The organism is uncultured Caulobacter sp. (assembly GCF_937900395.1).
GTDB lineage: Bacteria > Pseudomonadota > Alphaproteobacteria > Caulobacterales > Caulobacteraceae > Caulobacter.
Window position 1 is genome coordinate 1 of the sequence record NZ_CALCDX010000161.1, and the last position, 52,342, is coordinate 52,342.

The window sequence follows — 52,342 nt, forward strand, 5'->3', positions numbered from 1 at the left end:
AGATCGCCTTCCAGACCAACCTGCTCGCGCTGAACGCGGGCGTGGAGGCCGCGCGCGCGGGCGAAGCGGGCCGCGGCTTCGCGGTCGTGGCTCAGGAAGTCCGGGCCCTGGCCCAGCGCTCGGCCGACGCCGCTCGAGAGATCAAGGAGCTGATCAACGTCTCGGGCGACCAGGTCAGCGCTGGCGTCGAGCGCGTGGGCCGCACGCGCGAGGCGCTGCAACGGATCATCGCCCGCGTCGCCGAGATCAACACCCAGGTCAACGCCATCGCCGCCTCGGCCCGCGATCAAGCGCAGGGCCTCGGCGAGGTCAATGCCACCATGGGCGAGATGGACCGCGTGGTGCAGCAGAACGCCGCCATGGTGGAAGAGACCACCGCCGCCGCCCACGCTCTGCGCAACGAGGCGCAGGAGCTGGCGCAGCGGGTCGACATGTTCGAGATCGGCCGCGAAAAGACCGCTTCGAAAGAGCAGCGCGCGGCCTAAACCGCGCGCTCTTAGACTTTAGTCCATAGCGCCGATGTACGGCAGGCCGCGGCTCTTGCCTTCATCGTCGAGGCCGTAGCCCACCAGATAGCGAGCCGGCGCTTCCCAGGCCACGAAGTCGGGATCCATGCCGCGCGAGGTCGGCCAGGGCTTGCGGGCGAACACGGCGGTGAGCACCTCGCTGGCGCCGGCGTCCTTCACCAGGCGCGCGGCCTCCGACAACGACAGGCCGGTGTCGAAGACGTCGTCGACGACCAGGGCCCGACGGCCGACCAGCGGACGCTGCAGGTCCGCGCGGACTTCGCAGCGGCCCGAGCTCTTGCGCTCGTCGTGGTACGACGCCAGCCACAGCGCGTCGAAACGCACGTCGCGGCCAGCCTTGTAGAGCGCGCGGGTCAGGTCGGCGGCGAACCAGAGGCCGCCGGTCAGGAGGCAGACGACCACGGTGTCGTCGTCGATGCGCGGCGCGATCTGTTCGGCCAGCGCCTTCACCCGTTCGGCGATCTCGGCTTCCGAGATCAGGACTTCGGGCTTCTTGATGTCATTCATGATGAGCGGGTTCGTGAGAGTCTGTAGGGACGGTTTTGTCCCCGCTCTCATGTCCCGGGGGGGCATGTCCAGCCGCTTCTGACGTCGCGGACGCATCCTGCGCCCCACGCAGGGCGACATCGGGCTTCTCGCCATGGCCCTCGGCGGCCTTCTCGTGGCCGGCCTCGGGGTGGATCGAGGCCTTCACGCCGCCCTCTTCATTGGCGAAGCCAATCTGCAGGTCCTTGGCCGTACGAGGCGGGTCCATGAAGGTGATCGAGAAGTGCCGCACCTCGCCCGGCGGGATCTTGGCGTCGTGCGCGGCGGCCAGTTGGCCTGACACGCGCTTGCCCTCGCCATTGAGCAGCTCGACGCGCAGCGCCGGAGCGACCACCGCGTGCTCCGTGATGTTGCGGATCGCGCCCGTCACCGTGACCGCCGCGTGGCCGTCCTTCATCAGAGGCTGGGCCTTGATGCTGCCTCGGTCGATGACCAGGCCCACCGTGTTCACCGGCAGCCCTACCGCAGCGTAGGCGCCCGCCGTGCCGGGCATGATGCGGACAATGTCGATCCGGAAGATCAGGGCGCCGATCACCAGGGCGGCCATCACCGCCGCCATGCCCGCCCAGACGATCCCGGTGACGGTGGCTTCGCGCAGCCGTCGCTCGGCGTCGGCGCGGGCGCGGAAGACCTTGGGAAGCTCTTCTCCGGGCAGAGCGCTGACGGGCGGCTCTTCCTCCGGTTCGTTGGCGGGCTGGTCTCCAGCCGCCGAGGCCGCGACGGCTTCAGAGTCGCCCCGGCTGGCGAGGCTAGGGTTTTCGGGGTCCTCGAAAAGATCGGCCGCCGCCTCTTCGTTGCGCGCCGTCCAGCGGTGACCACAGGCCGCGCAACGCACGACCCGGCCTTCCGGACCGACCTTGGAGTCGTCCACGAAATAGCGGCTGGCGCACTCCGGACAGGTCAGTATCATGGCCGCGAATCGAACGATCCCCACACACAGCTTACGGGGTCGCCGATTTTAACCCTGATGTCCAGAAAGCCCAGTGACGCGCCTTGCGGATCGACACAGAACAGGGCGATGACGCCCTACCGGTGGTCCGCTTCGAAGGCGTCTCCATGCGCTACGGCCGGGCGCCGGAAACCCTCAAGGATATCAGCTTCTCCCTCCGTCAGGGCTCGTTCCATTTCCTGACCGGAGCCTCCGGCGCGGGCAAGAGCTCGCTGCTGAAATTGATCTATCTGGCCCACCGTGCGTCACGAGGACGCGTGGAGCTGTTCGGCCGCGACATCAGCCTGCTGCACGCCCACGATCTGCCGTTCGTGCGCCGCCGGATCGGCGTCGTGTTCCAGGAATTCCGGCTGCTGGAGCACCTGTCGGTGTTCGACAACGCCGCCCTGCCGCTGCGCATTCTCAAGCGCAAGCCCGCCACCTATCGCGAGGACGTCGCCGAGCTGTTGAACTGGGTTGGCCTGGGCGAACGCATGCACGCCCTGCCCGCGACCCTTTCCGGCGGCGAGAAGCAGCGGCTGGCCATCGCTCGAGCGGTCGTCGATCGCCCCGACATCCTGCTGGCCGACGAGCCGACCGGCAACGTCGACCCGGCCATGTCGCTGCGCCTGCTGCGCCTGTTCGTCGAGCTGAACCGCCTGGGCACCACGGTGCTGATCGCCACCCACGACGAAGACATGGTCGCCCGCGCCGGGAGGCCCGCCCTGCGGCTGCACGACGGTCGCCTTTTGGGCGCCGAGGCGGCGCCGTGACCGCCCTGTTCGACGTTTCGCGTTGGCGGCCTGGGCCTTTGCTGCCGCCGCGCGACGCACGGGACGGCGCGCTGGTGTTCGTGGTCGCGGTGCTGTGCTTCCTGGCCTGCGTCACGGCCTTCGCCGCTCTTGCCGCCAATCGCGCCGCTCATGGCTGGACGGCGCAACTGACCGGCTCGGCCACCGTCGTCGTCCGCGCCCGCGCCGGCGAGACGCCCGACAGCGCCGCCGCCCGCGCCGCCGAGACGCTGGCCGGCGTCCGCGGCGTGATCGAGGCCCAAGCCCTGACCCGCGAGAAGGCCGAGGCTCTGCTGGAGCCCTGGATCGGCAAGGACGCGCTGGTCGAGGACCTGCCCACGCCGCGCCTCGTCACCCTCGACCTGGATCCCAAGGCCCCGCCGACCGCCGAGACCCTGGACAAGGCCCTGCGCTCGGCCGGCGTCGACGCCACCGTGGACGACCATAGCCGCTGGATCGCCGACATCGAGCGCGCCGCCAACATGGCCCGTCTCGCCGCTTTGGGCGTTTTTACGCTGATCGCGGCGGCCGCGGCTGCAGTGATCGCCTTCGCCACCCGCGCGGGCCTCGCCGCGCGCCACGAGGTGATCGAGGTGCTGCATTTCTCGGGCGCCGAGCGCGGCTTCATCGCCGGACTGTTCCAGGGCCGCTTCGCCATGATGGGCGCGCTCGCCGGCTTCCTGGGCGGGGCCAGCGCGGCTGGCGTTGGCGCCCTGCTGCGCTATTTCGGCGGCGGCGCGGGCCTCGCGCCCGTCTTGCCGCTGGCTTGGATGGATCTGTTGGCCGCCGCGCCCGCGCCCTTCGTCGCGGCGCTGATCGCCGGGATCTCGGCCCGCCTGGCCGCCTCGCGGATCGTGGGGGAGATGGCGTGAAGTCGCTGGCCGCCCTGCTGATCGCCCTGATGATCTGGGGTCTGGGTCTCGTGGCCTTCACAGGCCGCGTGGATCTCTCGACCCCCGCCCCCGAACCGCCCGAGGCCGATGGCGTGGTCGCCCTCACCGGCGCCTCCAATCTGCGACTGGAAGCGGCGACGCGGCTGCTCGAGGAAGGCAAGGGCAAACGTCTGCTGATCTCGGGCGTCAACCGCGAGGCCACCCGCGCCGACGTCCAGAGCGTCACCAAGGCCGTCAAGCCGATCTACGACTGCTGCGTGGACCTGGGCTTCACGGCGGCCAATACCGTGGGCAACGCCCTCGAGACCGCCGAGTGGGCGCGATCGAAGGGCTATGACAGCCTGATCGTGGTCACCGCCGACTATCACATGCCTCGCTCGATGCTGGAGCTGAGCGCCGCCATGCCCGGCGTGAAACTCTATCCCTATCCGGTGCGGACCGACCTCAACGCCCATCGCTGGTGGAAAACCACCAGCAGCGCGCGACGCATGATCGTCGAATATTGTAAGTACCTGGCCATCCTGGGACGCGAGGCGTTCCTGGGCCTTGGCCCCAAGACCAAAGACGCCCCCGAGGCGAAGGACGCTCCTTGATCTATCTGCGCTCGTTCCTGTTCCAGCTCGTTTTCTGGCTGTGGTCCGCGACGATGGCGATCCTGATGCTCGTCACGATCCCGCTGCCGCGCGCGGTGAACCGCGCTTGCCTGACCTTCTGGTCGAAGGGCGTGATCCTGGCCCTGCGCTGGCTGGCGGGGGTGCGTATCGAACTCCGCGGCCGCGAGAATGTCCCGACCGGCGCGGCCCTGGTGGCGGCCAAGCACCAGTCGATGTTCGACGTCTTCAGCCAGTTCGCGATCCTGCCGGACGCCTGCTTCGTGATGAAGAAGGAGCTCTTGATGGTGCCGCTGTTCGGCTGGCATGGCCTCAAGGCGGACATGATCGTCGTCGACCGCGACGGTCACTCGGCGGCGCTGAAGAAGCTGGTCCGCGACGCCAAGGAGCGCCTGAAGGGCGTCCGGCAGATCGTGATCTTCCCGGAAGGCACGCGGGGCGATGTGGGCCAGCCCGGCGACTACAAGCCCGGCATCGCCGCGCTCTATCGCGAGCTCGACATGCCGGTGACGCCCCTGGCGCTCAACTGCGGCAGCCACTGGGACAAGAGCCTGTTGCTCAAGCCGGGCACCATCGTCTTCCAGTATCTTGAGCCGATCCCCGCCGGCCTGAAGCGCGCCGAGTTCATGCGCGAGTTGCAGACCCGGATCGACGGCGCGACCCAGGCGCTGGAGAACGAGGGGCTCTAGCCGCCTCCCTCGATCGCCTCGACCATCTTCAGCAGCCGCTCCATCGCGTGGTCGCGCACGCCGTCTTCGCGCAGGTGCATGACCAGATCGCGGAGATAGTCGATGTTCGGCCCGGATAGCCCCGCCGCGCCAGCGATCAGCTGGGCCTGCTGATCCAAGGTCAGCGCGCCGGCCCACTGGCTGTGGTTCATGTCCGACAGGAAGACCAGCGCCAGCGCCTTGCCGTTACCGTCGATCTTCACGTCGCGCCAGGTCTCGAAATAGGTCTCGGTCGGCTGCTCGCGCTCGCGCAGATAGCCGTAGACCTCCTGCCATTCCGAAGCCGCCACCCGATAGGCCATGCCGCGCACCGCGCCGCCCGGCGCCAAACCCAGCACCAAGCCCGGCCGCTCGTAGGTGCCGCGATGGTGGACTGAATAGATGCAGAAGGCGCGTCGCCGCCCGTGGAGCACGGCCGTTCTTCGGTCTATGAACGGGAACCCGGGCCGCCACATCAGCGATCCGTATCCGAACACCCAGCGATCTTCGCCGCCGCCTGCCAAACCCATAGCCATTCCCGACTGGACGCGCCTTTCATGACCCATAGCGACGCCGCCCCGTCCCGCAAAGCCCCCCAAAAAGCTCGGCGGAGCCGCCTCTTCGCGCCTTTCATCCTCGCCGCCCTCGTCGCGGGCGGTTGGAGCTACGGCTGGTTCTGGCTGCGCGGCCAGGCCGAGCAGAAGATGGACGCCCAGGCGGCCGACCTGAAGTCGCGGGGCTATGATCTCTCCTGGAGCGGACGGACCTTCCACGGCTTTCCGTTCCGCATGAACGTGGACCTTACCGACGCGCGCGTCGCCGAGCCGACCGGCTGGGCGGTCCGCGCGCCGGTTCTCAAGGGCGAGGCTGCCATCTTCGACGTCACCCACTGGGTGCTGGTCGCGCCGCAAGGCGTGGTGCTGACCCGTCCTGAAGCCGGCGACGTAGCGATCACCGGCCAGGCCCTGCGGGCCAGCATCTCGCACATTAAGGAATATCCGCCGCGTATCTCGGTCGAAGGCGCGGGTCTGACCTTTACGCCGGCGACCGACGCCAAGCCATTCCAGCTGGTCTCGGCCGACGGCATGCAGCTGCACCTGCGCGCGGGTCCGGACGACCAGGGCGCGATCTTCTTCAAGGCCGACGGCGCCAAGACCGCCTTCACCGGCCTGCTGGGCCGCATCGCCCAGGACAAGACCGCGTCGATGACGCTGGAGACCAAGCTTTCGCACGTCTCGGCCCTGCGCGGCCGCAACTGGGAAGCCGCCGTGAAGGGCTGGAGCGCCGCGGGCGGCCAGATCACCTTCGAGCAGAGCCAGATCCTGGCCGGCGACGCGGAGGGCAAGGCCAAGTCGGGCGTGCTGTCGGTCGACTCGGAAGGCCGTCTGACCGGCGACCTCGAGGTGGCGATCAAGGAGCGCGCCGACCTCTCCAAGCCGATCCGCACGCCGGAGCAAGCCCTGGCCGCCGCCGCCCAGGCGATGGGCCGCGAACCGGTCATCGAGGCCAGCCTGCATTTCCGCGACGGCCGCAGCTTCCTGGGGATCCTCGACACCGGCCCCGCGCCGACCGTCTACTGATCGAGCAACGATCACCCAAAGCGCAATTTTCTTCCCGTGAGCGCTGGCTATTGCGTGTTTGGCGGCAAAGACTATGGTCCGCCCTCCAATTTCGGGGAAGAACATGGGCAGCGACGCGACGGACGCCACACCGTCTCTCGAAGAGGTCCGATGGCGGCTCGACGCCATCGACGGTGAACTGCTGAAGCTGCTCGACGAGCGCGCCAGCCTGGCCGGCGCGGTCGCCGCCGCCAAGCGCGCCTCGGGCGACACCGGCTTTGGCCTGCGCCCCGGTCGCGAGGCCCAGATCGTTCGCAAGCTGCTCGAAGCGCCGCGCAAAGGCGCCTCCAACGCCCTGGTCATCCGCATCTGGCGCGAGATCATGGCCGACAATCTGGCCCGCCAGGGTCCCTACCAACTGGGCGTGTTCGGCGGCCGCGAGCCTGCCCGCACCGTCGAGCTGACCCGCCTCCGCTTCGGAACCGCCCCGCGCCTGTCGCTGGTCCCCACCGCCCAGGACGCGCTGGCCGTGGCGCGCGCCCCCTGGGGCGTTGCGGTGCTGCCCCTGTCCAGCGACACGCCCTGGTGGGGTCGCCTGCTGGCCGAGCCAAAGCTGAAGGTGTTCGCCGCCCTGCCCTGCCTGGCCGTGTGGGGACCGCAGGCGGCGCTGGCCGTCGCCGAGGTCGAGGTGGAGCCGACCGGCGGCGACCAGACCTTCTGGGTCACCGACTCGCCCAAAAACGCCGCCGCCGTCGTCGAGGCCCTGGGCCAGGACGGCGTCGCCGCCGAAATGGTCGCCGAGGCCGGCGGGCTGAAGCTGTTTTCACTGTCGGGCTTCTTCCAGCCGCACGACGAGCGACTGGCGCGCGCGCCTGGCCAACTGACGGGCGTCATCGGGGCTGCGCCCGAGCAATTCGACGTGTAAGAAGCGGCCGCCGTACACCTGAACCGTACGTAGCCTGAGTAGTCCGATGACCGTGTCCGCCGATCGCTTCACCGCGCCTCGCCCCGTCCCCAAGGCCGGGATTCTCGACATCCACGCCTATGTCGGCGGCAAGTCGAAGGTCGAAGGCGTCGCCCATCCGGTGAAGTTGTCGAGCAACGAGAACATCCTGGGCAGCAGCGACAAGGCCAAGGCGGCCTATCGCGACGCGGTCGACCGCCTTCACATCTACCCGGACGGCAAGGCGGGCATCCTGCGCGCGGCGGTCGCCAATCGCTACAACCTGGAGCCCGAGCGCCTGACCTTCGGCGACGGCAGCGACGAGATTTTCGCCCTGCTGTGCCAAGTCTATCTTGAGCCCGGCGACAACATCGTCCAGGGCGAGCATGGCTTCGCCGCCTACGCCATCGGCGCCCGCGCCTGCCAGGGCGAGGTGCGGATGGCCAAGGAGATCAACCACCGCATCGACGTCGAAGAGGTGGTGAAGTGCGTCGACGAGCGCACGCGCCTCGTCTTCATCGCCAACCCGGCCAACCCGACCGGCACGTGGCTGACGGGCGAGGAGATCCGCGCCCTGCACGCGGCCCTGCCGCCGTCGGTGGTCCTGGTGCTGGACGGCGCCTATGCCGAGTTCTGCAGCGACCCGCGCTTCGAGGACGGTCTTGATCTGGCCCGCACCGCCGAGAACGTGATCGTCACCCGCACCTTCTCGAAGCTGCACGGCCTGGCCGCCCTGCGCGTCGGCTGGGGCTATGCGCCCAGCCACATCATCGAGCCGATCGAGCGCATCCGTCCGCCGTTCAACACCTCGATCCCCGCCCAGGAGGCGGCGGTCGCGGCGCTGTTCGACGACGACTTCCAGGCGCGCTCGCTGGCCCTGGTCGAGCAATGGCGGCCTTGGCTGATCCAGCAGCTGGGCGGTCTTGGCCTCGAGGTCACGCCGTCGGCCGCCAACTTCGTGCTGGCGACCTTCCCGACGACGCCCGGCAAGACCGCCCTGGAGGCCGAGGCCTTCCTGGCGTCGAAGGGCTATCTGGTCCGCGCGGTCGCCAACTACGGCCTGCCGAACGCGATCCGGATCACTATCGGTCTGGAAGAGCAGAACCGCGCCGTAGTCGAACACCTGACCCAGTTCATGGCCCGCTAGATGTCGCAGCCTGGCATTCTCTATCCCAAGATGACCGTGATCGGGGCCGGCCTGATCGGCGGCTCGATCATCCGCGCCGCCCGCGAGCACGGGGTGGTCGGTGAGATCACGGTCGCCGACGCCAGCGAAGCGCACCGCGCCCGCGTCGTCGAACTGGGCGTCGCCGAGCACGTCACCGGCGACATCGCCGAGGCGGTCAAGGACGCCGATCTGGTGGTGATCGCCACGCCGGTGCTGTCGATCCCCGACCTCGCCGCCCAGGTGATCCCGGCCATGAAGGCGGGCGCGACCCTGACCGACGTCGGCTCGACCAAGGGCAATGTCGCCGAGGCGTTCCGCGCCCAGGACCTGTCGAAGATCCACGCCATCCCCGGCCACCCGATCGCCGGCACCGAGCAGTCCGGCCCTGACGCCGGCTTTTCCGAGCTGTTCGAAAACCGCTGGACGATCCTGACGCCGCTGGACAGCGAGGACGAAGCCTACGCCGCCGCCGTCGCTCGCCTGTCGGCCTTCTGGCGCGCCTTCGGGGCCCAGGTCGAGCTGATGGACGAAAAGCACCACGACCTCGTCCTGGCCGTCGTCTCGCACCTGCCCCACCTGATCGCCTACACGATCGTCGGCAGCGCGGCGGACCTGGAGAACGTCACCGAGAACGAGGTCATCAAGTACTCGGCCTCGGGCTTCCGCGACTTCACCCGCATCGCCGCCAGCGACCCGACCATGTGGCGCGACATCTTCGTGGCCAACAAGGACGCGGTGCTGGAGATGCTGGGCCGCTTCACCGAGGACCTGCAGGCCATGAGCCGCGCGATCCGCTGGGGCGACGCCGACACCCTGCACGCCCACTTCACCCGCACGCGCGCCATCCGTCGCGGCATCGTGGCGGCGGGCCAGGAAAGCGCCGAGCCGAACTTCGGTCGGGATCGCGGCAAGCACTGAGGCCCGGCCCGTCCGATCTCGCCGTATTCGCGAAACATGTCGGCAACAATCTGGGCTCATGCAAAGCTTCCAGGGACAATCACCCGGAAGGAAACAACCCCTATGCGCCGCATGCTTCTCGCCGCGCTCGCAACCTGCGCCACTGTCGCCGCGGGCGCCGCGCTCGCCCAGGAAGGCCCGCCGCCCGGCATGCGGATGCCTGCCCCGGAGGACATTTTCAAGCGTTGGGACACCAACGGCGACGGCGTGGTCGACAAGGCCGAATGGACCGCCGCGGGCCGTCCTGAAGACCGCTTCGCGATGATCGACGTCGACAAGGACGGCAAGGTCACGCTCGACGAGCTGAAGGGCGCCTTCGAGAAGATGCGCCAGCGCCGGATGCAACAGGGCGACGGCCCGCCTCCGGGTCCGCCGCCGGAAGGCCCGATGCCGCAAAACTGATCCGGCCTCCGCCCGATCCGACGCCGTCCAGCCACACCGCTGGGCGGCGTTTTTCGTTGAGGCCATTCGCCGCGGCAACCTCGGCGGCGCTCCATTGGCTTGACCATGAAGCCGGACGCTGACGTCCTGCTCAAAATGAGGTCGATTTACCGCCTGGGCGGCTCCATCTAAGGTAGCGTTAGCAATGGCGGCCCACGCAGCAAAGCCCAGTGCGCAAGCGGTTTCGGAGGCGAGAAAGCTCATGGTTTCCAAGGTTTTCGCCATCTTGCGCGGCGCTTTGTCGCGAGACCCGCGCGATGACTCGGCGACGGGGCCGACGCATAGTTTCCAGCAACCCTATGTCGTAACATCTAGATAGCCATGGCCACGGCGCGAGGACGTTCGAGCATCCGCGACAATCCCCTCACCTTGGCCCTTGTCCGGCAGGCCTCGCGCAACAGCGTCGCGACGATGGCTGTGCAGGCCGCGGCCGCTATCGGGGTCACCCTCGCCACCCTGCCGTCCGAACGGCCCGTGTACTGGATGTGGCTGACGATAACGCTCGCCGTCCTGGCCGCGCGCATTGTCGTGGATCGTCTGCTGGCTTCGGCGTTGAAGGGCGGCGCGTTCGCCCGTCATCTGAACCAGATTGTCGTCGCCTTTTCCGCGGGCCTGCTGATCAGCGCCGCCCTGTGGGCCTTGCTGGCCTGGGTTCGCTTCCCCATCGACAGCCAACGCACGCGTTTTGTGATCATCGTGGTGCTTTCAGCCTTGGCGGGCGGCGCCACGGGCGTGCTGTCGCCGATGAAGCTGACGGGCCGGATCTATATCTCGCTGATCCTGCTGCCCGCATCCGTGGCCTTGCTGCTCGGTCCCGACCGCGCCCTAGGTTTGCTGGGCATGGCGTTCTGGCTGGTCATGCTGGCCGGTCACCGAAACAACCACGCCCTGCTCGTCGACTCCGTCCAGTTGCGTGACCAGAACCGAGATCTCGTCGAGGCCCTGGCGCGCCGCAGCCACGACCTCAACAGCCTGAACCAGGACCTCGAGGCCCGGGTCGCTCTGCGCACCCGCCAATTGCAGGAGGCCACCGAGCGCGCCCAGAGCGCCAACGAGGCCAAGTCGCGCTTCCTGGCCACGGTCAGCCACGAGATGCGCACCCCCCTGAACGCCATCCTCGGTCTTGGTCAGATTCTGGCCCGCTCCTCGCTCAACAGGAAGCAGCGCGAGCAGGTTCTGGAGATGAAGGGCGCGGCCCGGCGGCTGCGCATGATGATCGACGACGTGCTGGATCTTTGCCAGCTGGACGATGGCGAACTGCAGTTGAAGCCCCGGCCGTTCCACCTGACCGCCCTGGCGCAATCGCTCGACAACCTGCACCGCCCCACGGCGGAGGCGCGAGGCCTGCGCCTGACCATGCAGCTCGAGGCCGGCCTTGGCGAAACCCGGCTCGGCGACGTCGACCGTCTGCGCCAAGTGATCAGCGTGCTGATCGACAACGCCCTGAAGTTCACCCAGGAGGGCGGCGTCGATTGCCGGATCAGCGGCGCGGGCGACGACCTGCGGATCGAAGTCAGCGACACCGGCGACGGCGTCGCGCCCGAGAAAATGGCGGTGATCTTCGAGCGCTTCAGCCAGATCGACGACTCGACCAAGCGCGCGGCGGGCGGCATCGGCCTGGGCCTGGCGCTCTGTCAGGGCCTTGTCGCCAAGATGGGCGGCGAGATGTCGGCCTTGTCGCAACCCGGCCAAGGATCGACCTTCAGCCTGCGTATCCCCTGCCCGGCCGTCGCCGAAACGCCGCAACACGCGCCAAGTCCGCGCGCGGAGGACGAGGAGCATCCCACCCTGCTGGTCGTCGACGACAACGCCATGAACCGCGAGATCATCGCCGCCCTCGTCGAGCCGTTCGGCATCGCCTGCGGCTTCGCCGCCGACGGGCGCGAGGCGGTCGAGGCCTGGCGGCGCCAGCCCTGGGACGCGATCTTCATGGACGTCCACATGCCGGTGATGGACGGCGTGGAGGCCACCCGCGCCATTCGCCGGGAAGAAGGCCGCCTGGGCCGCCGGCGGGTGCCGATCGTGGCGGTCACCGCCAGCCTGATGGAACAGGAGACCGCCGGCTACCACGCCGCCGGAATGGATGACGTTCTTCCCAAACCGATCGAGGTCAGCGCTCTTGCCGAGATGCTGGCCCGATGCGTCGGCGGCGGAGAGGACGCGTCGGAATCCTAGAACCGGCGGGCGAAGCCTAGCGCAGACCGGACTCGCGCGGCTCATCGACCGGCGGAGGGCAGCCGGGCGACGAAGGCCTTGGCGGCGCGCGGTCCGCGGCGGACGGCGCACCCTCGCCGCGGATCACCTGCACCTGCTTGACGCAACGCCCGTCGGCGACACGCTCCATCCGCACCTTGCGGATCTCGAACGTCGGCGGGACGACCGCCTGGATCCAGGCGTAGGCTGCCGCGCCGCCCCCGCCAACGACGAGCGCCAGGGCGGCGCCGGCGGTGACCCAACTCGATCCCAGGGCCCAGCGCACCGACGGCGGCCGGACCGGCTCGGACGGCTCCTCGAAGATCCAGCGATAGCCGAGCTTGGGCACGGTTTCGATGAAGCGCGGCGCCCGGACATCGTCGCCCAGCGCCCGGCGCAACTTGGCGATGGCCTGGCTCAGGGCCTCATCGGACCCCTCGTGCTCGCCCCAAACCGTCTCGATCAGGTGATCGCGCGAGGCGGTCAGGCCAGGCCGCCCCGACAGCACCAGCAGGAGCTCGAAGACCCGCGGCTCAAGGGCGCAGGACCCGTCCGGGGCGCGCACGCGCCGGCTCTCCACGTCGACCGTGACGTCGCCGAACGCCAGCGGCGCTGGACCGCGTCGGCGATCAGCTTTTCGAGATGTTTCCGTCAGGACTTCCACGCGGCGATCGCCTCCCTTGCGCCCATTCAACCTCATGAGGAGACGACTGTGCGGCGCAATTTGGTCATGACGATCGGTCTTGGGACGATCGCCCTTGGTTTGACGCTGATCACCGTTCAACCCACTCTGGCCATGCAGGCCGCCCCATCGGCCGAGGCTCCCGCCCTTGGCGCGGCGATCGATAGCCTGGCCGACAAGCTGCGGACCTCGTACGTCGAGCCGGCGGTCGGCGAGCGGTACGCCGCCATGCTGCGGGCCAACCGATCGGACTATCTGCACATCACCGACTCGGCGGCGCTGGCCAGGCGCGTCACAGCCGACCTGCAGGCTGTGCACGCCGACGGACACCTGCGCGTGACGGTCGCCAGCGCCAGCGCCGCGCCAGGCCGGCTGCGCCCCGCCGGCGGTCCCGTCATCCTGGACCCGAAATGGATCGCCGATGGCGTGGCCTATGTCCGCTTGACGATGTTCGACGGTTCGCCGGAAAGCCTGGCGATCCTGGAGGCCTTCATGAAGGAGCACGCCGACGCCAAGGCGATCATCTTCGACGCGCGCGAGCACCACGGCGGCGGGCCCGACGAGATGGACGTCATCCTGCCCTATCTGTTCGCCAAGCCGACCCGTCTGGTCACGCTCGATCTGGCGCAGTCCGTGGTCGACGCGCTTGAGTCTCCGCCCCAGGATCCGCCCTCCATGCGACACGTCGCGGGGCCGCCCGGCGTCTATCGCCGCGAGCACTGGGTCACGCCCAACGCCGAGACCCGCCTGCGAAACGCCAAGGTGTTCTACCTGACCTCCCGCGCCACGGCCTCGGCCGGCGAGCATCTGGCCCTGGCCCTGCAACGCACCCATCGGGGCGTCCTGGTCGGCGAGCGCACCGCCGGGGCCAACCACTTCGGCGGCTTCGAGCCCATCGGCGCCGGCCTCACCGCCTCCGTTCCCGTCGGCCGCGCCTTTGATCCCGACACCGGCAAGGACTGGGAAACCGTCGGCCTGACCCCCGACATCGCCGTTCCGGCCGACCGGGCTCTGGACAAGGCCCTGGAGCTGGCCAAGGCCGGCTCCTAAGGATCTCGCCGCGCGGCGGCTCGGACATCTCCAGCCCGAGCCGCCGCGTCATCCGTCCCCAAGCTCTCGAAATCAAGTCGCGCGAGCGCTTGAGTAGAGCCCCGAGCCGGGCTAAACGGTTCGTCCCTTTGGCGGGCGTAGTTCAGAGGTAGAACGTCAGCTTCCCAAGCGGGACGGACGCTTTAAAAATCAAGGCCTTGACTGTAAAACGCGCCTTATTAAACTCAAAAGAAATCAAGTGCTTAGAGCCGCCGTGTAAAACGCGATCCGGCCTTCGCCAGAGCCCCTGAAGCGCCGATCGGCCGAAAGCGCGCCCAGCAGGTCGCCGAAGACGTGTTTCGAGCGATCGTGCGCAAGCGCCTGGGCAAGGCCTAGAACGAAAAAGGCCCCGCCAGCGTGAGCCGGCGGGGCCTATGAAGCGTAGGGCGTGCGAGCCGCCTAGTCGACCGGCGTGAAGTCGACGTAGAACGTGTCGCCGGGCTCGAACCCACCGATCAGCGCCGGGTTGGCGATGACGATGTCGAACAGAGCCGAGGGCGAGAACTTGGCGAAGGTGTTGTCTTCGTCCGTGCCGTCCTCCGGATACGGGCTGGACTTGGACACTCCATGGAACGTCACGCGCTCCTGGACGACCTTGCCATCGCCGCCAGCGAACGGCAGCACCGAACCCACGCGAAGTTTCGCGCGCATCTTAGTCATGGTTTTCTCCTGAGATTAGCCGGCGGTAGGCGGCCGGATCGCCTCGGCTAAGCCGAACGTGTTCGCTCCAGCCTCGCGGCGAGCGGTCAGGGCTCCGGATCTGGCGCCTTGATATGCTTGGACCAGAGATCGGCCTGGCGCGCGTACCACGTGCGCCAGGCTAGGGCCTCTTCCCGCCATTCGAGGGCGACGCCGTAGTTTGCGACCATGGTCTCGGCGACGGCAGAGAGCGGAACTCCGGAAGGGGCTTCGACAGGTCCACCGGCGGCGGCGGGAACGGCGGCCCCATGAGCTGCGGCGTCGTGCAGGCGGATAAAGCCGTCAGGCACAACACAAGCACGATCGCTTTCAACGGTGACATAAACCGGTACCTCCTTGGTCAGGGTTTGGGTGACGGTGCGGATCTCGACCTTCCGGCGCTCCAGGGCGGCCGAGACGTCGGTCGAGATCTTGCGCCCCTCCGTCGCTACCTTGGTCACGACCTTGACGGCCGCCGCCCGGCGCTTGGCTTCGTCCCCCTTCTCGCGCGCGACGCCCGATCGCTGGCCGAGCTGGAAGGCGACGACAATCGCCAGTGCGACCAGCAGCCCGCCCAACAGGAGGCGACCGAAGCGGGTCTTCGAGAAGGCGAGCAGCCATTCCCACGCGCCGCGGATGAAGGCTCTGACGGCGAGGCCGAAGCCGAGCGCGGTCATGACGACCACCCGCCGGCCATCAGCGCCTCTTGGAAGTCCATGGCGTGCTCGGCGATCTTGTCGGCCTTATCCACGCCATTGATGATCCGGCGAGCCTTGGTGAAGGCGTCACGGCTCGCCGCGCCGTCGGCCGGCAAGTAGTCGGCCAGCTTCTTGCCGGTGAACCACCCTTCGGCCATGCCGTCGCGCATCACGCACGCGGCGATGCTCGGCCGCATGGCCGCGTCCGGATCGGCGACCAGGTCGACGCCGACCTTCCGCGCCGCCTTGGCGTAGTTCACTTGCCAAGTGAGCTGGACGTAGCCTCGGCCACAGAACTTGACGCCGTCGCCAGGCTTGACGTTGCCGTGCGCCTTCGCGCGGGCCGGGTCGCGCCCCTCGACGTCGTACTCGCGGCGAAGATAGTTCGCGCCGCCGAACTCTTTGACCGGCTGCATCGTGCCGCCGGTTTCGTGATAGGCGGTCGCCAGCGCATAGGCGGTATGGGCCATGGGCCACCCCGCGCAAGCGGCTAGAATGGCGTTGCAGCCATCGATTTCGGCCTGGACCAGCACGGGACCAAGAAGGTCAGAGTTTCGCGCACGGTCGAAGAAGGCCTTGGCGTTGACCAAGGTCATGAGGTCTCTCCAGGTTGTCAGAAGGGTCAGCCGCGGGTCGCGCGCTGGCGGCCGAGATTGACCGCGAAGGCCACCGCGTAGACGGCCAGCGCCAGTTCGACGCCGATCAGCAGCCAAGCGGGCAAGCGCCCCTCGACGGCATGCCAGAGGCCCGCGAGAACGAAGACTGTCGCGGCCAAGTCCAGCGCCAGGCGCAAGAGGCGCGGCGCGCCCGGCCAGCCGCGCGCCTTCGCGCCCAGCAGCCTTGCGCGCCAATGGAAGGCATAGGCGGCGACGATCAGCGCCGCGCCTCCGATCACGGCCCCGATCGTCATTGCGTCACCTCGTCGATCTTGCGGCCGAGGATCCTTTCGGCGCGCTCCAGGATCGTCGGGCCAAGGCCCGTCACCAGGAGCGCCGCGACGACGCCCGCGACGGTGTCGTCGACCTTGGGATTGAGCCCAAGGAACTTCTCGACCAGGCCGTTCAGGAAGCCCCCGGCCCAGGGCGCCGCGCCCAGGAACACCAGATAGCCCAGCATCACGCTGGCCATGGTGTTGATGATCGCCCGCAGCTTCCGCGCCTTGGTCGGCGGCGGCTCCGACAGGATCACCGTCAGGAGGCTGGGCACGCCCCACAGCAGGACGACCACGGCGGCCAGAAGGCCGCCGAGCAAGCGGTTAGTGTCCATGAATACCCCCGAAGGATGAAAGGCGCGGCGGGCGCTAGAGGCCCGCGCGGGCGGCCGGCGCGTGCGTCCAACCGTTGACGTGGCCTAGCTCGTGGCAGGTCACGTCGGCCGAGTAGCCATCCAGCCGACACGGATTCGGCAGGATCAGGTTCCGGCCCTTGGCGCAGCCCTGGATACGGCCGTCGGCCGCCGCCCCGGCCGCGCGGCAGGCCGCGTCGACCTCGGCGACGTCGACCCACTGGACGACGGCCCAGTTATCGCCCTGGAAGATCTCCGGCGGGCGAACCACGCCGGAGGCTTGATCCGAACAGGCCACGACCAGCGCGCCGGCCGCGATCGAGGCCAAGGCGGCCAATCCGGGCCGCTTCACGATGGCGCGCCGTAGCGGAGCAGGCCGAGGGCGGCCTTCTGGCTGCGGCCCCAGGCGCGGCAGATCTCGACATAGTCGTTGTAGGCGTCGAACGCGGGGCTGGGGGCCGTGCGCAGCAGCTTGATCTCGTCGGTCAGGCTGTAGCGCTGGGCGATCATCTCGACGACGCGGTCGCGGATCAGGGCCACGTGGGGCGAGGCGTCGCAGATCGCGTCGATCAACTCGTCCGACGGTTCGATCACCGCGACGCTGCCGGCGATCTCTTCGGGCTGGTCGTGCAGGTCGCCGTCGTCGGGGATCGACACATAGGTGACGCCGTCGATCGTGCAGAGTTCGACCGCGCCCTCGACGCCGATCAGGCTATAGGTGGTCCAGGCGTCGGACGCCTTCTGGTAGGCGACGATAGAGGCCATGGTGATTTTCCCTCAGGTGCTTGAACATCGCCCGGCGCGAGCCGGTCTTGCCGGCATGGCCGAGGCTGGAGATCACGCTTTCCAGGCGGCCGTTCTTGGCGGCCCGCCGAAAGCTGTAGAGAGCGCGCTTGCGCACGAACCGGGCGCTGGCCCACGTGCGGAAGCCGACGAAGTTGAGCCCGCGCGAGACGCGGTGGATCGAGCTGTGCGACAGCTCCAGGCGCAGCCGATCGGCCAGGAAGGCGACGATCCGCGCCCGATAGTCGACCGCCTGGTCATGGGTCAGGCCGATCAACACGAAGTCGTCGACATAGCGGGCGTAGTGCCGGACCTTCAGCTCGCGCTTGATGAAGTGGTCCAGCGGGTCGAGGTAGATCAGCCCGAAGAGCTGCGACAGCAGGTTGCCGATCGGCACGCCCACCGGCTCGTCGGTCATCTCGGCGAACATCATGACCAGGTCGACGAGGCGCCGGTCCTTGATCTTGCGTTCGATCAGGGTCCGCAGGATGGCGCGGTCCATGCGGTAGTAGTAGCGCCGGATATCGAGCTGCAGCACGTAGCTGTCGCGCGGAGCCTTGGCCAAGGCGGCCTGCACATAGTCGGACGCCAGGTGCGTACCCTTGCCGACCCTGCAGGCGAAGCTCTGGTCGATGAAGGTCCGGTCGAAGATCGGGCGCAGCACATTATAGACGGCGTGCTGCACGACGCGGTCGCGGAAGGCCGGCGCGCTGATCACGCGCGGCTTGGGTTCGAAGATCTGAAAGACGTGATAGCGCTGGGGCCGATAGGTTCCGGCGGCCAGCTTGAGGTGCAGATCCTCGACCTGGGCGGCCAAGCGGCGTTCGAACTGGAAACAGGCCCGGCTCGACCGCTTGCCGCGCCGGGCGTCATAATATCCCTGGTACAGGGCGGCCCTTGACGAGACCGCCCCATACAGGTCGCCGTAGCGTTTCAAGATCCGCCACGCTGGTCTTCGCCGAAGCTACCGAAAAGCGGGCGGCCTAAAGATTTCGCCAGAGGCCGGAAACCATCTCCCTCATTTCCAGTGTCGCCATGGGGCGTTTCAGGTGGAATTGAGTCGGCGCGCAACCCGACGTTATCGTTCGAGTTCGTGCGGGTGTTGTTCAGGTTCAGGGTCCACAGCCCAGCGTTCGAGCTGTTGTTCCAGTTGCCGCCAGATATCGGGCAAAGCATGTCAAGATGATTCCCGTTTATGCGTTACGCCTACTTGTTCACTTACGGTCGGGGTCCCTTTCCTTGACCCTCTCTGCGCTGATCCAGCCGCCAATCAGGCAGCCCACCTCGTCGACCATCTTCGCGATGGCGTGGTAACGCCGATCGGCGATGGTCGCCGGTGAGGCTCCGATCTGGGTCCCGTCCTTGAATTCGAAGTATCCGAGTTCATGGGCCAGGCGGACGAACATACGGAGCTGTTCGTGGCGGACGTCCAGATTGGAAAGGCTGGTCTTCTTGTGGTGACGTTTCTGCGCCTCCACGACGAGCCCGTACACGTCATAGGCCGCTGTGCGGATCTGAAGTGACAGGCCGTATCTCTCGTGCCGGGGAAAGTGGTTGAGGTACTTGTTGAGCTGTTTGATCAGCCGCAGAAGCCGATTATCCAGCACGGACTCACTGTTGACGCCCACGCTCAGCCCTCGTTGCCACTCGGGCGGACAGGGTACGAGGCGGCGCGCAACCCGACGCTAGCGACCGAGTCCGTGCGGGCGCTGCTCAGGAACAGGGTCCACAGCCCAGCGTTCGAGCTGCTGCTCCAGCTGCCGCCAGAGAACGGGCAAAGCTCATTGCGGATGTACTGATAGAAGTAGTCTTGACCGAACAGGTTCGTGCCGGCGCTGCTGATCCCGCCAGCCTTCGGCACGCCGAGGCCGCGACGCCGCCAGTCATCGCCGTCGGCCGCTGGGTCAAGGGCCTGGCTGGCGGTGTTGCCAAAGCGCAGGCCGGCGGCGTTGTTCGGATAGTCAGTGCGCAGGTTCAGCGCGATCGGCTGCATCATCGCGGCCACGCCCGTCGCGCCGAAATGGTCGGTGGCCAGCGTATTGCCGCCGGTGAAATCCTTCATCCGCGTCGAGTCCTTGGCGACGTGGAACTGGCCCGTCGTCAAGCTGCCGCCCGTGGTGAAGGCCCCGAAGGCCGTGCCGTTCACCCCGTCCAGGGTCACCGTGTTGGCGTCCACGACCGTGACCGTGAAGATCCGGTCGTTAAGCTGGGTCATGCCGCCGACGCCGGCCACCAGGGCGACCGCGCCCGTCGTCAGGCCGTGGGCCGCGATCGTCAGGGCCACCGGGTTGGCCTGGGTCGCACCGGTGATCGTCTTCGACGTCGCCACGCACGTCAGGCCCGGCGTGATCTCCCACATGTTGCCGTTCAGGTCGACGACACCGCAGTTCTGGCCGTTGTGGGCGGTCTTGGCGAAATTGCTGGCCGAGCCGGTCAGGGCGCTGTTGGCCCCGCCCGTGGTGTAGCCGTCGCTGGTGAAGGTGACGGTGTTGTCGTTCTGGTCATTCAGGGCGTTGTTGTTATTGCCCTTGGGGAAGTTGATCACGCCAGCCGCGTCGTACCAGGCGCAGGCCGCCGCCGAAGTGGCCGCCTGGCCGTGGGCCAGGCTCAGCAGCGCCAGGGCGGCGAAGATGAACCGCGAGGCCGGGAAGAACTGCGCGCCCCGCGTCTTGGCCGCCGCGAACGCCCCGCCATAGGTGTTCGACGGCGCGCCGGTCAGGGCGTTGAACGGATTGTGCGCCGCGTTGCTGGAGAGCGGTGCGCCCAGCTTGATCGACGAGGCTTTGCCGCTGTTGTTGCTGCACTGGTACTTATCGACCATGAAGCCGGGGCAGATCTCGCCGCCGTCGATGAAGGCGCGGTGCAGGTTGTAGCCGGCCGCGATGGCGGCGGCCTGGTTGGGGAACGCCGACAGCGGCTTGATGTCGACCGAGTTGACGCCATAGGCGCCATAGGTCGGGTTGTCCACGTGGCCATAGCGCTCATAGAACGCCGGGACCCACACCATGATCGACCCGTCGCTGTACTTGTAGTTGCCGTACTCGTCCGAGCCGATCGCGAAGGTCCCGGCCAGCGGGCTGAAGCCGGCGGTCAGGGTCGGGCAGACGCCGACGCCGAAGCCGATCCGGCCCGGAACGCCGATATGGTTGACCTGGACGTCCAGCATCGACAGGCGGGTCAGGGTGTCATTGTCCAGCCAGTTGCGGTCGATCTTCCCCAGGCCGTCGGCCAGCGGGATCTTGCCGGCCGCGCTGACCAGGCTGGCCGTGCCGCCCGTCACCACGGCGGCGGCCGAGGCGGCCGATGCGGCGGCGTCGTTGGCGCTGTTCTGCGCCGATGTGACGATCGTGCCGGCGCTGTTGACGACGCCTTGGGCCAGGGCCGCTTTCGCATTGGCGTTGTCGGCGGCGGTGTTGGCGGCGGCGGTCGCCGTCACCGCCAAGGCGGTCTTGGCGATGCTGTCGGTCGTGGCCGCGACCGCGAGGCCGGCCTTCTCATTGGCCAGCGCCGCCGCGGCGTTCGCCGCGCCCGTGGCTGTGGCGGCGAGAGCGGTCTGCGCCACGGCGGCGGCCGTCGCGGCAATCGCGTCCGCCGTGGCCGCGCCCGCGAAGTCGGCCGCGTCGTCGGGATCGGTGACGAACCCGCCCGCGCCCAGCCAGGCCCCGGTGGTCGGCTTGGGGCCGCCTTCGCCCGCCCAATCGATCACCTTGACCAGGCGGCGCGGAGGATCGGTCTCGTCGTCGGTGGCCATGACCGGCGTCCAGCCGTTCCAGCCCGCCGCGCCGCGCGTGCCGCGCACGACACGGGCCTGCAGTGGCGAACGAACGACCGTGTACGAGGGGCCGGTCGACGGCAGCGGCAGGCTGGTGAACGCGCCGCCGACCGAAAGGCCGGTCTGCACGCGCAGCGTTCCGACGAAGACCACTTCGGTGACGCCGTCCGGGCGGGTCCAAGACTGTTCGAAGTCATAGACGCCCTCTTCCCAGGTCTGGAGCTGCGGCGCGCGAACACGCGGCCCGACCAGGTTCGGAGCGGTGACCGACAGCGTTTCGTCTTCGGTCGACAGCAGGATCGGCTCGACCGGCGGCGCCAGCGGGTCGACCTTGCGCCGCTTGAGGGTCAGATAGTGGTCATAGGTGGTGACGTCTTCCGGCGTGCTCTCGTCGCCGATGGTGAAGGCGATATCGAGAAACCAGTCGCCATCGGTGAAGACGGTGTCCAGGCTGTCGCGAAGGGTCGCGGTGCTCATGTCGGCAAGGCTCCAGGCAGGGCGAGGCGCGCCGACGGGTCACGTCGGCGTCGGGAAGCGAACCGGATTCGCCGCGCTATTCGGCGGGCGGGATCAGGTCGGGGTTGGCCGGCGGATCGTCGGCCGGATCGGGCGTTTCCGTTTCGCCCAGCCGGCGGCGCATGGCGGCGATGATCCCGGTCGCCCGCGCGGTCTGGCCAAGGGCGTGGAAGCCGTGCTCCTCGGCCAGCCGCGCGAGCTGGGCGCACAGGGTCAGGCCGTCGGTCGGCAGTTGGTCGGCGGCGGCGTAGAGCGCTTCACAGCCATTGACGACGCGATCGACACCCGACGGCGAATAGGCCGCCAAGGCGTCGAAGGTGACGGCCGGAAGCTCAGCGCCATGGTCACGGATGAAGGCCGCGATCGCGGGTGCAGCGGAGGCGAAGCCCCCGTCGAGAAACAGCATTGAACTCTCCTGAGTGTCCGGAGTGACGGGCGCAGGCCGCGTCAGGCGTACCAGTCTTCGAAGCCGGGATAAGCGAGGTCGAAAGCCTCGACGGTCGCGGGCAACCGGCCATCGCCGAGCATCGCGAGGTCGCCCAGGGGCGACCCGTGCAAGCGGCGCGCGACGCCGCCTTCGTTGACCGCCGCCAGGGCGTTGACTTCCGCCCCCTCGCCGCGAACGAGACGCTTCATGTCGCCGGGGCCATAGATGACGATGGATTTCATCGTTGCAGCTCCAGAACCATGACGCTCGTATTGTTCGCGTGAACCGCGCCGCTCCCCGGTGACGCCTGATAGGACACCGTGTAGGTGCAGCTCCCGGCGCCCGGCGTATGCGTGGCGAGGAAGCTTCGGCTATCCTGCCCCCACCCGGCGGGGATCTTCATCGAAGCGCCCTTCAGCGGCACGCCGTTGCAATAGAGGATCGCGCTCGCGCCGGCCTCCGGATCCCAACTATCGACGCCCGCCTCGGCGACGACGTGGACGATGTGCGCGCCGCCGTTCGAGGTGTACGACATGCTGAAATGCTGTGCTGGCGTCGTGCCGAAGTTCATGCGCCCCGACGCCTCGCCATAGGCTACGCGGCTGACAGCGTTCGGCGCGATGAGGGTCGTCGTGACCGTGTTCTGGGTCGCGAGCGTGCCCTGACCAGAGAAGCCGGCGGCGATGTTGTAGATCGTCCGGTCGGCCCCGTTGATCCATACAGAGCCGTTATAAGCCCACATCGCGATTGCGACGCCGGAGCCGTTCAACTGCACCCAGATGTCGTTCACGCCCGGCGAAGACGGAGCCGTCGTCTGGCGGTAGACGATCACCCGGTTTGCATAGTCTTCCGGACGGCCGACGCCCGTCACTTGGGTCGCCCAGACGACCCAATTCTGCGTCGCGAGCGAGCCCTGGCCGGAGATCCCGGCGGCGATATTGAACCCGGTCTGGTCGGCGATCTGGAGCCAGCCAGAGCCGGACCAGCGGAACACCCTCCGGCTCGGGTCGTCAGTGTCGACCCAGAGATCCCCTACCGTCGACGCCGTCGGCGCGCTGGTCTGATAGTAGACCTTGATCTTGCTGTCGGCCGTCGACTGCGCCGCGGTCGCGAATTGGATCGCCTGGACGGCCGCGTTGTTCGAGGCGTCGACCCAGCCTGTTCCGTCCCATTGGAACGGCGCGTTGCCGGCGTCGGTCTTGAACCAGACGTCGCCCCGCTCCGGCGAGGCCGGGGCCGTGGTCTGATAGTAGACGGTCAACAGGCCGTCTTCTGTACCCATGGTATCGAAGGCGAACGAGCCCGCGACGACGTCGTCCAGATCGGTCCAGTCCGACCACACCCCCATGACGGAGCGATAGGCGATCTGGACGTTGTAAGTCGTCGCCGAGGTCAGGCCGGAGGCCAGCTCGATCCGGCGTTCGACGTCATAGTCCAGCGGGTACGGGACCGGCCCGACCCACTTGGGCGTTCCGGCCGGCCTATACTGGACCAGCAAGTCAGCCACATTCGGGTTCGACGAGGACCCAACGATCGTGACGGCCGGAACCGACACGCCGTTGTCCGTTAGCGTGGCGCCGGTCGCGACCCATTCCTCGATCGTCGGCGCGGGCGGAACCCGGCTCGCGGCCTCCAAGCTGGGCGTCGGCGGCGGTGTCGTCGTTTGGCCCAGGCAATAAGGATGCTTTGCGCCCGTCTCAGAGCGGCATTGAAGCGTCACGACGCCGGACGCCGGATCGAAGGTCCGTCGCAGGACGATGACATCCTGATCGACCAGGCCCAGTTCCGGAACGTTCGCCGTCAGGCAGTCCCCCGCCCGGTAGCCCAGGAACGCCGGGCCGAGCGTGAAGACCAAGGGCTCCAGTTCGCGGCTGTTTTCTATGTCGTAGCGGGCGAGCTGCGCCGCCTGGATGACGTCCTGGACCAGGGTGTAGTCGACTTCCCGCGTGCGCTGGGCCCCGTCGAAAGCCACATGCTCGGCGACCTCGATCGGCGCGGCCGAGACGACCTCCCAGTTGTGCGCCTCGCTGCGATAGCGGGCGATGATCCGATTGATCCGGTCCCGCCGCCCCTTGGTCCCCGCCGCCGAGGCCTCGCCGACGATGTCCGACGACTTGATCAAGCCGATGGACACGCGCGGCGCGTTGACCACGCAACCGATCTGGGCCCCCATCGGGACACAGTAGCCGCCGCCGGCCTGGGCCATGGCCTGCATCACGGACCACTTGTCGTCCGTCGAATAGACCGTGCCCCCGACCTTCCAGCCGTTGGCGTCGGCGACATTCGCCGCCTCGACGAATTGATTGACCAGGATGGCCGACAGCGGCGCGCCGAACCCAAGGACGCGCTTGCCGTTCTGGACCCGACCGATCGCCCAGGTCAGGGCGTGCAGCCAGGGGTTCTCCGAATAGACGTAAGTGCTCTCGACACCCGCGCGGCACGCGCCCGACCCGCCCGGATAGGTGCTGTCTAGTCGGGGGTCGTAGACCTTGACGCCCGTCAGCACCCATAGCGGTTGGATATCGCCGGAGAACTTCTTGGTGTCGTACTCGCAAGCCGTCAGGGCGACGGCATAGCCGGTCATCTTGTGCGACAGCGTCCATTCGGGCGGGTTGCCCCCATGGTTCGCTGGCGTGTCCTTCGAGCCCGTGGCGGTGAAGCGCAAGGCGGTGTCGCCAGGCGCGCCGAGGCGCCGGACCTGCCACATGCGGTTCAGATAGGTCCCGCTCGCGCCCTCGCCGCTATCGGCCGTGAAGCTGACAAGCTCGTTGTTGGCGTAGAAGCCTTCAACGCCCGCGATCGGGCCGCCGCCCGACAGGATCGAATAGAACAGCCGATATTTGTTGTTCTCCGGCGCGGTCGTCCCGTAGACGATCCGCCCGCCGACGGCCGTCCGACCGACGGCGTAGGGGATGCCCGCTTGCGGATCATAGGTCTGCTGAACAGGGTTTCCGCCCGTCTGGACGTCTGGGCGCTTGGTCGTCAGCGCGCCAAGCGCGGCAAGACCCGCGCCGACCTGGCCCAGGGTAGCCACGGAAACGCCGAAGATCGTCCCGGCCGCGATCGAAGAGCTGGCCGCCGCCGCGCCCAACAGCCCTGCCCCAGCGGCGGCCCCGACGCCCGTCGCGATCAGCGCCGCCCCCGCGATGACCGCGCCGACCTTGGCGATCGACTTACCCACGGGCGGCGCTCCAGACGATCGCCTCGTCGGTCGTCGGCTGAATGATGCAGGCTTGATCGCTCGAAGCGTGCCAGCCCAGCGCCCGGCCGTTGCCGACCGCGACCCACAGAGCGATCAGGCCGTCGACACCGGGAACGCCGATGATGTCCGCCGCCTGGGCGAAGGCCAGTGTCACGCGGGGCAGACCCATGCCGTCAAGCGCGGCCTCGATCGACCCATGGCCGCGGGCCTTCAGCAGCTTCAGCCCGGCCCGCAGCGTGCGATACTCGCCCGCCTTGGGCAGATCCACCTTGTGACCCATCTTGCGAAGCGTAAGCCCCGCCATGCGGATGCAGTCGTTGGTCCCGTATTTCAGGCTCGCGCCATTGAAGCGCGCGACAGCGGCGCGGGCGGCGGCCTGGCGGCGGATCGGCAACGGCAAGGAGCTTGGATTCATCGCACATAGCCCGCCTGACGAAGCAAGGCCGTGGCGCGATCCGTCGCGCTCGTACCGCCCGTCACATTGATGACTGGCCGCCCGCCTTCCGCGCCCCACGGGAGGCTCGTCGGGTCGACCGTTACGAACTCGAAGCCCTGTTCACCGGGCCAGATCGACTTGTGGAAGCCGTCGTTCAAGCGCGCGCCCTCGTCCTGTTCGAAACAGCGCTCCAGGACCGACACAACCTCGACCGCCACCAATCGTTGACCGCGCGAGACGTTCAGCGTGCAGGTGTCCAGCTCGCCGGAGAACAGGACCAACGGGTCGGGGACGACCTGGCCGGTCGACCGGTTCAAGGCCCCGACCATCAAGGTCACTGGCGAGCCTTGGAACGAAGGCGAAGAAAGGCTGACCGCCGCCGTGTCGTCGGGCGGATAGAAGGTCAAGTTCAGGTGCGGCGCCTGCGCCGGATCGCCGTCGCTGAAGGACTCGCCCAGCGAAGCCGTTCCGAACGTCGGGTCGCGACCAAGGTACAGTTCGCCGCCGATCAGCAGTTCTCCGGCCCCGTCCAGGAGGCGGATCGTATAGGCCGGAAGCTGGACCTTCAGGCAACCGAACAGGGTGACGTTGGCCGCCGCGAGCGCGGTGGCCATGTCTGGCGTCAAGGTCATGACGGCTATTCCCGCTCGACCAGGGTGAAGCTGAGACCGACCGAAGTCGCCAGTTCGATCGACCAGCCCAGATCGCCGCCCTGGACCATCCCTTCGATCATGGGCGCGGCCAGCTCGATCACGGCGTTGTCGGCCGGACGAATGCGAAGCATGGGCTCAATCGACAGAGTGACGGCCCCGCCCGCGCTCGCGGTGGCGTCGCTGGCGATCTGGTGGATGTACCGACGGCCGTTATGGATGATCGAGAAGAACCACCCTTCCTTGACGCCCTTGGCGGCCGGCAAGCCGTCGATCGCCAGGGATGTTCCGGACTGTCCCGCGCCGTTCACGCGGGGCGCGCCCTCGGCTCCCACCACGCCGGGTTGAGGCCACGGGAAGAGCGCCGAGCTGCGCTTGGCCTGGACCAGTCGCGCGACCCAGATCCGCGCCTCATCGACGTCCAGGACCGGCATGGTGACCTCAAGCCCCCAGCGCGAGCCCAGGCGGTCTAGCCTCTGGACAGCTCCGCCCAAGGCCGGCGTGAGGTCGCCGCCGAAGTCGATCAGGTACGGTCGCGCCGCGTCGGGCGCGATGTCCGTCGGAAGTGCAATGCTCACGCCTACCTCGCGATCCGATAGCGGCTGTCGACCCTCGCCTGGGCGACCGCTTTCGCCGCCCCGGCCTCGGAACCCGCCCTGGCGGCCTGGACGGCTCCAGGCGCGGCGACCTGTTCGACGCGCGTGTCGAACAGAGGGCTCGCTTCGGTGACGACCTTCACGACGCGATCGTGGACGACCACGCGGGACGCCGCGGGCCGATTGAGGCCAGCCGCTGCCGTCAGGGCCCGGTTGTTCATGACCTCGATCCCGCCGCCCGGCTTGGCCCGGACGGCCTCGACGCCACCGTCGTTGACGATGCCCCATTGGCCGGCGGGTATGGTTCCGCCATCCGCGAAGAACCCCGCGAAGAACGACCCGACCTTGCCCAGGTCGCCGCCGCCCGACGTCAGCTTCTTGGCCAGGCCAGACGCCAGATTATGGATCGTCTCGGCGGCGAGCTGGCGCGCGAAATAGCGGGCGACGCCGGGGCCGCCCTCTTCGAAGGCCGCCCACAAGCCGCCTTCGATCGTATCGGCCCAGAAGGCTTGCGTCTCGGCCCGCGAGCGGTCCAGCGCTTCCCGAATGTCGGCCATTCGGTCTTCGCTACTGACGAAGCCGTCAGGGTTGCCATCCGGCTTGGTGATGGCGTTGGCGATGCCGCCGAGGTTGTTGACCAGGTCGAAGATCGTGTCTTCGTCGACGGCGATCGTCTTGGTCTTTAGGTCAATGACCCCCTTCTTCTTGCCGCCCGAACCCGACCCAGCCAGGGCCCGCTTCAGATCCTCCGGAAGGTCGAACGAAAGATCGGTTTCGGCTTGCTTGGCCGCGGCATCCTTCCGAGCGTTCATTTCGCCGGCCAGGATACCGAGCGCCCGACGGGCGGGCGTCGTATCGGCCCCGAAGTCGCCATACATCGTCTGGGCGTACTCGCCCTTGCGCGACTGGTCGCGTCGCAACAGCGCTTGAAGCTTCGCGATATCATCGCCGCTCATATCGCGGACCATAGACGGATTGGCGATGATCTGGTTGACCAGCTTGACCCGGTTCGCGCCAGCTACGGCGTCGAAGGCTCCCTTGATGCCGATGGCGCCATAGGCCACGCCGCCCAGGACGAGCGACCCGCTCAGCGCGGCTCCGCCGAGGCCAAGGCGCGCCGCCGTTCCCGCCGCCGCGCCTTGCGTCGCGCCCTGCGCCGCGCTCGCCGCCGCTTGTGCGCCCGCCGCCGCCGCGACAGCGCCGCGGGCCGCGTTCGCGAACTTGATGACCTTGGCCAGGCCCTCGATAAGCGCGGCGATCGGCCCCCCGGCCGCGACGAGCCCAAGGAAGGCCAGCCCAGCGATTTTCACGCCGTCCGGCATCTTGTTGAATTCGGTCAAGAGCGCCGTAGCTGCTTTAGCAGCGTCCGTAGCAACGGGCAGAAACGACTTACCAAGCTCAGCCGCCGCGTTACGGAATGCGCCCTGCGCCGCCTTGGTCGCATTAGCGAGGCCGTCCTTGGTCCGAATCGCGTCCCCTTCAGTTTGAGCCGTGCCGCGCATGATGATGTTCAACCGCGCGATGGCCTTGGCCGCCTCTGGAGCTTGCTCGGCGTTGCCCTTGAAGCCCAGCTTCAGCAGTTCGGCCTTAACGGCCGTCTCGTTCAGGGCGACGCCGAACTTCTTCAGCGGCTCGGCCTCGCCGGAGATCCCAGAGATGATGGCCTGATAGGCCTCGGCGTCCTCGACGTTGAACAGGGACCCGATATCGACAGAGCGCTTTTGAATGGCCTCCGTCAGGCCAAGCGCCTTGTCGGCGTTGATCCCGATGCCGGTCAGGATCAGTTGGGTCTTGGCCATGTTGGCCTGGGTCTCGTCCAGGGCCCGACCGACCGTCTTGCTGTAGCTGACGGCGAACTTCTGGGCTTGCGGCGTCAACTTGCCGAACGCGACCTCGAAGGCGTTGGCCGTCTCGCTCGCGTCGCTGGCCGCCTTGGTCGCGTATCCGACGATCGCGCCGAACGCCAAGCCGGCTGTTAGCGAGGCCTTACCGAAGCCGCGCCCCATATCCGCCGCGAGCTGGTCATACTCGCGCTGGGCCTTGCGGGTCGTATCCTTGACGTTGCCAAGAACCCGCTCGTTCGCCTTTTCCAGGCGCCGGAGGTCCGCGCCGACCTGATAGACGAGCTGTTCGAGATCGGTCCTGCCGGCCATCAGCGATGCCTTTCAAGTCTGGCGCGATGTTCTTCTGGAGATGGCGGCCTGGCCTTGGGCTCGGCCCCGTGCGCGCGATTGTGGCCGTCCAGGCAAGCCTCGAATTGCCAGAGGCTCATGGCGTCGACGTCGGCGGGGCCCAGACCCATCGCCGCGCCGTTGCCATAGATCATTGCGAAGCGGAGCTTGCCTTTCGGGAGCGGGGCTTTCTCCGGGAGCCCGCCCCCTTGGCCTCCCCCGATGCTTCGTCCGTGACGTCGCCAAGGCCGGCCCGGACGATGGCGAACGCAAGCGCCAGGTGCGCCTTGAAGTCGACGACCTCGTCGACCCGGCGCTGGACGAGCGCCCGCGCCTCGAGTTCGCTTCTCCCGCCGCCGATCAGGCCTTGGACGATGACCTCGCGCATGTCGTCCACGCGCCAGTCGCCGATCATTCCCACGGCGGCGGCCTGGGCCAGGGTGAACCCCTTTTCCATGGCCATGGCCACCGTCACCAATCGCCGATAGATCTCGCCCGGTCCCGCGTCGCAGCGCTCTTGAATCCTCCGCCACTCGCCCAGGCGAAGGCGGAAGACCGTTTCCTCGTCGCCCCACTGAAGGACGACGGACCCGTCGCGGCTCATGGGTTAGGACGCGACGAAGGTATAGTCGGTGTCGGCGATGGCCAGGGCGATCGAGAACGTCTGGTCCTCGCCCCGCGTGCCGCCCATGGTGATGCTCTCGATCACCCATTTGCCGGTGATCGTGTAGCCATGCAGCGCCGTGCCGGCGTCGTTGATGACCTTGCCGTTGAAGGCCGCGCCCGCGAGCTGGAGCTGGATCAGCTTCAGCGCCGAGGCGGCCGACGCGGTCCCGGCGCCCGTGAAGCGGATATCCGTCGCCTTGACGCGCCGCTTGGACTTGGCGGGCTTCGACGGATCGGTGCAGTTGGCGCGCTGGCTCACGGCGATGTCGCTGGTGATTTCCAGCGAACGATCGGTGTTGATCGTGCATTCTTCGGTGAAGGCTTCGGTCGGCGAGCCGCCGTCGCCGAACTTGAAGACGAGCTTTTCGCCCGAGACGCCCTCGACATAGGTGTCCGGCATGGTGTCCTCCTGGGATTGGCCATATCGGCCGGGTGATCAGCCGTTCCGGTGAACGGTGAAGCGATAGGTCGTCACGACGTGCTCGACGTCGGGGTTCGGGTCGCCGACCGGGTTGGACGACACGAAGGACCGGCTGGAGATCCGCCAGCCTTCAAGGTCGCCGACGGTCTCCAAGACCTCGACGACGGCGTCCGCGACCTCGGCGGCGATCAGCGGCGCTTCCGGGCCCTGCGCCCAGCTATCCAGCGTCACGACCATTTCCGCCGAGCCCCTCGGCCCGCCCTGAAGGCGTTGCGGCGGCGCGAGGGTGATGCGCGGATAGACGTCATCAAAGGCCTGGCCGCGCGCGAAGACGGCCGGGCCGCTCTCGGTCGCCGCGACCAAGTTTCCGACCTCGTCGTCGACCAGCAACGCTTCCACGACGGCGATCTGCAAAAGCTTGGTAGGTCGGGTCATCGTAGCGCCGCCACGGCCTTAACGGCCTTGTTCAAGCGCCGCACGACCCTGGACTTGGCCGCCTTCTTCCGCGCCCGAATAGTCGGGTAAAAGAATGGCTGAGCCTTGGTCCCGGCATGGGCGCGAAGGTTGTTCCGGCTCTTGCCGGTGATGTCTCTCGATCGCCCCTTCGGCGCGGGAGACGTGCCGAACTCGACGAAGCGCGCGTAATAGGCCTTGTCGTCGCCCGCATAGACGGTGAACAGCAGGCCAGCCTTGGACAAGGCATCACCCCTGGCCCCGAAGTCCTCTGGCGACAGCCGGAAGGCCCCGTTTGTCCGCACGCTCGGCGGCGCGCCCGGCGACCAGCCGACCGATGCCTGGAGATCGCCATAGCGCCGCGGAGCCGCCCTGGCCACGGCCGCCGCCATCTCGCGCGCCTCGTCCTGCAGGGCGTCGGAAAGAGCGGCCCGGACCGAATTCGGCAAGGCTTGGAGCTGGCGCAGAAGACGATCCAGCCCCTTGACCTTGCTAGCCATCGGTCGCTCCCAACTGAAGGGTCAAGGTCCGCCAGCGGTCCCGACCTTCCAGGTCGAGACAGGACAGGATCTTGAAGGTCCGGCCCACGTCGCGGGCGTCGACGACACGAAGCCCGACCCCGCCCCCGATCGCGCGGACCTGGCTGTCGGCCGGGATATCCATGATCCAGATCGAGACGCCAGCGACCCGATCAGCGATGACCGCATCACCGCCGCGTTGCGGTAGCAGGCGCACTCGACGATCCTCGACGGCCGTCGTCCACTGGTCCTTGACGACCCCGCCGACGTTCTTCCCCGCCCCCCGCCGCTCGATCCGGACGCGCTGGCGAAGTTCATGCCGACTAGGCGGCGTCCACGCCATCGCCGCCTCCGGCCATCACCGCCGCGTCGCGACCATCGCGCGCCGCGCTGGCCTCTTCCCGCGTGGCGGGCTTCTTGACCGCGACGGCCCGACCCAGGCCGATCGCCTGTTCAGCGCACTCGCGGGTCACGTTGTCGATGGTCCCGGCCTTATAGGCCAGCGTCGTCCGGCGATTGGCCGCTGGGGTGAAATCATGATCTTCGGTGAAGCGAACCCAGGGCATGGCGGCTACTCCCAGCGCAGAGGCGCGATCAGCATTTCGACGCACTCGGGAAGGCCCGACGCCGCGATCTTCCAATCGGGGCTTGGCGCGTACAGGTACTCGATCAGGAACAAGATCGCCGTGTGCGCCTCGTCGGGCGCTGCGGCGGCTCCAGCCTTGAACTTGATGACGATCGCCTCTTGGGCGTCCGGGTCCAGCGCCGGCCACAACGCGCCGGACGCGGGCCGCACAGACAGGGTCTCGCCTGAAGGCGACAGGACGAAGTCCGCCGCGTTCAAGACGACGGTGTCGCCGCCGAGGGCCTGAATGGTGATCGAGAAGCCTTCCCGTACGTTCGTCGCCACGGGTAGACGGAAAGAGCGCCCCGGCCAGCGCGACAAGACCCATTCGAGGGTCTGAGTGATGAACCGGCGTTGGGTCGCCGCCTCCACCTCGGCCGTGGCGGTCTTGATCAAGCCCGTGACGACGGTGTCGTCGTCGTTGTGCAGGATGTTCAGACGCGCCTTCGCCTGATCGAGCATGACCGGCAAGGACGTGGCGGCGGCGGCGACCCGGACCGTCATGGCTAGGCGACGATCTCGTCGACGCTGGCGGCGTCGCTGTCCGAGGCCACGCCATAGCGCGGATCGAGGCCCAGCACCGTGCCGGAGATCAGGGACGCGGCCACCGCCGGGGTGACGCTCAGCCGGAAGAACTTGAAGCCGCGATCGAAGTCGAGGTCTTCCTGTTTCAGGTTGATCTCGACTTGTTTGCTGTCCTTGTTGCCAGCCTTGGTCAGTTGAGTGATCGCGTGCGCGGGGACGTCCTTGGCGCCGGTGCCATCGCTGGCCGTCGCTTGCTCCAGCTTGGCGTCGACCGTGGCCGAGGCGCCCAGCGCGCCGACGGACACGATGGCCAGATAGTTGAAGAACTTGGTCGCGTCGATCCAGGCGGAGGTCTTGACCGCGTTGGTCGATTGAGGGTCGATCGCGCCGACGAGGGCGACGCGCTGCGAAGGCTTCAGGGCGGTGCTCATGTGACCGCTTCCTTTCCTGTTCGAGAGAGCCGCGCGCCGAAAATGTTGTCGCGACCTGGCGGACCGGGCGCGCAGCCGATCCGCCAGGCGTCACGCCACGAAGACCCGTCTAGCGGGCTTCGAGCGTGACGAAGTGCGACTTGGTGTTAGGGCCGTTCTTCGGGTCGACCGGCTTCGCCAGGTACGGCTGGCCGCCCAGGCGGAAGGTCCAGCGGAAGGCCTGGATGTTGTAGTCGAAGAACAGGTGGATCGAGGCGGCGAAGTCGATGCCGCCGCCTTGCTTGGTCGCGGCGTAGTACCCCGACATGTCGACCAGGGCCAGGTCGCCCAGGTCGCCGATGGTGGAACAGTGTTCCGTGTACAGCAGAGGCTTGCCGCGGATGAAGCCTTCCCACGGCGAGGTCAGGGGTTGGTTGTTCGGCAGGAAGGCCGGGACGTTGCCCAGGGTCAGGGCGCCGAGTTCCGGGTCGATGTCCGAGTTACCCAGGAAGATCGGCCGGCCGCCGTTGCGCAGCAGGCGAGCGTTCATCTTCAGGATGTTCTTGACCGCCAGGGTGTCGGCGGCCTGGGCGTTCTCCTTGGCGACCGTGACCAGCGCGTCCGACTTCATGAAGCCCAGCGGCTTGCCGTTGCCGTCGCCCCACATGATCGCGTCCGAGGCCTTCCACGAAATGGCGCGGGCGGCCTGGCGCGTCAGGCGGTCTTGCAGGCGAGGCGCGTCATCGAGAACTTCCTGGGTCGCCAAGACGAAGGCGTACAGTTCATGCAGCTCGACCGTCATCCCGGTCTGGGCCGCCTTGCTGGCCACCATCTGAGAACCTTCCGAGCGCCAGTAGGCCTGGACGCCGGCCGAGCCCCACGGCGTGCTCTCGTCCTTGGCGATCTTGACGCTGTTACCGGCCGTCGGCTCCGGCGTCACCATCGACAGCAGGTCCGGTTCGTTGAACGCCAGTTCCCAGATCGCCTGACGGTAGTCTTGCGGGACCAGGAAGCCTTCGCCCGCGCCGCCCTGGTTCTGGTGGAAGCCGGCGGGGGCCGCGCCACGCTCGACGCCCTCGACCATCGCGGCCAGGCGCGGATCTTGGGCCATGCCCGTCTGGGCGTTCCGGACCGCGACCGCGAAATCGGCGAGGTTTCGGAAGCCGCCCGTGGTTTCCGGGTTCAGCTCGTTCATGGTCCGGCCAGCGCCGAAGGCGGCGCGGCGGCCGGCTTCGGGCGAGGCCGACGTGGCGAACAGCGCGCCGCGACGGGCGGCCCCCTCTTCGATCGCGATCTTCTTGTCCAGGTCGGCCACCTCGGCTTCAAGGGCGCTCAGCTCGGCGTCCAGCGCTTCGAGCTTCTTGTCCTCTTCTTCCGTGCGGTCCGTCTTGGCGCCCAGGGTGTTGAATTCGGCCAGAGCCGCCTTGCCGCGCGTAGCCTTTTGATGGCGCTGCTGGCGGAGTTCCTTGAGGGTCATCGACCATCTCCGTTGCAGCCGGGGCAACGCGCCGTCGTCCTGTGGCCCCGGCGGATCACAGGTGGCGTTCTCGAAAGGCTGGGAGGCCTTATTCGAAGGCGAGCGCGCTCCGGCGGCGCGGCATGGACTTGGTTTTGATCAGGCCAGAGAGAACGTCGGCCATGGTGGCGACACGGTCGGCCATGCCGAGCTGGACGGCGCGCTTGGCGCTCACGGTGCGGGCCAGGCCGGCCTCGTCGGCCAACTTGCGGACATCGGCCGCGCTCATGCCACGCCCCTTGGCAACAGCCTTGATGAAGTCGTCGTCGGCTTCCATGACGCTTTGCTGGATCGCGGCCAGGGCCTCGTCCGTCAGGGGTTCGAACGGATTGGCGTCAGCCTTGCCCGCGCGCGACCGGACGATCGTCGTCTTGACGCCGTCCATCTCCAGGGCCTTAGACCAATCCATATGGACCGACAGGACGCCGATCGAGCCGACCTCACCGGACGGCGTCACCGCGATCTCCGTCGCTTGCGAAGCGATGTAGTAGGCGGCCGAGGCGGCCAGGGTGTCGACCACGGCGATGACGGGTTTCACCTCGGCGGCCTTGCGGACCGCGTCGGCGGTCTCAGGCGTCGCCGCATAGGTGCCGCCAGGCGAATTCACGTCCATGACGATCGCGCCGACTCCAGGATCAGCGGCGGCTCGGCCGATAGCCGACCGGAACGCGTCCATGCCTGGCGAGATGGTCCTACCGAAGAAGGTTAGGCCGCGAGGCGTCAGGCTTCCCAGCAAACCCACGACCGCGATACCCGCGCCAGGCGACGCCGCGCCGTCGCGCGCGTCGGCCGCAAGGCGGTTCGGATCGACAGCCAGCAGGGTTTCGCCGCTACCGTCGGCGAGCTGCGACAGCAGATTACGCATCTTGGTTGTCCTTGTTGCCGGGATCGCTCAGCGTGCCCGCCTTCGAGTTGGCGTCCTGCATGTTCGAGGGTTGCAGGTAGACGTCGCCCTGGTCGCCGATCGGGTTCATGTTCTCGAGACGCAGGATGTCGTTGACGCTCAGCCAGCCCCACTGGCGACCGGTGGCGTAGGCGGCCCAGCGCGTCTTCAGGTCGCCGCGTAGCAGGCCCGCGACGTTGAACTCGATGAAGAAGCGGTCGCGATCCTCGCCGATCAGCAGGTCGCGCGAGGCGGCCTGTTCCCAGGCCGCGATCCACGGCGCCAGGGTGTAGACCACGAACTCGATCGACTGCTGTTCGATGTTGTTGTTGGTCGCCCGCTCCAGCATGCCCACGCGGTGCGGTGGCATATTCCAGATCGAGGCCACCTCGTAGCCGGCTTGCTTCTTGGTTTCGAGGAACTGCGCCTCGTCGTTCTGGACATCGTTGCGGCTGTACTTGACGCCGAACTTCAGCAGGCGGTCCTTGTGACGGTTCGCGCCCGTGCCGCCAGCACGCCACGACTGAAGGAAGCTTTGCTCGTCTTCCTTGGTCCGGAAGTTGCCCGGATGCTCCAGGACGCCACCGCCTGCACCGCCGTTGGCGAAGTAGAGCGCGCCGAACTGTTCGACGGCCAAGGCCTTGCCAATCGTCTCCCCGTCGGTCTCCCACACCGGAACGCCGCGGAGGCCGTCCCGCGTCAACGGAGCCTTACGAATGTGCAGGATCTCGTCTTCCCGGAAGACGTCATAGCCAGTGGCCGGGGATAGCCGGTTGATCCAGTAGTAGACCCAACCATCGCTCCCACGCGCCACACGCCAGACCCGGCTCGGGTGAACCGGGTCCAGCTCGCCCACCGGGTACCCGTCGCTTGACGGCCGAATGATCGAGAAGGCCTCGCGCCACCAGGCGAGATGGCGCTGTTGCTCGTCGCGGAACTCCTGGGCCGTCTGGCGACGGTTCGGGCGCGAGTGCAACACGTTGAACAGAGGATGGCCCCGCGCCGGCCGGCGCTTCTCGCCATCGAGCCGTTCGAACACCATGAACGGCAGCGTCGAAATAGGCCCCGCCAGCGCCTCTTGGCAGGCGCGAACAGCCCAATGTTTCGAGCCATTCACGTCGGAAACATGAATGCCCGCCAGCGACGGCGCGCCGATGTCTTGGGGGAAGTCCCGATTTGGCTGCATATCCCCGGCGCTGGCCTGAAGGCCAACGCCAGACGCCAGCCCAGAGACAAGGCGCTGCATAAGGTTCATGTCAGATCACCACCACGGCGGAAGCGTCGGTCGTCATCACAGATGCCTCCGGGTTGCGGGCCATGAGCTGCACGGCGTTGAAAGCAGCGATCAAAGGGTCGATCTTGGCCTTGCCGGCCGCCTGTTTGGTGATCAGCACCGCGTTGCCGCGTTGCTCGGCCTTGGCGTTGCCGGCGCACCAGGTCATGAGGTCTTGGCCGGCGTGCCACAGCGTCCCGTCGGCCAGCTTGCGCTCGGCGCTCCAGATCGCGCCCGAAAGCTTGTAGCCTTGCGGGACGGCGACGAGCTGTTCACGCGCGAGGCCAGAAGCGATGATCTCGTCGACCATGGCCGCGATGCCTTGCGGGTCCAGACCGACCGCGAACTGGTCAGGCAAGAGCCCCGCGACATGCAGCCGCGCGACGATGGCCGCCACGTCCTGGATGTCTTGTGTCGGCCGTTCGCAGATGACCAGGTCGCCGGCCTTGACGAAGTCGTGCAGGCGTTCGGCGATTTCCTTGCGCCGCTCGAAGACTTGCGGGTGCGCCCAGGCCCGGTTCCACAGCAGCCAGTCGCGCGTATCCTTCTCACGGCCGAGCACCGCCAAGCCCAGAAGGTCGTCAAGGCCGCCGCCGTCGATGCCGACCACGGCGACGTCACAGCGTTCCTCGATCTCGTCCAGCGTGATGCTGTCGTCGGCGGCCGAGAGCCAATGGTCGACACCGGCCCAACGGTCCGAGTGCAGCGCCATGCCGATCTCGACATTGAGGTGCTGCGACGCCCAGCGCCGAACCTCTTCCTCGCCCTTGTCGCGGGCGCCCGCGAAGTCGTCCAGCAGGCGGTCGATCGTGATCGAGTAGCCCAGGTTCGGCAGAACCATCGGCCACAGCGCCGGGTCCATCCATAGCTTGTCGCGCGAGACCTGGATGGCCTCCGGGAACTCGTACAGGATCGGCAGCAGCCGAACCTTTTCGGTGATCTTCCCGTCGCGGACGCCGCGGGCGTACTGGAGTTCCTGTTTGAACAGGCCGGCCGGCGGCTCGTCGCTCTGGGTCGTCGTGCAGATCAGCAGGCTTTCCGGGTTGGCGATAAGGCCGCCCCGGATCTGGCCGAAGACACGCGTCGCGTAGCTGTATGTCGAGATGATGTGCAGCTCGTCGACCATCACGACGACCGGCTTCACCCCGGTCATGACCTTCATGTCGAAGGTCTTGATCTTCAGCTTGGTCTTGTTCGTCCGATCCTCGATCGTCTTCAGGTGATCGATCACCTTGAAGCGCTTTTCGAGGTACGGATCGGCCTCGATCATCCCCGAGGCCTGTTGGAAGGCGAGGTCGGCGATGTCCTGTGTCGGCCCGATGAAGAGCATTTCCGCGCGCGGGCGCTCGTTCATCAGCAGGGCGGTGATCATCACCCCCGCCGCGCCCGTCGTCTTGCTGTTCTTCTTCGGGACCATGGCCAGGATCTCGGCCACGCGCCTCCGTCCGGTCTCTGGGTCGATCGAGCCGAAGGCGGCCCGGACGATGTCCCGAAACCAGTCGCCCGCCGCCTCGGCCATGGTCGGCAGACCAGGCACGTCCGGCAGGCGCAACTTGTTGAAGATCCCTACCGCCCGCTCGGCCTCGGCGGCGTCAAGCGGCAGATCAGGAACGAGGGACCGCCCGGTCTTCAGCCGCTCGACCCAGTCGGGGCAAGCGAACGACCAGGCCGGGGCTAGTTCAGCTTCAGCAGACTGCCCCATTCGGTCCCCTCATGGGCCGTCTGGGCGGCGGCATGAGCCGTCGCCTTCTTGCCCATCGGTTGGCTGTCGGCCGTCTGCTGGACCTGGGCCTGGACGGCTCGGCGGGCGCGGCGCATCGGCGCGCTAGCGTCGCCCTTCTCGATCTGGTCTATCAGCAGCCGAGCCGCCGCGACCTTGCCCTTCTTGGCCTCTTCCACGAGCGACAGATTGACCACGCCGCGGATGATCGCCGCGCCGTCAGACAGCGACTTAAAATAATACTTGTTGAGCGTCGGGACACTTAGACCGACGATCGCGGCGATCTCTTCTTGGGTCGATCCGGTAGCGATCAAAACCGCAACCTTTTCAGCAACTTGCGGGCTTTTGCGGTGCGCCTTTCGGCCCCGCCGGTCCTTCGGCTCGACCCACGGATCGCCCCAAAGGTCGGTTTGACCCGCCTTCGGGCCGGAATCCTCGGCCATCGGAAAAAAAACCTCCGCATGTAAGGGACGCCGGTATGCGGCCCCGGCGGCCCGAAGGATTTGCCCCCCCCCCTACCCCCGTCAGCCCTGCCAGGGCGCTCGGCGCTCTTCGGCTTGCTTCCGGCTGTCGTGGCAGGCCTTGGTTAGGGTTTGCAGGTTGTCCGGGTCCCAGAAGAGCTTCTGGTCGCCACGGTGCGGCGTCTTGTGGTCAGCGACGAGCTGCGACGAGCGCCCCTCTTTGGCCCCGCACCCACACTGACAAGTCCACCCGTCCCGCTTGAACGTGGCCAGGCGAAGCCGCTTCCATTCGGCGGTGCAGTACCAAGCCCGCCAAGGCTCAGCCTCCGGGCTATGCCCGTGCGTGTCGCGTTGAAAGCCGATGGTCGGGGCCAACGACGCCAGGGTCGATGGAAGAGCGGCGAGTTTGCCCATGTCGAGAAGGCCGGAGGCGCGAGGCCGCGCCTCCGCAGTCAGTGGGGAGGGGAAAGCCCGAGGGCTGAAACGACAGAACCCGCCGAAGGCTCTCGCCCGGCGGGTTCTCATCGGTCGCAGCTATCGACCTTCGACATTTAAGGCCAGAAACGTCGGACGTTTGCAAGAGCGCTCGACGAAGCGATTCACCTTCAGCGGATCATCCCATAGTGGCGGGCCAGGGCGTCCAAGGCGATCACACAAGGATGAAGGTGCGCGTCGGCCTTCTGGCGCGAACCGCCGAACCGGCTCCCCGAAAGCATCTCGCCCATGCCCGCGACATAGACGATGTACGGCCGGAGAAGCGGCGAACCCAGCGCCTCGACGGAGAGGGCCTCCTTGACGGCGGCATGAGCCCGGATCTGGCGATCGGTCGCCCCGGCCTTCGGCCCGAACGAACCGCCAGTCTCCAGGACCAGGCACGACACCATCCCGCTACCGTTGGCCAGCTCGAAGTCGGACCGGAAGCGAAGACCGGCTTCGTAGTGCGGACGGATCAGCTTGCCCTTGCGATAGAGCCAGTCCAGCCCATCACGCCCAACCACGACCCGGCCGTCGGCCTCTTCGGCCACTTCCTCTCCCTTGGCCTCGGCCCGCGCCTTGGCCTCGCCCAGGCCGCGCTTGGTCGCGGCGGCCTCGGCCTCTTCCCGCTCCCGCTGCTGTTGCTCGGCCACGGCCTGGGCCTCACGCACCTTTTGCCGATAGGCCTCAACGGCCGCCTCGCCGGCTCGGAGCACTTTCCGGGGAGGCTTCACCTCGTCCGGAACGGTTTGCGGAACGGTTTCGATTTCGACAGCTTGTTCAGCCATTCCGATAACCCCTTGGTTTGACACGACTATCTTCTTCTTCCCGCTGAGACCGTGGAACGGTTGGAACGGTTTAGTGAATCCTTGCGTGTGCGAGGGCGCGCACACATCACGAAGCCCGACCAAACCGTTCCAACCGTTCCGCAACCCAGATAAGCTACTGACTTAACTTGCCTTTCAGGCCTAGAACCGTTCCGCAAACCGTTCCAAACCCTTCCGAAACCGTTCCAGATCAGTCCGGATCTGGCCCATAGCGCTCTTCCATTTCGGCCTTGCGCCCGGCGTCGATCGCCTCCTGGCCCTCGGCGTTGAGCACGATGCCGCCCCACTGGATGCCGTTTGACCGAAGGCGCTCCAGGTTGCGGTCGGCCAGCATCTTTCCGAACGCCGTCTGGCTCATGGCCTGTTCGAAGCCCATCTGGGCGATCCAGCCCTTGTAGCTCTGGTAAAGCAGGCCCGCCGGAACGCGACCGTCTGGGCGAGGCTCGCAACAGGTGTCGAACCACGCGCCGAACGGGTTGGAGTTCAGCCGGTATTCCTCGACGGCGTCCGTGACCGCCTTCGGCGGCGCGAGACCGCCCTTCTCGACCCAGTCCTCCCAGCCTCGGAGCGCCCAGTTCAGGATTCCCGACGCCTCGGCCGCCAGCTTCTCGGCCAAGGTCTTGTCCATCTCGTCCTTCGGGATCGACACTGGCCACGGCACGACCAGCGTCCGCCGCCAGATGCCGCGGTCGTCGCCCCGGATCTGAGGCTTGCGGTTACAACTGATGACCAGCTTCCAGCGGGCCACGAACTCGAACGGCTCGCGGTACATCGCCCGCGCCGGGAACGGCTCGCCGCCCGTGACGACCTTCAGCACCGACTCCGCCAGGCGCGCGCCTTGCTCCGGTTCCGAGGCCTTGACCAGGCGCACCCCCGACGCCAGCCGCGCGATGTCGGCCGAGTGGTCCGAGCCCTTACGGTCCCGGTGCAGGAAGGTGTCGATCGAGGCGTTGGCCACCATGCCGCCCAGCGCCGCCTCGATCGCCGTCAGGAAGGTCGATTTGCCGTCGCCGCCCTTGCCTTGGAAGATGAAATAGGCCTGTTCGCCGATGTGGCCCGTCATGCAATAGCCGATGATCCTGGCCAGAAACGCGCGGACCTCGTCGTCCGGCTGCACCTTGGCCAGGAAGGCGTCGAAGGTCGGACACTTGGCTTTCGGGTCGTAGTTGGCCAGGCCGCACACCGTCATCAGGTCGGCGGGATTGTGCCCAGGCTCGAACTTCACTCGGTCGTTGCGATCCAGGGTCAACGTCCCGTTGGCGACGGCCATTTTGTCCGGATCAGAGTCGAAATCAGCCAGGGGCCGCGTCCCGCGCCGCTCGGCCTGCTTCAGCATGGCCTCCGTCCGGCCGTTGTTCCCAGCCTGGAGCGCGAACCCGTAGAAGCGCGCCACGCGCTTTTGCCAGTCCTTCTCCGTCTCGCCCTTCACGCGCTGCGACCGATAGAAGGCCGGAACCTCATGGGTCAGCAGGCGCTCGGCCGTGGCCTGGGCCATCCGCCCGACAGCCGCCTCGCCGCCGACGAAATCGAACCGACGGCCATCCCAAGCGCCCGGCCCCCATTCCTTGGTCCACCACGCGCGCCCGTCATTGCGGGCCGCGAGCCGCTTGGCGTTGGCCAGGTCGTTCTCAGGCAGGGCGCACAGTTCGAAATCCAGCGGCGTCGGCTCCAGCCCGCCGAGGATCACCCGGAAGGCGCCGTCGTCGACGATCGGCTCGCCATCCTCGCCGAAGTAGTTGCCGCCCTCGTCGTCCAGAGCGTCGTCGCTCATGCGGCCCTCCTACGCTGGGTCGCGGCGTCACCATGGCCTAGAAGGTCCACGCCCCGCTTCGTACCGATGTTGCTATTGAGCGCCTTCAGCGCCCGCCCAAGCGGCCCCATGGTCGGACCGTCCAGGATCTCGATTGTCTCGACGCCAGCCAGGCCGCCCCGCTTGGTCCAGTCCATGGCGGCCGGGTCCAGGATCAGCTCGCCGTCGGGCCAGCGCGTCTCCAGACGCCAGCGATCGGCGACGCCCTCTCCGGCGCTCAGCGCCTCGCGGACGGCCGTCAGATACGCCACGCGCCGCGGATCGTCTGGCGAGAGCGCCAGGGCCGCGTCCATGCTGTCTAGACGGCTCTCGGCTCGCGCCCGCGCGAAGCCTCGCGCGACGACGTCGCGGCGCTCATCCTCGGCGGACCTGGCGGCGGCGCTGGCGCGGATCACGCGGCCGATGAACCGGTGCGCGTCTTCGTTGACCAGAAGCGAGCCGTTGGCGGTCACCTTGGGATCGCCGATCGTCGGAACCTTGGCGGTCCAGCGCCAGAACCGGCGGCTGTCGGGCGTCAGGCTCAGCGCCAGGACATCGTCGTCATCCGACCAGGGCCAGGCGTCGAACCGCAGCAGCAGGCACGGAACCGCCGCCGCCCGCTCGGACGGCTCGGCCAGGCGGAAGCGCTTGGGCTGGCCCGCGCGCGGCATGACGCGCGCGAACGCGCCCTTCAGGACGCCGACGCCCTTCGCAACCGTCTCCGACGCCAGACCGAAGCGCTTGGCCGCCAGGTCGTAGCCCGCCCGCCAGGGATTGACACGCGTGGCCGCGAACACGTCGGTCAGGCGGTTCTCGACCTCGGCCATGAGCTGTTCGCTTGAAATCCCGCTGTTCATTGCGACTTCTGGCGCTTGAGAGACCTCGCCTTGTGCTCAACCTTAGCCAGCGCCAATAGCGTCGGCTTCAACTCGTCGGGCGCGGTGTCGTAAGCCATGACGCGGGTAGCTCGGCCGCCGTTCAGGCGGGGAAAAATGCCGCGCGGGATGGCTTCCCAGTTGCTTGGATCGGTGTTCAGGCGGTTGCCGTCGATGGCCTTGAGGCAGTAGCCCTCAGGCACTGGGCCGTGTAAGGCCTGCCAGAGGTGAACGTGCTTGTGAACGTAGCGCCGGCCGTAGCCCGTATGCGGGTTTGTCTCGGCGACGCTGATCTCGACGTATCCGTCTACGTTCACGCGCTCATGGCCGAGGTACTTGGTGTTGTGGGGCTCATGGCCCTTCTTGAACTGCGTGCGCTGCGCATTGGGATGACGCCCGCCGACACCTGGAGGACAGACCTTGCCCTTGTTCATAGGCGCCTGGCCCTTGGCAAAATGGCCCGTGCGACCCGTCTTCCAGCCCTGGCGCTTTCGGAGCGCTTGTAGATGCTGGGTAGCGATGTCCGCGCGCCCGAAGGCCCGAACGAACGCGGCGTGGTACTCAGAGATCGGTAGGGTGCAGTTCTCCTGCAGCCACGCTATCTCGGCCGGTGAATAGCGCTTCAGGCGCCCAGCGGTGCGGCCACGCGCGCGACCAACCTTCCACCCCTTCCGCTTACGCAGCGAATGTAGGTTCGCCGCCGTGATCTCTGGACGCGAGAACTCGACTTGGAAGGCCCGGTGGTAGTCGCTGATCACAAGAGACCGATTGGCCTCCAGCCACCTCATCTCATCGGCGGAGTAATCAATTCTCCTACCCCGCATCTCGCCCTCCACCAATCATTGGGAGGCTTGGCCGCACGATCTCGCCATACTCCGCGACAAGCGAGGCGGCCTTAAGCGTCAGATCAGCCGCGGACACGATCTGTTTCGCGACGTCAACGATTGCCTCGGTCCGCTTTATTTCACGCTCGATTTGCTCTGAGGTTAGGTCCTCATCAGACAGGCGCTCTAGCTGCGCAAACAGATGATTGTTCATGTCGATGATTTTGTTCTTCATGACTTTCATCCGCCTTCAGAAGTTCTGACAACACGCCGCCGCAGCACGACCACGGCGTGCAGGAACGCCTTCTTGTCCAGGACCTGCTCGGCGGGCTACCAGCTGCGACGGCCGGCGCGGTCGCGCCAGTCCTCGTCACGGAACAGGGCGACTAGACGGCACATCAGAGTCCAGAGGCGCAGAGCCTTCGCCCGGCCGCGATCGAACCGCAGCACCATCATGAAGTCGTACAGCTCGGCCCCGCGCACGAGGCGGCGGTTGTTCCAAGCCTTGCGGCAGGCCGAACAGCAGAACTCGGCGTTGACCGCCGTGCTGACGGCGGCCTTGCCGCACTCCAAGCACTCGAAGGTCTTAACGGCCCGATTGGTCGGGACGGCCTCGCGGACTTCCGAGGCGTCTAGACGGCTCGCGCTCATGGGGCCACGCACGCGCAAAGCGCCTCTTCATGGGAAACGACACCCCGAAGGGCGCAAAGGGCGTCCAGCGCGCTCGCGCCGACGACCTTGTTGTCGACGCTGAAGGCGTCCAGCGGGAACATGATCTCGCCAGCGGCTTCGCGCTCGAACTGGACCAGAACCCACCAACGGTTTCCGACCACGACGGCGCGAACCGGCTCGCGCGCGATCTCGCCGTTCTCGACGCGAGACCGGCAACGGTTCGCGTGCTGGGCCGAGCAAGTCGCCAAGACGAAGGCCAGCGGCAGACCCATGACGCCAACGGGAGGCGTGTTCGCGCTCACGCCGCCCTCCCCGCCTGGGCCAGCGACAGGAAGTCGGCCGGCTTGCACGACCAGCAGAACCATTGCCCCTTGTCGCCGCAGCAGGCCGCGCCGCCACAGCGGGCGCACGCCTCTTCGCGGATGCCGGGTCGGCCGCTATCGGTCGGCGCGCGCCACCCCGCCGGACGCTGGCCAGGCGGCAACGGTTGGATGGGCGCGCTCGCCGCGACGCGGACCTGGGCGGCCCTGCGCACGGGAGCGACCTCGTCACGGTCGAAGAAGGACGGCTGGCGGGCCATGGTCAGGCCGCCGCGCCGATGAGCTGACGCGCCTGGGCCAGTTCGGCCTTGGCGCTCTCGCTGACGGCGGCGATCCGCGCCCCGCTCATGTCCAGCAGCCAGTCGAAGCCGTCGTCGTATCGGGTGAACCCGCCCTCGGCGATCAGCAGCGCGACATATCGGTCGTCGCGCTCACGCTGGGCCTTGTCCTCGGCGCTGTCGTCCGGATGGCGCGGCGTGGCCTCGACCGGGTTGACGACGATCTTGGGCGGCGCGATGGCCTTCGCCTCCAGGGCCGCCTCGCGGCTGGCCTGGGAGACCTTGCGCTTGGTCAGCAAGCCCAGCGCCTTCGCGTGCGCCCGGCTGGCGATCTCGCTCTTGCCCAGGGCGCGGCCCGCCGCCTCCGGCGCCTTGCCCTCGCGGACGACGGTCGCGAAGGCTACGCTTTCCTCGGCCAGGAAGCCTTCGGCCTCACGACCCGGCATCAGGTGGCGGTAAACCCGGCCACGGCCCAGCACGCCGGCCACCAAGCCCTCGCCCTTGTCCATGTGGGTTGCGATGTCGCGGACGGATTGGCCGGCGTAGAACGCGGCGATGATGCGCGGGCCGATGTCCTCGGCGCGGTTCCAGTCGTGAACGGTAGTCATGAGACGCCCCCCGAGGCTCGCGTTAGGGTTTGGATGGATTGGTCGGCGCGGCCGGTTCGATCAGCGCGTGGACCTGGCGATAGAGTTCGGCGACGCCCTCGGCGGCCTCGCGAAGGAAAGGCAGGACGGCCACGGCCTCTTCGCGGGTGAAGACGCCATCTTCGAGCGCGCGATAGACCTCGGCCATGGCCTCGCCGACCTCGCGACCGGCGCGGCCCGCCTGGGCCCCGATGGTCCCGGCGCCCGCGTCGATCGGCGGAAGGAAGATCCCGCCCGCCAGCAACGCCAGATCTTCGGCGAAGGCGTGGACGCCCCCATGGCCGCGGGTCAGCATGCGCGCCTCGCCATAGGTGAGCTGCGTTTCATGGCGCGGCTCCAGGCCAGGCGTCGCCGCCTCGTACAGCCGCTTTCCCGTGCGGCCGGGCAGCATGTCGGCGGCGCTCTCGACCCCGCCCGCCTGGGCGAAGGCGCGGGTCAACACCTCATGCAGGGTTCCCGGCGTGCGCTTGCGATAGCCGATGGCCTTGGTCACGCGAGGCCCTCCGGAATTTGAGGTTGAGGATTCCGGGAGACCGCCGCGACAACCTGCCGCACCTTAGCCTTATGAAAACCGCACATCATTGGCTTTCACCGACCTTGCGCGCGGCCCGCCCAGCCGCAGCATCCGCAAGCTCGTCTAGCTTGGCGACTCCGATCTCGGTCAGGAGCCGCCAGTACTCCCCAGGAATGGAGTCTCGCTCAGCCCACCGCTGCGGCGTGGATTGATGAACGCCGACGCTCCTGGCGGCGAGCTCGCGGGCGATAGCCGCCGCTCCGTAGTCGCGGACGATTTCAGCATGAGTGCGCATAGCCGGAATTTGAAGACATTTTGTCTTAGTCGCAAGCACAATTTGTCGTTAGACCCGGAATTCAGGTTCTCCCACCTTCCGTGCATGAAAATCGGGGAACGCATTGCGAGAGCGCGAGCTAATCGCGGTTGGTCTCAGCGCAAGCTGGCCGACGAGATCAATGCAGAGCAAACGACGATCTCGTCATGGGAACGGTCCCGCACAGAGCCCAGCCGTGAGTATGTGGAGCGCGTCGCGACTGCTCTAGGCATATCCGTCGCTGAACTCGAAGTGGGGGCAAATGCGGACGGCATCACGACCGTTCCTGTCGTCGGCTACGTTCAAGCTGGAGCTGAAGCAGTACTATTCTCTTCAGGCCAAGGACCATTCGACTACGTGCCCGCCCCAGAGGGATCGACAGAGAAAACGGTCGCGGTTGAGATACGCGGCGAGAGCCTGGGGCCATTCTTTAGCGAGTGGCTCGTATTCTATGATGATGTGAGGTCGCCGATCACATCCGACCTCTTCGGAAAACTTTGCGTTGTCGGCCTCACTGACGGGCGGATATTAGTTAAACAGATCAAGCCGAGCCGCAGCGAAGGATTGTTCCATCTGATGTCACAAACCGAACCGCCTATTCTCGACGCTGAACTATTCTGGGCAGCTAAGGTCAAGGGCATGTCACCCCGATGAAAAGCCACGCCTTCGCCCTACTCGCGTTGGGCCTCTTCGGATGCGACAACTCCCGCAGCTTTCAACCGACAGCCACAAGTTCAGGCAGCTCCACGCCGCCCCCCATCACTATCGAGGTCGGAAAACCTCGCGACCAATACGGAGCGTATCAAGTCTACCCAGTCGCGTTGACCAACACCGGTTCGAGCAGTGTGCAAATTGCCGCCGCCACATGCGAGTTCAGAGACGCCGACGGATCGCTTGTCGTTAGCGGGTCGGCCCACGTCTTCGACCTCGGCCCAGGAGCCACAGCCTCCGACTCAATCACCGTGCAATCTCCCCGGCCACTAAAGGCCTTGTGCCGCCCCGAGATCATCGCCAAATAGGCTAAGACAATTTGTGCTTGCCGCCATGAGCACATAATGTCATCACTCGTCGCGAGTAGCGACGGGGGAACGCCATGCAGGCGGCCAGACACGACACGAACAAAGACCGACTAGCGACCTCGACCGCGACCACGCCCGCAGATCGCGGCTGGGCGCTGGTGTTCGCCGCCGCGCTTATCGTCATTCTGGGCTTGGGCGGACTGTGATGGCCGCCAGCTTCTCCGAATGGCTGTCGTCCCGCGTGGTCGTCGACGCGGCCGCCTACACGACCGCCCAGGCCCTCTTCGACGACTACGCCGCCGAGATGCGCGCTGGCGGCGTCATCCCCATGACGCGGCTGACTTTCGCGCGAGCGTTGGCCGACCGGAACATCCAGGTCGCGCGCATCCGCCGGGCGGACGTGTCTATCCGTCTATATCGAGGGGTTCGTCTGGCTCAGCGTCCGACGGCTCTCTCCATATGGACCAACGCCGCCGCGCCACCGCCCGGAAGCCGACTAGACGCCAGCGTTTTGCGGCGCATCAGCACGGCGACCCAACCCGCGCGAAGCCTGCTCCGCCAGGCGATCGAGTTCGCGCCCAAGAGCCTCGCGACGCTGTTCGTCAATCGCTTCCAGCGGGGTCAGCAGCCGTGAGCGCCTGTCTCGCTGTCTCAGCCAAGGCCACCAGGTCGGGCCACTCGATCAGGAAGGTGACGACCTGGTCACCGCCCTTGATCACCAGCCGCCCCGGCGCGCCCTGTTCGGGCGGGAAGATCCGCAGGCGGTCCAGCGGCGCGGTGAACCCCGTCTCGACCGCGCGTCGCTCCACCGCCACGACCAGGCGCTGGGCCAGCGTCACGGCGGCCGGTTCATCAATGACAAGGCCTGAAGGGCTGGCCGGATCACCGACCCAGAGCGCTAGACGCCCACCGTCGATCCTCTGCACCGCAGGAACACCGGCCACGCCGACCAAGCCCACCATCACATCCCTCCAAGCACGTCAGCTTCCTTCGATCAGGCCACCGCGTCACGCCAGCATCTTCAGGACCAGCTTGAAGCCGCCCAATGCGATCAGACCCGCGCCGATGATTGACGCGATCATGCCGAACCACGTCGGGCGGAATTCCTGGCTAGAGGCCAGAAAGCGCGTGTCGAAGGTCGGCTGGAGCAGCCTGTGGGACTTCGCATGGTTGGCCCAGACCCCGACGCCGAAAAAGACCATGCCGAAAGCCAGGCCGATCACGGCCGTGTCTTTCGCGAACGCGCCGACGCCTAGCACGGCGACCCCGGCGACGATCAGGCCGTGCCACCACTCGTCGATCTTCAAACCCTGCACGCCGACCCCCTGCCACGTCTGAAAGCGAGACCATGATGTCCGATTCCATCGCCCAGGTCGCCGCGGCGATCCATGAAGCCGAGCCGCCACAGATCCTTGGCGCGCGCGTGACAACGATCCTGTTCGACGAGCTGGCGCTGTCAGAAGCCGCGCCCCCGCGACGCTACGCCAACCTCATGCTCGATATCGAGAGCATGTCGCTGCACCCCGGCCGCGCGCTGATCGTCAGTCTCGGCGCGGTTCCGTTCGACCTCACGCCGGCCGAGCCTGTCATGGGGCCGCCGCTGCTGCTGGTGTTCGATCTCGCCGAACAGCTCGTCGAAGGCCGCGTCGTCGACCAGGGAACTCAACGGTTCTGGAACCGCCAGCCGCGCGCCGCCTGCGCCCATTTCGTCGACCCGTTGTTCGAGGGCGAAGGCCAGATCATCGCCGTCCGGTGCTCGTTGCACGACCTTCACCGCCGACTTTCCAACTTCGCCGCCGACCACCTCGCGCCGGGGTTCGAGGTCTATTCGCAAGGCGTCGCTTTCGACATCGCCAACCTCGCCGGTGCCATGGCTGACGATGGTCACGACACGCCTTGGCACTACGCCAACGTCGTCGACTGCCGAACCCTGCGCCGCAAGCTTCCGCGCCGACGCGGCGCCGAGGCCGTCACCCTCCCAGCCGCCGCCCACGACCCCGTCCACGACTGCATGAAGCAGATCCGCGCCCTTTGGGAGGTCGCGACGGACGACATGCTGGGCATTCCTTCACCAACCGGAGACCAGGTCCAATGAGACCTTTCATCGACGTCCTTCGGGACATCCGCAAGGGGCGCGCCATCGATCAGGCGACCGCCCAACTGGCGCTGGCGACCGCCGCGGCCATCGACACCGGCAAGGCCGCCGCCGTCACGCTGACGATCACGATCAAACCCGAAAAGGGCGGCGAGCGGGTCGACCTTTACTCGGCGGTCAAAGCCAAGCTCCCGGTCGACGACCAGCCGAAGTCGACCTTCTACGTCACCCGCGACGAGGAAGGCGTCGACCTCGTCCGTGACGATCCGGAACAACGCCCACTCTTCGAAGACGTCGACGAACGCCGACAACGCCCGGCCGCCGTCTAGACGGCTCGCCAGCGACACCCCTTCAGCATCAGCAAAAGGACGTCCGCACATGGACAAGACCACCGAGACCTCCGCCATCGCGGCGCTGGGCGTAGCCGCCAAAGGCCAGCCCCACCCGATCAAGACCGACAAGGGCCGCGAGTTCATCGTCATGCCCGAGGGCTACAAGGCCCAGGACGTGACCGAGCCTAACGCCGTTGACGAGCTGCTGCCCGAGCACGTCACCCAGGCCGTCACGCTCCAGACCCTCGACTCCCTCGTCGACTACACCAAGCGATACGGCACGGACGACACGATCCTGTTGGACGACATCGATCACAACAAGATTGTTTCCCTGATCGACTATCACAGCCCGCCCCACACGGACGCGGCGATCCCCAACCGGGTGAAGCACACCGCCAGCATGGTCCTGCCGCTTTCGTTCGAATGGGCGACCTGGACCAAGGTCCACGACAAGCTGATGCCTCAGCTCGAATTCGCGCGATTCCTGGAAGAGAACATGCCCGACATCGCCGCCCCATCGGGCGGCGACCTGCTGGATGCGATCAAGGATCTTCAGGCCAAGCGCAAGGTCGACTTCCGCAAGGCGGTGCGCACCAGCAGCGACAACGAGAACTTCGAGTTTACCGACGAAACGACGATCGGCACGAAAAAGGAAGGCGGGATCGAGGTCCCGACCCGGTTCCTGCTGAAGATCCCCGTCTACTTCGGGCGCCCGCCAGTCGAACTCTACGCCTTCCTCCGGTGGAACCTGAACGAGGGCCAACTCTTCCTCGGCGTCGCCCTGAACCGCCGCGAGCACGTCCGCCAAGCCGAGTTCAAGCTGATCGTGACCGAAGCCGCCGAGCGTACCACGCGCGAGGCGATGTTCGGCCGTCTCGGCGCCTGACGGACCGACGTCGGAGGGCCGGCCGTGGACAACGTCGTCGACATCTTCTCCGCCCGCGCCACGCCAGCGGCGCGCCAGGCGCGGCCGGCCCTCTTTCGCGCCCGCATGGCCTGGGCGGCCAGGGCGTCGTCCGCCGAGGGGGCTCCAGCGGCGGACGCAAGCCAGATCCGGGCGGTTGCCGGCGTCTTCGTCGGAGACGCGGTCGATATCGAGACCCACCCCGGCCGCAAGCGGCGCGGCGTGGTGATCGCCTGGGAAGCCGGAACGTCCGACACGGCGTCGATCGCGGGCGCGTTCCCCGTCGCCCGCGTCCGCCTCGATCCGCTCCCCGGCATGCCGGCCGGAACCCCCACCATCATCCGCGCCCCGCGCTGGCGCATCCATCCCGTGAAGGACTAAACATGCTGCATATCGCGGATTTGAACAGCGGCGAGCGCCGCACCCTGGCCACCCTGGCCCGCCTCGGCGACGGCCAGGCGCTCGTCCCCCAATGCGAGGAAGTCGCCCGCGCCGCCGCCCGGCTGGCCGAGAAGGGCGTCGCCCGCATGGATGGCGACGAAAGCGACGGCTATCGCCTCACCACCCAGGGTCACGCCCTGGCCGAAGGCCTCTAGCCATGCCGCTCGACGCCCACGCCAAGGCCCAGGCCCAGCTCGCGCGCGCCCGTGACGGCGCGGCGACGCGCCCGCCGCGCGGGCGTCGCTGGACCGCCCAGCGCAAGATCGACCTGCTGAACGACATCGCCGCGGGCGAACTGACCCGCCACGGAGCCTTCACCCGCTACGGCGTCACCGAAGCCGAGCTGGACGCCTGGGAACGCCGCTGGGCCGCCCACGGCACCCAGGGGCTCATGACCACCAAGACTCAGGAGCTGCGGACGTGAGCCAGCGACAGGCCAATGGAACCCCTGGTCCGTGGAGCCAGGGCGTGACGCTTCGAACGTCTGCGACAGCGCGCTGGACGGCCGACCAATTCGCCGAAAACGACCTTCGCGAACGCCGCATGGTCTTCGCTCGGTTCAGCGCCCGCGACGGTGGCCGCTCCCGTCAGCTCGTCGCCATGTGCGAAAGGCCGGAAGACGCTTCCCTGGTCGCCGCCGCGCCCGATCTTCTGTCCGCGTGCCAGTCGGTCATCCCGAAGAACCTCGCCACCGACAACCGCAACATCCCTGACGACCAGATCATCCCTCTGGATTTCACGATGGGTGAGCTGCGCCGGATCGCCGCCGCCATCGCGAAGGCCACGCCCAGCGAAACTAGGAGCGTCTGATGGCCGAGATCAAAGAGCGTCCGATTTTGTTTTCGTCGCCCATGGTCCGCGCGATCCTCGAGGGCCAGAAGACCCAGACCCGGCGCGTGGTGAAGCCGCAGCCAGCACCCCATGAAAGCTGGGATTGGTCGTGGCCGGTTCTCAGGCCCGGCGTCACGCCCGGTACGCGGATCTGCTGGCGAGATGATGTTCGGACGCCGAACCTCTACCCCTACTGCCCGTACGGTAAGCCGGGCGACCGGCTCTGGGTCCGCGAGAGCCACCAACGGTTCGACAAGGGCAGCTGTGACCAGCACGTCTGGTACACGGCCGGCCTGAACGACAACGCCTATGTCGCGCGGACCCGTCCGGAGATCGACCGAGACGCGCCCTGGCCGCGCGAAGTTCCGGGGCCTGCCGGTGGGGCTGTCTACGGCGTCCCGTCAATCCACATGCCCCGCTGGGCGTCGCGGATCACCCTGGAGATCGTCAGCGTCCGCGTCGAGCGGC

At 67.4% G+C, this 52,342-nt stretch carries 70 protein-coding genes (1 of these 70 cut by a window edge); 23 read left to right on the forward strand and 47 right to left on the reverse strand.

Annotated features, from left to right (window positions below):
* The coding region (locus Q0379_RS13960) for a methyl-accepting chemotaxis protein (protein ID WP_299009833.1) at positions 1 to 485 on the forward strand (485 nt) is incomplete at its 5' end.
* A gap of 18 nt (positions 486 to 503) precedes the next feature.
* On the opposite strand, the gene Q0379_RS13965 is transcribed toward Q0379_RS13960, so the two are convergent.
* Positions 504 to 1,085: a phosphoribosyltransferase gene (locus Q0379_RS13965; RefSeq protein ID WP_197426787.1), complete on the reverse strand. Its 582-nt coding sequence runs from the start codon at positions 1,083 to 1,085 to the stop codon at positions 504 to 506.
* Positions 1,027 to 1,983: an MJ0042-type zinc finger domain-containing protein gene (locus tag Q0379_RS13970; RefSeq protein WP_299009842.1), complete on the reverse strand. Its 957-nt coding sequence runs from the start codon at positions 1,981 to 1,983 to the stop codon at positions 1,027 to 1,029. The genes Q0379_RS13965 and Q0379_RS13970 overlap by 59 nt, the downstream gene beginning before the upstream one ends.
* Before the next feature lie 83 nt (positions 1,984 to 2,066).
* Between Q0379_RS13970 and ftsE the strand changes: the two genes are divergently transcribed.
* Genes ftsE through Q0379_RS13990 form a run of 4 tightly spaced genes read left to right on the forward strand, consistent with a single transcriptional unit; the run spans position 2,067 to position 4,985 of the window.
* Positions 2,067 to 2,774 carry a cell division ATP-binding protein FtsE gene (gene ftsE, locus Q0379_RS13975; RefSeq protein WP_299009845.1) on the forward strand — a complete coding sequence of 236 codons (708 nt, stop codon included), beginning with the start codon at positions 2,067 to 2,069 and terminating at the stop codon, positions 2,772 to 2,774.
* The gene (locus Q0379_RS13980) at positions 2,771 to 3,664 is read left to right on the forward strand and encodes an ABC transporter permease (protein WP_299009850.1); all 894 of its coding nucleotides are present in this window, start codon (positions 2,771 to 2,773) and stop codon (positions 3,662 to 3,664) included. The genes ftsE and Q0379_RS13980 overlap by 4 nt, the downstream gene beginning before the upstream one ends.
* Positions 3,661 to 4,278 (forward strand): YdcF family protein, encoded by a 618-nt coding sequence (locus tag Q0379_RS13985; protein ID WP_299009853.1) that lies wholly within the window; start codon positions 3,661 to 3,663, stop codon positions 4,276 to 4,278. The genes Q0379_RS13980 and Q0379_RS13985 overlap by 4 nt, the downstream gene beginning before the upstream one ends.
* Entirely contained in the window at positions 4,275 to 4,985 is a 711-nt protein-coding gene (locus Q0379_RS13990; protein ID WP_299009856.1) for a lysophospholipid acyltransferase family protein, read from the forward strand. Before Q0379_RS13985 ends, Q0379_RS13990 begins: the two co-directional genes overlap by 4 nt.
* On the opposite strand, the gene Q0379_RS13995 is transcribed toward Q0379_RS13990, so the two are convergent.
* Entirely contained in the window at positions 4,982 to 5,533 is a 552-nt protein-coding gene (locus tag Q0379_RS13995; protein ID WP_299009869.1) for a gamma-glutamylcyclotransferase, read from the reverse strand. The genes Q0379_RS13990 and Q0379_RS13995 overlap by 4 nt on opposite strands.
* 27 nt (positions 5,534 to 5,560) lie before the next feature.
* Here Q0379_RS13995 and Q0379_RS14000 point away from each other — a divergent pair, with 27 nt between their 5' ends.
* The 6 genes from Q0379_RS14000 (at position 5,561) to Q0379_RS14025 (ending at position 12,246) form a co-directional block, all read left to right on the forward strand.
* The gene (locus Q0379_RS14000; protein WP_299009871.1) at positions 5,561 to 6,583 is read left to right on the forward strand and encodes a DUF2125 domain-containing protein; all 1,023 of its coding nucleotides are present in this window, start codon (positions 5,561 to 5,563) and stop codon (positions 6,581 to 6,583) included.
* A 103-nt stretch (positions 6,584 to 6,686) separates the two neighbouring features.
* Positions 6,687 to 7,487: a chorismate mutase gene (locus Q0379_RS14005; RefSeq protein ID WP_299009873.1), complete on the forward strand. Its 801-nt coding sequence runs from the start codon at positions 6,687 to 6,689 to the stop codon at positions 7,485 to 7,487.
* A gap of 46 nt (positions 7,488 to 7,533) precedes the next feature.
* On the forward strand, positions 7,534 to 8,652 hold the full coding sequence (gene hisC / locus Q0379_RS14010) for a histidinol-phosphate transaminase (protein WP_299009874.1): 1,119 nt from the start codon (positions 7,534 to 7,536) through the stop codon (positions 8,650 to 8,652).
* On the forward strand, positions 8,653 to 9,591 hold the full coding sequence (locus Q0379_RS14015; protein ID WP_299009876.1) for a prephenate/arogenate dehydrogenase family protein: 939 nt from the start codon (positions 8,653 to 8,655) through the stop codon (positions 9,589 to 9,591).
* A 102-nt stretch (positions 9,592 to 9,693) separates the two neighbouring features.
* Positions 9,694 to 10,032 carry an EF-hand domain-containing protein gene (locus tag Q0379_RS14020; RefSeq protein WP_299009878.1) on the forward strand — a complete coding sequence of 113 codons (339 nt, stop codon included), beginning with the start codon at positions 9,694 to 9,696 and terminating at the stop codon, positions 10,030 to 10,032.
* Positions 10,033 to 10,392: 360 nt separating this feature from the next.
* On the forward strand, positions 10,393 to 12,246 hold the full coding sequence (locus Q0379_RS14025) for an ATP-binding protein (RefSeq protein WP_299009880.1): 1,854 nt from the start codon (positions 10,393 to 10,395) through the stop codon (positions 12,244 to 12,246).
* A 16-nt stretch (positions 12,247 to 12,262) separates the two neighbouring features.
* Here Q0379_RS14025 and Q0379_RS14030 read toward each other — a convergent pair whose 3' ends face one another.
* Positions 12,263 to 12,928, reverse strand: coding sequence for a winged helix-turn-helix domain-containing protein (locus Q0379_RS14030; protein ID WP_299009882.1), 666 nt, complete (start codon positions 12,926 to 12,928; stop codon positions 12,263 to 12,265).
* 48 nt (positions 12,929 to 12,976) lie between these two features.
* Here Q0379_RS14030 and Q0379_RS14035 point away from each other — a divergent pair, with 48 nt between their 5' ends.
* Positions 12,977 to 13,996, forward strand: coding sequence for a S41 family peptidase (locus Q0379_RS14035; protein ID WP_299009884.1), 1,020 nt, complete (start codon positions 12,977 to 12,979; stop codon positions 13,994 to 13,996).
* 438 nt (positions 13,997 to 14,434) lie between these two features.
* On the opposite strand, the gene Q0379_RS14040 is transcribed toward Q0379_RS14035, so the two are convergent.
* From Q0379_RS14040 to Q0379_RS14240, 41 genes are all read right to left on the reverse strand, one after another.
* Positions 14,435 to 14,695, reverse strand: a complete 261-nt coding sequence (locus tag Q0379_RS14040) for a hypothetical protein (RefSeq protein ID WP_299009886.1) — start codon at positions 14,693 to 14,695, stop codon at positions 14,435 to 14,437.
* 86 nt (positions 14,696 to 14,781) lie between these two features.
* Positions 14,782 to 15,390, reverse strand: a complete 609-nt coding sequence (locus Q0379_RS14045; protein WP_299009888.1) for a hypothetical protein — start codon at positions 15,388 to 15,390, stop codon at positions 14,782 to 14,784.
* Positions 15,387 to 16,007 (reverse strand): glycoside hydrolase family 19 protein, encoded by a 621-nt coding sequence (locus Q0379_RS14050; RefSeq protein ID WP_299009890.1) that lies wholly within the window; start codon positions 16,005 to 16,007, stop codon positions 15,387 to 15,389. The genes Q0379_RS14045 and Q0379_RS14050 overlap by 4 nt, the downstream gene beginning before the upstream one ends.
* Positions 16,008 to 16,033: 26 nt before the next feature.
* On the reverse strand, positions 16,034 to 16,321 hold the full coding sequence (locus Q0379_RS14055; RefSeq protein ID WP_299009893.1) for a hypothetical protein: 288 nt from the start codon (positions 16,319 to 16,321) through the stop codon (positions 16,034 to 16,036).
* Complete coding sequence (locus Q0379_RS14060; protein WP_299009896.1) at positions 16,318 to 16,677, reverse strand: hypothetical protein; 360 nt, start codon at positions 16,675 to 16,677, stop codon at positions 16,318 to 16,320. Before Q0379_RS14060 ends, Q0379_RS14055 begins: the two co-directional genes overlap by 4 nt.
* Before the next feature lie 34 nt (positions 16,678 to 16,711).
* Entirely contained in the window at positions 16,712 to 17,047 is a 336-nt protein-coding gene (locus tag Q0379_RS14065; protein ID WP_299009899.1) for a hypothetical protein, read from the reverse strand.
* A complete protein-coding gene (locus Q0379_RS14070; RefSeq protein ID WP_299009902.1) occupies positions 17,044 to 17,460 on the reverse strand; it encodes a hypothetical protein in 417 nt (138 codons plus the stop codon). The genes Q0379_RS14065 and Q0379_RS14070 overlap by 4 nt, the downstream gene beginning before the upstream one ends.
* Complete coding sequence (locus Q0379_RS14075) at positions 17,408 to 18,415, reverse strand: reverse transcriptase/maturase family protein (protein ID WP_299009905.1); 1,008 nt, start codon at positions 18,413 to 18,415, stop codon at positions 17,408 to 17,410. The genes Q0379_RS14070 and Q0379_RS14075 overlap by 53 nt, the downstream gene beginning before the upstream one ends.
* A gap of 277 nt (positions 18,416 to 18,692) precedes the next feature.
* A complete protein-coding gene (locus Q0379_RS14080; RefSeq protein ID WP_299009908.1) occupies positions 18,693 to 19,106 on the reverse strand; it encodes a four helix bundle protein in 414 nt (137 codons plus the stop codon).
* 2 nt (positions 19,107 to 19,108) lie between these two features.
* Entirely contained in the window at positions 19,109 to 21,727 is a 2,619-nt protein-coding gene (locus Q0379_RS14085; protein WP_299009911.1) for a hypothetical protein, read from the reverse strand.
* A gap of 76 nt (positions 21,728 to 21,803) precedes the next feature.
* Positions 21,804 to 22,172 carry a hypothetical protein gene (locus Q0379_RS14090; RefSeq protein WP_299009914.1) on the reverse strand — a complete coding sequence of 123 codons (369 nt, stop codon included), beginning with the start codon at positions 22,170 to 22,172 and terminating at the stop codon, positions 21,804 to 21,806.
* Between the two features lie 41 nt (positions 22,173 to 22,213).
* The gene (locus Q0379_RS14095) at positions 22,214 to 22,435 is read right to left on the reverse strand and encodes a hypothetical protein (RefSeq protein ID WP_299009916.1); all 222 of its coding nucleotides are present in this window, start codon (positions 22,433 to 22,435) and stop codon (positions 22,214 to 22,216) included.
* Positions 22,432 to 25,374 carry a hypothetical protein gene (locus Q0379_RS14100; protein ID WP_299009918.1) on the reverse strand — a complete coding sequence of 981 codons (2,943 nt, stop codon included), beginning with the start codon at positions 25,372 to 25,374 and terminating at the stop codon, positions 22,432 to 22,434. Before Q0379_RS14100 ends, Q0379_RS14095 begins: the two co-directional genes overlap by 4 nt.
* Entirely contained in the window at positions 25,367 to 25,795 is a 429-nt protein-coding gene (locus tag Q0379_RS14105; RefSeq protein WP_299009920.1) for a hypothetical protein, read from the reverse strand. Before Q0379_RS14105 ends, Q0379_RS14100 begins: the two co-directional genes overlap by 8 nt.
* 11 nt (positions 25,796 to 25,806) lie before the next feature.
* Positions 25,807 to 26,463 carry a hypothetical protein gene (locus Q0379_RS14110; protein WP_299009922.1) on the reverse strand — a complete coding sequence of 219 codons (657 nt, stop codon included), beginning with the start codon at positions 26,461 to 26,463 and terminating at the stop codon, positions 25,807 to 25,809.
* Positions 26,464 to 26,468: 5 nt separating this feature from the next.
* Positions 26,469 to 27,059, reverse strand: coding sequence for a hypothetical protein (locus Q0379_RS14115; RefSeq protein ID WP_299009924.1), 591 nt, complete (start codon positions 27,057 to 27,059; stop codon positions 26,469 to 26,471).
* A gap of 2 nt (positions 27,060 to 27,061) precedes the next feature.
* Entirely contained in the window at positions 27,062 to 29,230 is a 2,169-nt protein-coding gene (locus tag Q0379_RS14120) for a hypothetical protein (protein ID WP_299009926.1), read from the reverse strand.
* Positions 29,231 to 29,399: 169 nt separating this feature from the next.
* A complete protein-coding gene (locus Q0379_RS14125; protein ID WP_299009928.1) occupies positions 29,400 to 29,852 on the reverse strand; it encodes a gene transfer agent family protein in 453 nt (150 codons plus the stop codon).
* Positions 29,853 to 29,855: 3 nt separating this feature from the next.
* Positions 29,856 to 30,314 (reverse strand): hypothetical protein, encoded by a 459-nt coding sequence (locus tag Q0379_RS14130; protein WP_299009931.1) that lies wholly within the window; start codon positions 30,312 to 30,314, stop codon positions 29,856 to 29,858.
* 36 nt (positions 30,315 to 30,350) lie between these two features.
* Positions 30,351 to 30,770, reverse strand: a complete 420-nt coding sequence (locus Q0379_RS14135; RefSeq protein WP_299009932.1) for a DUF3168 domain-containing protein — start codon at positions 30,768 to 30,770, stop codon at positions 30,351 to 30,353.
* Positions 30,767 to 31,288: an HK97-gp10 family putative phage morphogenesis protein gene (locus Q0379_RS14140; protein ID WP_299009934.1), complete on the reverse strand. Its 522-nt coding sequence runs from the start codon at positions 31,286 to 31,288 to the stop codon at positions 30,767 to 30,769. Before Q0379_RS14140 ends, Q0379_RS14135 begins: the two co-directional genes overlap by 4 nt.
* Entirely contained in the window at positions 31,281 to 31,649 is a 369-nt protein-coding gene (locus Q0379_RS14145; protein WP_299009937.1) for a hypothetical protein, read from the reverse strand. Before Q0379_RS14145 ends, Q0379_RS14140 begins: the two co-directional genes overlap by 8 nt.
* Positions 31,630 to 31,872 carry a hypothetical protein gene (locus Q0379_RS14150; protein ID WP_299009940.1) on the reverse strand — a complete coding sequence of 81 codons (243 nt, stop codon included), beginning with the start codon at positions 31,870 to 31,872 and terminating at the stop codon, positions 31,630 to 31,632. Before Q0379_RS14150 ends, Q0379_RS14145 begins: the two co-directional genes overlap by 20 nt.
* 5 nt (positions 31,873 to 31,877) lie before the next feature.
* On the reverse strand, positions 31,878 to 32,435 hold the full coding sequence (locus Q0379_RS14155; protein WP_299009942.1) for a head-tail connector protein: 558 nt from the start codon (positions 32,433 to 32,435) through the stop codon (positions 31,878 to 31,880).
* A gap of 2 nt (positions 32,436 to 32,437) precedes the next feature.
* Positions 32,438 to 32,887 carry a hypothetical protein gene (locus tag Q0379_RS14160; RefSeq protein WP_299009945.1) on the reverse strand — a complete coding sequence of 150 codons (450 nt, stop codon included), beginning with the start codon at positions 32,885 to 32,887 and terminating at the stop codon, positions 32,438 to 32,440.
* A gap of 109 nt (positions 32,888 to 32,996) precedes the next feature.
* On the reverse strand, positions 32,997 to 34,343 hold the full coding sequence (locus Q0379_RS14165; protein WP_299009947.1) for a phage major capsid protein: 1,347 nt from the start codon (positions 34,341 to 34,343) through the stop codon (positions 32,997 to 32,999).
* A gap of 88 nt (positions 34,344 to 34,431) precedes the next feature.
* Positions 34,432 to 35,247, reverse strand: a complete 816-nt coding sequence (locus tag Q0379_RS14170; RefSeq protein ID WP_299009950.1) for a S49 family peptidase — start codon at positions 35,245 to 35,247, stop codon at positions 34,432 to 34,434.
* Complete coding sequence (locus Q0379_RS14175; protein WP_299009952.1) at positions 35,240 to 36,451, reverse strand: phage portal protein; 1,212 nt, start codon at positions 36,449 to 36,451, stop codon at positions 35,240 to 35,242. The genes Q0379_RS14170 and Q0379_RS14175 overlap by 8 nt, the downstream gene beginning before the upstream one ends.
* A 70-nt stretch (positions 36,452 to 36,521) precedes the next feature.
* Positions 36,522 to 38,240 (reverse strand): terminase TerL endonuclease subunit, encoded by a 1,719-nt coding sequence (locus Q0379_RS14180; RefSeq protein WP_299009954.1) that lies wholly within the window; start codon positions 38,238 to 38,240, stop codon positions 36,522 to 36,524.
* Entirely contained in the window at positions 38,213 to 38,572 is a 360-nt protein-coding gene (locus tag Q0379_RS14185; protein WP_299009958.1) for a hypothetical protein, read from the reverse strand. The genes Q0379_RS14180 and Q0379_RS14185 overlap by 28 nt, the downstream gene beginning before the upstream one ends.
* Positions 38,573 to 38,782: 210 nt before the next feature.
* Positions 38,783 to 39,244, reverse strand: coding sequence for an HNH endonuclease signature motif containing protein (locus tag Q0379_RS14190; protein WP_366519327.1), 462 nt, complete (start codon positions 39,242 to 39,244; stop codon positions 38,783 to 38,785).
* Between the two features lie 80 nt (positions 39,245 to 39,324).
* On the reverse strand, positions 39,325 to 39,981 hold the full coding sequence (locus Q0379_RS14195) for a hypothetical protein (RefSeq protein WP_299009964.1): 657 nt from the start codon (positions 39,979 to 39,981) through the stop codon (positions 39,325 to 39,327).
* 229 nt (positions 39,982 to 40,210) lie between these two features.
* Positions 40,211 to 41,791 (reverse strand): phage/plasmid primase, P4 family, encoded by a 1,581-nt coding sequence (locus tag Q0379_RS14200; protein ID WP_299009967.1) that lies wholly within the window; start codon positions 41,789 to 41,791, stop codon positions 40,211 to 40,213.
* The gene (locus Q0379_RS14205) at positions 41,788 to 42,636 is read right to left on the reverse strand and encodes a hypothetical protein (RefSeq protein WP_299009970.1); all 849 of its coding nucleotides are present in this window, start codon (positions 42,634 to 42,636) and stop codon (positions 41,788 to 41,790) included. The genes Q0379_RS14200 and Q0379_RS14205 overlap by 4 nt, the downstream gene beginning before the upstream one ends.
* Before the next feature lie 26 nt (positions 42,637 to 42,662).
* On the reverse strand, positions 42,663 to 43,508 hold the full coding sequence (locus tag Q0379_RS14210; RefSeq protein WP_299009973.1) for an HNH endonuclease signature motif containing protein: 846 nt from the start codon (positions 43,506 to 43,508) through the stop codon (positions 42,663 to 42,665).
* Entirely contained in the window at positions 43,498 to 43,743 is a 246-nt protein-coding gene (locus Q0379_RS14215; protein ID WP_299009976.1) for a hypothetical protein, read from the reverse strand. Before Q0379_RS14215 ends, Q0379_RS14210 begins: the two co-directional genes overlap by 11 nt.
* A gap of 95 nt (positions 43,744 to 43,838) precedes the next feature.
* Complete coding sequence (locus tag Q0379_RS14220; protein ID WP_299009979.1) at positions 43,839 to 44,159, reverse strand: hypothetical protein; 321 nt, start codon at positions 44,157 to 44,159, stop codon at positions 43,839 to 43,841.
* Complete coding sequence (locus Q0379_RS14225; RefSeq protein ID WP_299009982.1) at positions 44,156 to 44,482, reverse strand: hypothetical protein; 327 nt, start codon at positions 44,480 to 44,482, stop codon at positions 44,156 to 44,158. The genes Q0379_RS14220 and Q0379_RS14225 overlap by 4 nt, the downstream gene beginning before the upstream one ends.
* Positions 44,479 to 44,760: a hypothetical protein gene (locus tag Q0379_RS14230; RefSeq protein WP_299009985.1), complete on the reverse strand. Its 282-nt coding sequence runs from the start codon at positions 44,758 to 44,760 to the stop codon at positions 44,479 to 44,481. Before Q0379_RS14230 ends, Q0379_RS14225 begins: the two co-directional genes overlap by 4 nt.
* 2 nt (positions 44,761 to 44,762) lie before the next feature.
* Complete coding sequence (locus Q0379_RS14235) at positions 44,763 to 45,386, reverse strand: hypothetical protein (protein WP_299009987.1); 624 nt, start codon at positions 45,384 to 45,386, stop codon at positions 44,763 to 44,765.
* Positions 45,387 to 45,408: 22 nt separating this feature from the next.
* Entirely contained in the window at positions 45,409 to 45,918 is a 510-nt protein-coding gene (locus Q0379_RS14240) for a hypothetical protein (protein ID WP_299009991.1), read from the reverse strand.
* Between the two features lie 232 nt (positions 45,919 to 46,150).
* Between Q0379_RS14240 and Q0379_RS14245 the strand changes: the two genes are divergently transcribed.
* From Q0379_RS14245 to Q0379_RS14255, 3 genes are all read left to right on the forward strand, one after another.
* Complete coding sequence (locus tag Q0379_RS14245; RefSeq protein WP_299009994.1) at positions 46,151 to 46,906, forward strand: helix-turn-helix domain-containing protein; 756 nt, start codon at positions 46,151 to 46,153, stop codon at positions 46,904 to 46,906.
* A gap of 439 nt (positions 46,907 to 47,345) precedes the next feature.
* Positions 47,346 to 47,477: a hypothetical protein gene (locus Q0379_RS14250; RefSeq protein WP_299009997.1), complete on the forward strand. Its 132-nt coding sequence runs from the start codon at positions 47,346 to 47,348 to the stop codon at positions 47,475 to 47,477.
* A complete protein-coding gene (locus tag Q0379_RS14255) occupies positions 47,477 to 47,905 on the forward strand; it encodes a hypothetical protein (RefSeq protein ID WP_299009999.1) in 429 nt (142 codons plus the stop codon). The genes Q0379_RS14250 and Q0379_RS14255 overlap by 1 nt, the downstream gene beginning before the upstream one ends.
* Here the strand turns inward: Q0379_RS14255 and Q0379_RS14260 are convergent.
* Positions 47,874 to 48,233 carry a hypothetical protein gene (locus Q0379_RS14260; RefSeq protein ID WP_299010001.1) on the reverse strand — a complete coding sequence of 120 codons (360 nt, stop codon included), beginning with the start codon at positions 48,231 to 48,233 and terminating at the stop codon, positions 47,874 to 47,876. The genes Q0379_RS14255 and Q0379_RS14260 overlap by 32 nt on opposite strands.
* A 45-nt stretch (positions 48,234 to 48,278) precedes the next feature.
* Positions 48,279 to 48,587: a hypothetical protein gene (locus tag Q0379_RS14265; protein WP_299010004.1), complete on the reverse strand. Its 309-nt coding sequence runs from the start codon at positions 48,585 to 48,587 to the stop codon at positions 48,279 to 48,281.
* 32 nt (positions 48,588 to 48,619) lie between these two features.
* Here Q0379_RS14265 and Q0379_RS14270 point away from each other — a divergent pair, with 32 nt between their 5' ends.
* The 8 genes in view from Q0379_RS14270 to Q0379_RS14305 are tightly spaced (at most 49 nt apart) and all read left to right on the forward strand, a layout consistent with a single transcriptional unit that may run on beyond the window.
* Positions 48,620 to 49,366, forward strand: a complete 747-nt coding sequence (locus Q0379_RS14270) for a 3'-5' exoribonuclease (protein ID WP_299010007.1) — start codon at positions 48,620 to 48,622, stop codon at positions 49,364 to 49,366.
* Complete coding sequence (locus Q0379_RS14275; RefSeq protein WP_299010010.1) at positions 49,363 to 49,695, forward strand: hypothetical protein; 333 nt, start codon at positions 49,363 to 49,365, stop codon at positions 49,693 to 49,695. The genes Q0379_RS14270 and Q0379_RS14275 overlap by 4 nt, the downstream gene beginning before the upstream one ends.
* A gap of 49 nt (positions 49,696 to 49,744) precedes the next feature.
* Positions 49,745 to 50,584 carry a DUF2303 family protein gene (locus tag Q0379_RS14280; protein ID WP_299010013.1) on the forward strand — a complete coding sequence of 280 codons (840 nt, stop codon included), beginning with the start codon at positions 49,745 to 49,747 and terminating at the stop codon, positions 50,582 to 50,584.
* Positions 50,585 to 50,608: 24 nt separating this feature from the next.
* A complete protein-coding gene (locus Q0379_RS14285; protein ID WP_299010017.1) occupies positions 50,609 to 50,983 on the forward strand; it encodes a hypothetical protein in 375 nt (124 codons plus the stop codon).
* Positions 50,984 to 50,985: 2 nt separating this feature from the next.
* Positions 50,986 to 51,198: a hypothetical protein gene (locus Q0379_RS14290; protein WP_299010019.1), complete on the forward strand. Its 213-nt coding sequence runs from the start codon at positions 50,986 to 50,988 to the stop codon at positions 51,196 to 51,198.
* A 2-nt stretch (positions 51,199 to 51,200) separates the two neighbouring features.
* On the forward strand, positions 51,201 to 51,467 hold the full coding sequence (locus Q0379_RS14295; RefSeq protein WP_299010021.1) for a DUF1153 domain-containing protein: 267 nt from the start codon (positions 51,201 to 51,203) through the stop codon (positions 51,465 to 51,467).
* A complete protein-coding gene (locus tag Q0379_RS14300; protein WP_299010023.1) occupies positions 51,464 to 51,853 on the forward strand; it encodes a hypothetical protein in 390 nt (129 codons plus the stop codon). Before Q0379_RS14295 ends, Q0379_RS14300 begins: the two co-directional genes overlap by 4 nt.
* Positions 51,853 to 52,342, forward strand: partial view of a hypothetical protein gene (locus tag Q0379_RS14305; protein ID WP_299010025.1) — the 5' portion only. Its footprint extends 206 nt past the window's final position; only the first 490 of its 696 coding nucleotides appear in the window; it begins with the start codon at positions 51,853 to 51,855; its stop codon lies off the right edge, out of view. The genes Q0379_RS14300 and Q0379_RS14305 overlap by 1 nt, the downstream gene beginning before the upstream one ends.

What these genes read in the sequence shown, in the direction of transcription:
- Q0379_RS14040 (WP_299009886.1), bottom strand. Translation starts at nt 14,695, where the DNA reads ATGACTAAGATGCGCGCGAAACTTCGCGTGGGTTCGGTGCTGCCGTTC.
- Q0379_RS14140 (WP_299009934.1), bottom strand. Translation starts at nt 31,288, where the DNA reads ATGGCTAGCAAGGTCAAGGGGCTGGATCGTCTTCTGCGCCAGCTCCAA.
- Q0379_RS14130 (WP_299009931.1), bottom strand. Translation starts at nt 30,314, where the DNA reads ATGCCGGACACCTATGTCGAGGGCGTCTCGGGCGAAAAGCTCGTCTTC.
- Q0379_RS14280 (WP_299010013.1), top strand. Translation starts at nt 49,745, where the DNA reads ATGGACAAGACCACCGAGACCTCCGCCATCGCGGCGCTGGGCGTAGCC.
- Q0379_RS14085 (WP_299009911.1), bottom strand. Translation starts at nt 21,727, where the DNA reads ATGAGCACCGCGACCCTTCGCGACAGCCTGGACACCGTCTTCACCGAT.
- Q0379_RS14000 (WP_299009871.1), top strand. Translation starts at nt 5,561, where the DNA reads ATGACCCATAGCGACGCCGCCCCGTCCCGCAAAGCCCCCCAAAAAGCT.
- Q0379_RS14145 (WP_299009937.1), bottom strand. Translation starts at nt 31,649, where the DNA reads ATGGCGTGGACGCCGCCTAGTCGGCATGAACTTCGCCAGCGCGTCCGG.
- Q0379_RS14290 (WP_299010019.1), top strand. Translation starts at nt 50,986, where the DNA reads ATGCTGCATATCGCGGATTTGAACAGCGGCGAGCGCCGCACCCTGGCC.
- Q0379_RS14170 (WP_299009950.1), bottom strand. Translation starts at nt 35,247, where the DNA reads ATGCGTAATCTGCTGTCGCAGCTCGCCGACGGTAGCGGCGAAACCCTG.
- Q0379_RS14150 (WP_299009940.1), bottom strand. Translation starts at nt 31,872, where the DNA reads ATGCCCTGGGTTCGCTTCACCGAAGATCATGATTTCACCCCAGCGGCC.
- Q0379_RS14070 (WP_299009902.1), bottom strand. Translation starts at nt 17,460, where the DNA reads ATGGCCTCTATCGTCGCCTACCAGAAGGCGTCCGACGCCTGGACCACC.
- Q0379_RS14110 (WP_299009922.1), bottom strand. Translation starts at nt 26,463, where the DNA reads ATGACCTTGACGCCAGACATGGCCACCGCGCTCGCGGCGGCCAACGTC.
- Q0379_RS13970 (WP_299009842.1), bottom strand. Translation starts at nt 1,983, where the DNA reads ATGATACTGACCTGTCCGGAGTGCGCCAGCCGCTATTTCGTGGACGAC.
- Q0379_RS14230 (WP_299009985.1), bottom strand. Translation starts at nt 44,760, where the DNA reads ATGGCCCGCCAGCCGTCCTTCTTCGACCGTGACGAGGTCGCTCCCGTG.
- Q0379_RS14190 (WP_366519327.1), bottom strand. Translation starts at nt 39,244, where the DNA reads ATGAGAACCCGCCGGGCGAGAGCCTTCGGCGGGTTCTGTCGTTTCAGC.
- Q0379_RS14095 (WP_299009916.1), bottom strand. Translation starts at nt 22,435, where the DNA reads ATGAAATCCATCGTCATCTATGGCCCCGGCGACATGAAGCGTCTCGTT.
- Q0379_RS13995 (WP_299009869.1), bottom strand. Translation starts at nt 5,533, where the DNA reads ATGGGTTTGGCAGGCGGCGGCGAAGATCGCTGGGTGTTCGGATACGGA.
- Q0379_RS14245 (WP_299009994.1), top strand. Translation starts at nt 46,151, where the DNA reads ATGAACGCCGACGCTCCTGGCGGCGAGCTCGCGGGCGATAGCCGCCGC.
- Q0379_RS14125 (WP_299009928.1), bottom strand. Translation starts at nt 29,852, where the DNA reads ATGAGCCGCGACGGGTCCGTCGTCCTTCAGTGGGGCGACGAGGAAACG.
- Q0379_RS13965 (WP_197426787.1), bottom strand. Translation starts at nt 1,085, where the DNA reads ATGAGAGCGGGGACAAAACCGTCCCTACAGACTCTCACGAACCCGCTC.
- Q0379_RS14160 (WP_299009945.1), bottom strand. Translation starts at nt 32,887, where the DNA reads ATGAGCACCGCCCTGAAGCCTTCGCAGCGCGTCGCCCTCGTCGGCGCG.
- Q0379_RS14120 (WP_299009926.1), bottom strand. Translation starts at nt 29,230, where the DNA reads ATGGCCGGCAGGACCGATCTCGAACAGCTCGTCTATCAGGTCGGCGCG.
- Q0379_RS14275 (WP_299010010.1), top strand. Translation starts at nt 49,363, where the DNA reads ATGAGACCTTTCATCGACGTCCTTCGGGACATCCGCAAGGGGCGCGCC.
- Q0379_RS14215 (WP_299009976.1), bottom strand. Translation starts at nt 43,743, where the DNA reads ATGAAGAACAAAATCATCGACATGAACAATCATCTGTTTGCGCAGCTA.
- Q0379_RS14135 (WP_299009932.1), bottom strand. Translation starts at nt 30,770, where the DNA reads ATGACCCGACCTACCAAGCTTTTGCAGATCGCCGTCGTGGAAGCGTTG.
- Q0379_RS14180 (WP_299009954.1), bottom strand. Translation starts at nt 38,240, where the DNA reads ATGGGGCAGTCTGCTGAAGCTGAACTAGCCCCGGCCTGGTCGTTCGCT.
- Q0379_RS14060 (WP_299009896.1), bottom strand. Translation starts at nt 16,677, where the DNA reads ATGGACACTAACCGCTTGCTCGGCGGCCTTCTGGCCGCCGTGGTCGTC.
- Q0379_RS14260 (WP_299010001.1), bottom strand. Translation starts at nt 48,233, where the DNA reads ATGGTGGGCTTGGTCGGCGTGGCCGGTGTTCCTGCGGTGCAGAGGATC.
- Q0379_RS14050 (WP_299009890.1), bottom strand. Translation starts at nt 16,007, where the DNA reads ATGACCTTGGTCAACGCCAAGGCCTTCTTCGACCGTGCGCGAAACTCT.
- hisC (WP_299009874.1), top strand. Translation starts at nt 7,534, where the DNA reads ATGACCGTGTCCGCCGATCGCTTCACCGCGCCTCGCCCCGTCCCCAAG.
- Q0379_RS14165 (WP_299009947.1), bottom strand. Translation starts at nt 34,343, where the DNA reads ATGACCCTCAAGGAACTCCGCCAGCAGCGCCATCAAAAGGCTACGCGC.
- Q0379_RS14090 (WP_299009914.1), bottom strand. Translation starts at nt 22,172, where the DNA reads ATGCTGTTTCTCGACGGGGGCTTCGCCTCCGCTGCACCCGCGATCGCG.
- Q0379_RS14020 (WP_299009878.1), top strand. Translation starts at nt 9,694, where the DNA reads ATGCGCCGCATGCTTCTCGCCGCGCTCGCAACCTGCGCCACTGTCGCC.
- Q0379_RS14195 (WP_299009964.1), bottom strand. Translation starts at nt 39,981, where the DNA reads ATGGCTGAACAAGCTGTCGAAATCGAAACCGTTCCGCAAACCGTTCCG.
- Q0379_RS14235 (WP_299009987.1), bottom strand. Translation starts at nt 45,386, where the DNA reads ATGACTACCGTTCACGACTGGAACCGCGCCGAGGACATCGGCCCGCGC.
- Q0379_RS14005 (WP_299009873.1), top strand. Translation starts at nt 6,687, where the DNA reads ATGGGCAGCGACGCGACGGACGCCACACCGTCTCTCGAAGAGGTCCGA.
- Q0379_RS14295 (WP_299010021.1), top strand. Translation starts at nt 51,201, where the DNA reads ATGCCGCTCGACGCCCACGCCAAGGCCCAGGCCCAGCTCGCGCGCGCC.
- Q0379_RS14025 (WP_299009880.1), top strand. Translation starts at nt 10,393, where the DNA reads ATGGCCACGGCGCGAGGACGTTCGAGCATCCGCGACAATCCCCTCACC.
- Q0379_RS14220 (WP_299009979.1), bottom strand. Translation starts at nt 44,159, where the DNA reads ATGAGCGCGAGCCGTCTAGACGCCTCGGAAGTCCGCGAGGCCGTCCCG.
- Q0379_RS14270 (WP_299010007.1), top strand. Translation starts at nt 48,620, where the DNA reads ATGATGTCCGATTCCATCGCCCAGGTCGCCGCGGCGATCCATGAAGCC.
- Q0379_RS14055 (WP_299009893.1), bottom strand. Translation starts at nt 16,321, where the DNA reads ATGACGATCGGGGCCGTGATCGGAGGCGCGGCGCTGATCGTCGCCGCC.
- Q0379_RS14250 (WP_299009997.1), top strand. Translation starts at nt 47,346, where the DNA reads ATGCAGGCGGCCAGACACGACACGAACAAAGACCGACTAGCGACCTCG.
- Q0379_RS14175 (WP_299009952.1), bottom strand. Translation starts at nt 36,451, where the DNA reads ATGCAGCCAAATCGGGACTTCCCCCAAGACATCGGCGCGCCGTCGCTG.
- Q0379_RS14200 (WP_299009967.1), bottom strand. Translation starts at nt 41,791, where the DNA reads ATGAGCGACGACGCTCTGGACGACGAGGGCGGCAACTACTTCGGCGAG.
- Q0379_RS14015 (WP_299009876.1), top strand. Translation starts at nt 8,653, where the DNA reads ATGTCGCAGCCTGGCATTCTCTATCCCAAGATGACCGTGATCGGGGCC.
- Q0379_RS14205 (WP_299009970.1), bottom strand. Translation starts at nt 42,636, where the DNA reads ATGGCCGAGGTCGAGAACCGCCTGACCGACGTGTTCGCGGCCACGCGT.
- Q0379_RS14155 (WP_299009942.1), bottom strand. Translation starts at nt 32,435, where the DNA reads ATGACGGTCCGGGTCGCCGCCGCCGCCACGTCCTTGCCGGTCATGCTC.
- Q0379_RS14210 (WP_299009973.1), bottom strand. Translation starts at nt 43,508, where the DNA reads ATGCGGGGTAGGAGAATTGATTACTCCGCCGATGAGATGAGGTGGCTG.
- Q0379_RS14045 (WP_299009888.1), bottom strand. Translation starts at nt 15,390, where the DNA reads ATGACCGCGCTCGGCTTCGGCCTCGCCGTCAGAGCCTTCATCCGCGGC.
- Q0379_RS14255 (WP_299009999.1), top strand. Translation starts at nt 47,477, where the DNA reads ATGGCCGCCAGCTTCTCCGAATGGCTGTCGTCCCGCGTGGTCGTCGAC.